The sequence below is a fragment of the Arthrobacter sp. 10T419 genome (assembly GCF_056394105.1).
Genome location: NZ_JBFTHF010000001.1, coordinates 111649 through 167217, shown reverse-complemented (window position 1 = coordinate 167217; position 55569 = coordinate 111649). Strand labels below are relative to the sequence as shown.

Annotated in this window: 54 protein-coding genes (1 of these 54 only partly in view); 31 read left to right on the top strand and 23 right to left on the bottom strand. The window is 66.5% G+C overall.

What is annotated here, in order from left to right:
- Positions 1-123: 123 nt before the first annotated feature.
- Complete coding sequence (locus tag AC1DBD_RS00785; RefSeq protein WP_476916962.1) at positions 124-606, top strand: hypothetical protein; 483 nt, start codon at positions 124-126, stop codon at positions 604-606.
- A 13-nt stretch (positions 607-619) separates the two neighbouring features.
- On the opposite strand, the gene AC1DBD_RS00780 is transcribed toward AC1DBD_RS00785, so the two are convergent.
- Positions 620-1855 carry an RNA polymerase sigma factor gene (locus AC1DBD_RS00780; RefSeq protein ID WP_476981211.1) on the bottom strand — a complete coding sequence of 412 codons (1236 nt, stop codon included), beginning with the start codon at positions 1853-1855 and terminating at the stop codon, positions 620-622.
- Complete coding sequence (locus AC1DBD_RS00775) at positions 1852-2175, bottom strand: YciI family protein (RefSeq protein ID WP_476981210.1); 324 nt, start codon at positions 2173-2175, stop codon at positions 1852-1854. The genes AC1DBD_RS00780 and AC1DBD_RS00775 overlap by 4 nt, the downstream gene beginning before the upstream one ends.
- Before the next feature lie 194 nt (positions 2176-2369).
- Between AC1DBD_RS00775 and AC1DBD_RS00770 the strand changes: the two genes are divergently transcribed.
- The gene (locus tag AC1DBD_RS00770) at positions 2370-3263 is read left to right on the top strand and encodes an alpha/beta fold hydrolase (RefSeq protein ID WP_476981209.1); all 894 of its coding nucleotides are present in this window, start codon (positions 2370-2372) and stop codon (positions 3261-3263) included.
- Here AC1DBD_RS00770 and AC1DBD_RS00765 read toward each other — a convergent pair.
- From AC1DBD_RS00765 to AC1DBD_RS00755, 3 genes are all read right to left on the bottom strand, one after another.
- Complete coding sequence (locus AC1DBD_RS00765) at positions 3260-3787, bottom strand: hypothetical protein (protein ID WP_476981208.1); 528 nt, start codon at positions 3785-3787, stop codon at positions 3260-3262. The two genes, AC1DBD_RS00770 and AC1DBD_RS00765, sit on opposite strands and share 4 nt — an antisense overlap.
- 123 nt (positions 3788-3910) lie before the next feature.
- The gene (locus AC1DBD_RS00760; RefSeq protein WP_476981207.1) at positions 3911-5914 is read right to left on the bottom strand and encodes a vWA domain-containing protein; all 2004 of its coding nucleotides are present in this window, start codon (positions 5912-5914) and stop codon (positions 3911-3913) included.
- 19 nt (positions 5915-5933) lie between these two features.
- Positions 5934-7322, bottom strand: coding sequence for a sigma 54-interacting transcriptional regulator (locus tag AC1DBD_RS00755; protein WP_476981206.1), 1389 nt, complete (start codon positions 7320-7322; stop codon positions 5934-5936).
- Between the two features lie 92 nt (positions 7323-7414).
- On the opposite strand from AC1DBD_RS00755, the gene AC1DBD_RS00750 reads away from it, so the two are divergent.
- Positions 7415-8080: an MSMEG_4193 family putative phosphomutase gene (locus tag AC1DBD_RS00750; protein ID WP_476981205.1), complete on the top strand. Its 666-nt coding sequence runs from the start codon at positions 7415-7417 to the stop codon at positions 8078-8080.
- 25 nt (positions 8081-8105) lie between these two features.
- Positions 8106-8807 carry an SCO1664 family protein gene (locus tag AC1DBD_RS00745; RefSeq protein WP_476981204.1) on the top strand — a complete coding sequence of 234 codons (702 nt, stop codon included), beginning with the start codon at positions 8106-8108 and terminating at the stop codon, positions 8805-8807.
- Positions 8808-9038: 231 nt separating this feature from the next.
- Here the strand turns inward: AC1DBD_RS00745 and AC1DBD_RS00740 are convergent, their stop codons facing one another.
- The 5 genes from AC1DBD_RS00740 to AC1DBD_RS00720 form a co-directional block, all read right to left on the bottom strand.
- The gene (locus AC1DBD_RS00740; RefSeq protein WP_476981203.1) at positions 9039-9923 is read right to left on the bottom strand and encodes an SIR2 family NAD-dependent protein deacylase; all 885 of its coding nucleotides are present in this window, start codon (positions 9921-9923) and stop codon (positions 9039-9041) included.
- Positions 9920-10930, bottom strand: a complete 1011-nt coding sequence (locus AC1DBD_RS00735; RefSeq protein WP_476981202.1) for a ParA family protein — start codon at positions 10928-10930, stop codon at positions 9920-9922. The genes AC1DBD_RS00740 and AC1DBD_RS00735 overlap by 4 nt, the downstream gene beginning before the upstream one ends.
- A gap of 1078 nt (positions 10931-12008) precedes the next feature.
- Positions 12009-12542, bottom strand: coding sequence for a hypothetical protein (locus AC1DBD_RS00730; protein WP_476981201.1), 534 nt, complete (start codon positions 12540-12542; stop codon positions 12009-12011).
- A 315-nt stretch (positions 12543-12857) separates the two neighbouring features.
- On the bottom strand, positions 12858-14915 hold the full coding sequence (locus AC1DBD_RS00725; RefSeq protein WP_476981200.1) for an ABC transporter ATP-binding protein: 2058 nt from the start codon (positions 14913-14915) through the stop codon (positions 12858-12860).
- Positions 14912-16648: an ABC transporter ATP-binding protein gene (locus AC1DBD_RS00720; RefSeq protein ID WP_476981199.1), complete on the bottom strand. Its 1737-nt coding sequence runs from the start codon at positions 16646-16648 to the stop codon at positions 14912-14914. The genes AC1DBD_RS00725 and AC1DBD_RS00720 overlap by 4 nt, the downstream gene beginning before the upstream one ends.
- A 226-nt stretch (positions 16649-16874) precedes the next feature.
- Here AC1DBD_RS00720 and AC1DBD_RS00715 point away from each other — a divergent pair, with 226 nt between their 5' ends.
- Together AC1DBD_RS00715 and AC1DBD_RS00710 are read left to right on the top strand one after the other, a co-directional pair.
- Positions 16875-17081, top strand: a complete 207-nt coding sequence (locus AC1DBD_RS00715; RefSeq protein ID WP_441416677.1) for a DUF4177 domain-containing protein — start codon at positions 16875-16877, stop codon at positions 17079-17081.
- Positions 17082-17297: 216 nt separating this feature from the next.
- Positions 17298-17771 carry a VOC family protein gene (locus AC1DBD_RS00710; protein WP_441416676.1) on the top strand — a complete coding sequence of 158 codons (474 nt, stop codon included), beginning with the start codon at positions 17298-17300 and terminating at the stop codon, positions 17769-17771.
- On the opposite strand, the gene AC1DBD_RS00705 is transcribed toward AC1DBD_RS00710, so the two are convergent.
- Positions 17768-18805 (bottom strand): DUF808 domain-containing protein, encoded by a 1038-nt coding sequence (locus AC1DBD_RS00705; RefSeq protein ID WP_476981198.1) that lies wholly within the window; start codon positions 18803-18805, stop codon positions 17768-17770. The two genes, AC1DBD_RS00710 and AC1DBD_RS00705, sit on opposite strands and share 4 nt — an antisense overlap.
- A gap of 140 nt (positions 18806-18945) precedes the next feature.
- On the opposite strand from AC1DBD_RS00705, the gene AC1DBD_RS00700 reads away from it, so the two are divergent.
- The 3 genes from AC1DBD_RS00700 to AC1DBD_RS00690 all read left to right on the top strand — a co-directional run bounded on the left by AC1DBD_RS00700 (position 18946) and on the right by AC1DBD_RS00690 (position 21492).
- Positions 18946-19383: a VOC family protein gene (locus AC1DBD_RS00700; protein WP_476909260.1), complete on the top strand. Its 438-nt coding sequence runs from the start codon at positions 18946-18948 to the stop codon at positions 19381-19383.
- 53 nt (positions 19384-19436) lie between these two features.
- Positions 19437-20489, top strand: a complete 1053-nt coding sequence (locus AC1DBD_RS00695; protein WP_476981197.1) for a S66 family peptidase — start codon at positions 19437-19439, stop codon at positions 20487-20489.
- A 187-nt stretch (positions 20490-20676) separates the two neighbouring features.
- Positions 20677-21492, top strand: a complete 816-nt coding sequence (locus AC1DBD_RS00690) for an MBL fold metallo-hydrolase (RefSeq protein ID WP_476981196.1) — start codon at positions 20677-20679, stop codon at positions 21490-21492.
- Positions 21493-21507: 15 nt separating this feature from the next.
- On the opposite strand, the gene AC1DBD_RS00685 is transcribed toward AC1DBD_RS00690, so the two are convergent.
- Together AC1DBD_RS00685 and AC1DBD_RS00680 are read right to left on the bottom strand one after the other, a co-directional pair.
- Positions 21508-22428 (bottom strand): 2-hydroxyacid dehydrogenase, encoded by a 921-nt coding sequence (locus tag AC1DBD_RS00685; protein WP_476981195.1) that lies wholly within the window; start codon positions 22426-22428, stop codon positions 21508-21510.
- Positions 22429-22530: 102 nt separating this feature from the next.
- Entirely contained in the window at positions 22531-23292 is a 762-nt protein-coding gene (locus tag AC1DBD_RS00680) for a FadR/GntR family transcriptional regulator (protein WP_476891945.1), read from the bottom strand.
- 140 nt (positions 23293-23432) lie between these two features.
- Between AC1DBD_RS00680 and AC1DBD_RS00675 the strand changes: the two genes are divergently transcribed.
- The 3 genes from AC1DBD_RS00675 to AC1DBD_RS00665 are packed head-to-tail and all read left to right on the top strand — an operon-like array spanning position 23433 to position 26704.
- On the top strand, positions 23433-24293 hold the full coding sequence (locus AC1DBD_RS00675; RefSeq protein WP_476891944.1) for a proline iminopeptidase-family hydrolase: 861 nt from the start codon (positions 23433-23435) through the stop codon (positions 24291-24293).
- Between the two features lie 36 nt (positions 24294-24329).
- Positions 24330-25763 (top strand): APC family permease, encoded by a 1434-nt coding sequence (locus AC1DBD_RS00670; RefSeq protein WP_476981194.1) that lies wholly within the window; start codon positions 24330-24332, stop codon positions 25761-25763.
- Positions 25760-26704: an acetamidase/formamidase family protein gene (locus tag AC1DBD_RS00665; protein WP_476981193.1), complete on the top strand. Its 945-nt coding sequence runs from the start codon at positions 25760-25762 to the stop codon at positions 26702-26704. Before AC1DBD_RS00670 ends, AC1DBD_RS00665 begins: the two co-directional genes overlap by 4 nt.
- A gap of 123 nt (positions 26705-26827) precedes the next feature.
- Here AC1DBD_RS00665 and AC1DBD_RS00660 read toward each other — a convergent pair whose 3' ends face one another.
- Positions 26828-26989: a hypothetical protein gene (locus AC1DBD_RS00660; protein WP_175322402.1), complete on the bottom strand. Its 162-nt coding sequence runs from the start codon at positions 26987-26989 to the stop codon at positions 26828-26830.
- A 167-nt stretch (positions 26990-27156) separates the two neighbouring features.
- Here AC1DBD_RS00660 and AC1DBD_RS00655 point away from each other — a divergent pair, with 167 nt between their 5' ends.
- On the top strand, positions 27157-27993 hold the full coding sequence (locus tag AC1DBD_RS00655; RefSeq protein WP_476981192.1) for an alpha/beta fold hydrolase: 837 nt from the start codon (positions 27157-27159) through the stop codon (positions 27991-27993).
- A gap of 309 nt (positions 27994-28302) precedes the next feature.
- Positions 28303-28776 (top strand): hypothetical protein, encoded by a 474-nt coding sequence (locus tag AC1DBD_RS00650; protein WP_476891940.1) that lies wholly within the window; start codon positions 28303-28305, stop codon positions 28774-28776.
- A 70-nt stretch (positions 28777-28846) separates the two neighbouring features.
- Here the strand turns inward: AC1DBD_RS00650 and AC1DBD_RS00645 are convergent, their stop codons facing one another.
- Complete coding sequence (locus AC1DBD_RS00645) at positions 28847-29137, bottom strand: hypothetical protein (protein ID WP_476891939.1); 291 nt, start codon at positions 29135-29137, stop codon at positions 28847-28849.
- A 50-nt stretch (positions 29138-29187) separates the two neighbouring features.
- Entirely contained in the window at positions 29188-29838 is a 651-nt protein-coding gene (locus AC1DBD_RS00640; protein WP_476891938.1) for a uracil-DNA glycosylase, read from the bottom strand.
- A gap of 89 nt (positions 29839-29927) precedes the next feature.
- Between AC1DBD_RS00640 and AC1DBD_RS00635 the strand changes: the two genes are divergently transcribed.
- A complete protein-coding gene (locus AC1DBD_RS00635) occupies positions 29928-30452 on the top strand; it encodes a DUF488 domain-containing protein (RefSeq protein ID WP_441416664.1) in 525 nt (174 codons plus the stop codon).
- 27 nt (positions 30453-30479) lie between these two features.
- Here AC1DBD_RS00635 and AC1DBD_RS00630 read toward each other — a convergent pair whose 3' ends face one another.
- Positions 30480-31463: an aldo/keto reductase gene (locus tag AC1DBD_RS00630; protein WP_476981191.1), complete on the bottom strand. Its 984-nt coding sequence runs from the start codon at positions 31461-31463 to the stop codon at positions 30480-30482.
- A gap of 38 nt (positions 31464-31501) precedes the next feature.
- On the opposite strand from AC1DBD_RS00630, the gene AC1DBD_RS00625 reads away from it, so the two are divergent.
- Together AC1DBD_RS00625 and AC1DBD_RS00620 are read left to right on the top strand one after the other, a co-directional pair.
- Positions 31502-31663, top strand: a complete 162-nt coding sequence (locus tag AC1DBD_RS00625) for a hypothetical protein (protein ID WP_441416662.1) — start codon at positions 31502-31504, stop codon at positions 31661-31663.
- 28 nt (positions 31664-31691) lie between these two features.
- Positions 31692-32492: a hydroxypyruvate isomerase family protein gene (locus AC1DBD_RS00620; RefSeq protein ID WP_476916944.1), complete on the top strand. Its 801-nt coding sequence runs from the start codon at positions 31692-31694 to the stop codon at positions 32490-32492.
- Between the two features lie 44 nt (positions 32493-32536).
- On the opposite strand, the gene AC1DBD_RS00615 is transcribed toward AC1DBD_RS00620, so the two are convergent.
- Positions 32537-34858, bottom strand: coding sequence for a glycosyltransferase family 2 protein (locus tag AC1DBD_RS00615; RefSeq protein ID WP_476981190.1), 2322 nt, complete (start codon positions 34856-34858; stop codon positions 32537-32539).
- A gap of 294 nt (positions 34859-35152) precedes the next feature.
- Here AC1DBD_RS00615 and AC1DBD_RS00610 point away from each other — a divergent pair, with 294 nt between their 5' ends.
- The 3 genes from AC1DBD_RS00610 (at position 35153) to AC1DBD_RS00600 (ending at position 38326) form a co-directional block, all read left to right on the top strand.
- Entirely contained in the window at positions 35153-36613 is a 1461-nt protein-coding gene (locus AC1DBD_RS00610) for a chitinase (RefSeq protein WP_476981189.1), read from the top strand.
- A gap of 117 nt (positions 36614-36730) precedes the next feature.
- Positions 36731-37210, top strand: coding sequence for a thioredoxin-dependent thiol peroxidase (bcp, locus tag AC1DBD_RS00605; RefSeq protein WP_476981188.1), 480 nt, complete (start codon positions 36731-36733; stop codon positions 37208-37210).
- Positions 37211-37378: 168 nt separating this feature from the next.
- Positions 37379-38326, top strand: coding sequence for a hypothetical protein (locus AC1DBD_RS00600; protein ID WP_476981187.1), 948 nt, complete (start codon positions 37379-37381; stop codon positions 38324-38326).
- Positions 38327-38428: 102 nt separating this feature from the next.
- On the opposite strand, the gene AC1DBD_RS00595 is transcribed toward AC1DBD_RS00600, so the two are convergent.
- Entirely contained in the window at positions 38429-39277 is an 849-nt protein-coding gene (locus AC1DBD_RS00595) for a class I SAM-dependent methyltransferase (protein WP_476981186.1), read from the bottom strand.
- Positions 39278-39473: 196 nt separating this feature from the next.
- Between AC1DBD_RS00595 and AC1DBD_RS00590 the strand changes: the two genes are divergently transcribed.
- The 3 genes from AC1DBD_RS00590 (at position 39474) to purM (ending at position 42764) form a co-directional block, all read left to right on the top strand.
- Positions 39474-39800, top strand: a complete 327-nt coding sequence (locus tag AC1DBD_RS00590) for a hypothetical protein (RefSeq protein ID WP_476981185.1) — start codon at positions 39474-39476, stop codon at positions 39798-39800.
- 76 nt (positions 39801-39876) lie between these two features.
- Positions 39877-41598: an amidophosphoribosyltransferase gene (gene purF / locus AC1DBD_RS00585; protein ID WP_476981184.1), complete on the top strand. Its 1722-nt coding sequence runs from the start codon at positions 39877-39879 to the stop codon at positions 41596-41598.
- Complete coding sequence (purM, locus tag AC1DBD_RS00580) at positions 41595-42764, top strand: phosphoribosylformylglycinamidine cyclo-ligase (protein WP_476981183.1); 1170 nt, start codon at positions 41595-41597, stop codon at positions 42762-42764. The genes purF and purM overlap by 4 nt, the downstream gene beginning before the upstream one ends.
- Before the next feature lie 2 nt (positions 42765-42766).
- Here the strand turns inward: purM and map are convergent, their stop codons facing one another.
- Positions 42767-43543 (bottom strand): type I methionyl aminopeptidase, encoded by a 777-nt coding sequence (gene map, locus AC1DBD_RS00575; protein WP_441416653.1) that lies wholly within the window; start codon positions 43541-43543, stop codon positions 42767-42769.
- A 67-nt stretch (positions 43544-43610) separates the two neighbouring features.
- Between map and AC1DBD_RS00570 the strand changes: the two genes are divergently transcribed.
- The gene (locus AC1DBD_RS00570) at positions 43611-43913 is read left to right on the top strand and encodes a helix-turn-helix domain-containing protein (protein WP_476916938.1); all 303 of its coding nucleotides are present in this window, start codon (positions 43611-43613) and stop codon (positions 43911-43913) included.
- Positions 43914-43941: 28 nt separating this feature from the next.
- On the opposite strand, the gene AC1DBD_RS00565 is transcribed toward AC1DBD_RS00570, so the two are convergent.
- Entirely contained in the window at positions 43942-44718 is a 777-nt protein-coding gene (locus AC1DBD_RS00565; protein ID WP_476916937.1) for a VOC family protein, read from the bottom strand.
- Between the two features lie 324 nt (positions 44719-45042).
- Positions 45043-45276, bottom strand: a complete 234-nt coding sequence (locus AC1DBD_RS00560; RefSeq protein WP_082492711.1) for a DUF3073 domain-containing protein — start codon at positions 45274-45276, stop codon at positions 45043-45045.
- Positions 45277-45525: 249 nt separating this feature from the next.
- On the opposite strand from AC1DBD_RS00560, the gene AC1DBD_RS00555 reads away from it, so the two are divergent.
- The 4 genes from AC1DBD_RS00555 to AC1DBD_RS00540 all read left to right on the top strand — a co-directional run bounded on the left by AC1DBD_RS00555 (position 45526) and on the right by AC1DBD_RS00540 (position 49546).
- Positions 45526-46629, top strand: a complete 1104-nt coding sequence (locus AC1DBD_RS00555) for a hypothetical protein (protein WP_476981182.1) — start codon at positions 45526-45528, stop codon at positions 46627-46629.
- 114 nt (positions 46630-46743) lie between these two features.
- Entirely contained in the window at positions 46744-47124 is a 381-nt protein-coding gene (locus tag AC1DBD_RS00550) for a DUF7793 family protein (protein ID WP_476892281.1), read from the top strand.
- The gene (locus AC1DBD_RS00545) at positions 47111-48724 is read left to right on the top strand and encodes a putative bifunctional diguanylate cyclase/phosphodiesterase (RefSeq protein WP_476981181.1); all 1614 of its coding nucleotides are present in this window, start codon (positions 47111-47113) and stop codon (positions 48722-48724) included. The genes AC1DBD_RS00550 and AC1DBD_RS00545 overlap by 14 nt, the downstream gene beginning before the upstream one ends.
- Before the next feature lie 9 nt (positions 48725-48733).
- On the top strand, positions 48734-49546 hold the full coding sequence (locus AC1DBD_RS00540; RefSeq protein ID WP_476981180.1) for a class I SAM-dependent methyltransferase: 813 nt from the start codon (positions 48734-48736) through the stop codon (positions 49544-49546).
- A 73-nt stretch (positions 49547-49619) separates the two neighbouring features.
- On the opposite strand, the gene clpB is transcribed toward AC1DBD_RS00540, so the two are convergent.
- Entirely contained in the window at positions 49620-52277 is a 2658-nt protein-coding gene (gene clpB / locus AC1DBD_RS00535) for an ATP-dependent chaperone ClpB (RefSeq protein ID WP_441416646.1), read from the bottom strand.
- Positions 52278-52852: 575 nt separating this feature from the next.
- On the opposite strand from clpB, the gene AC1DBD_RS00530 reads away from it, so the two are divergent.
- From AC1DBD_RS00530 to AC1DBD_RS00520, 3 genes are all read left to right on the top strand, one after another.
- A complete protein-coding gene (locus AC1DBD_RS00530) occupies positions 52853-53911 on the top strand; it encodes a LacI family DNA-binding transcriptional regulator (RefSeq protein WP_476981179.1) in 1059 nt (352 codons plus the stop codon).
- Between the two features lie 118 nt (positions 53912-54029).
- Positions 54030-55349: an MFS transporter gene (locus tag AC1DBD_RS00525; RefSeq protein ID WP_441416644.1), complete on the top strand. Its 1320-nt coding sequence runs from the start codon at positions 54030-54032 to the stop codon at positions 55347-55349.
- A gap of 104 nt (positions 55350-55453) precedes the next feature.
- A protein-coding gene (locus tag AC1DBD_RS00520) for an SDR family oxidoreductase (protein ID WP_476925509.1) crosses the window boundary here: on the top strand, positions 55454-55569 show its beginning. 649 nt of this gene lie beyond the right edge of the window; 116 of the gene's 765 nt are visible here — the first part of the coding sequence; the start codon lies at positions 55454-55456; its stop codon lies beyond the right edge, outside the window.

The window sequence follows — 55569 nt, the reverse complement described above, 5'->3', positions numbered from 1 at the left end:
TGCCGTGCAAGATCTCCGCGGCCCCGCAGAGCGCCACAGAAATCGCCCTCAATTAGTACGCGGAAATAATCATCCCAGGGTGGGAGTATGTCAAAAGTATGGTCACCCACAAAAGGAGCATCAATGCCGCTGGAAGACCTCAAGGACAGCCCGAGCGACTTCGACTTCATCATCGGAAGCTGGACCGTGCGACACGAGCGACTCAACCAGCTCTTCGCGGCATGCACCGAGTGGACCGAGTTCTCCGGCTTATCGTCGACTTCCAAGACGCTCGGCGGTTACGGAAACCTTGAAGACAACCTCCTGAGATTCCCCGACGGCGATGCGCGGGCGATCGCCATTAGGTCGTACTCGCCAGACCTCGGGACATGGTCAATTTGGTGGTTGGACGGCCGCAACCCGGGCACCCTTGACACTCCGGTCATCGGAAAGTTCGATTCCGGCATCGGGACCTTCTTCGCGGACGACAACCTGAACGGCAGCCCTATTCGCGTGCGGTTTACTTGGTTCTCAACGACCCAGAATCCGCGGTGGGAGCAAGCGTTCTCCAACGACGGCGGAAAGTCCTGGGAGACGAATTGGCGGATGGAATTCAGTCCGGCCTAACGAAAACTTTGGCTCACGACCCCAGCCTGTCCCGGCGGCGTCTCAGGGTGGCAGCCTCGGCGGAGTTGCCGGCCAGTTCGATGGCTTTCTCGTACGCGGCCCGCGCCTCCGGGGCGCGGCCCAGCCTCCGCAACAGCTCCGCGCGGGTGGCGTAGAACGCGTGATACCCGGCCAGGTCGGATTCAAGACGGTCGACGGCGGCGAGGGCCACCTGCGGTCCGTCCAGTTCCCCCACCGCGACGGCCCGGTTAAGCGCGACTATGGGCGACGGGTCAAGAGTCACCAGCTGGTCGTAGAGCGCGACGATCTGGGACCAGTCGGTGTCGCGGAAATCCCGGGCAGAGGTATGCACGGCGTTGGTCGCCGCGAGCAGCTGGTACGGCCCCGGCGCAGCCCCGGACGCCAGGCGCTCACGCACCAGGCGGTGGCCCTCGGCGATCAGCGCCGTGTCCCAGGCTCCCCGGTTCTGCTCGTCAAGGGTCACGAGTTCGCCGCTGGCCGAGATCCGGGCAGCACTCCGGGCTTCGGTGAGAAGCATCAGGGCCAGCAGCCCCGCTACCTCACCGTCGTCCGGCAAGAGGGCGCGGAGCAGGCGGGTGAGCCGGATGGCCTCGGCGGTCAGCTCGGAGCGGACGGGGTCGGTGTCGGGTCCCGTCGCCAGATAGCCCTCGTTGAAGACCAGGTAGAGCACGGCGAGCACGCCGGAGACACGCCCCGGCAGGTCCTCGGCGGCCGGCACGCGATACGGGATCCGTGCGGCCTTGATCTTGGCCTTCGCGCGGGTGATCCGCTGCCCCATGGTGGTCTCCTGCACCAGGAAGGCCCGGGCGATCTCCGGTACAGTCAGCCCGCCCACCATCCGCAGCGTCAGCGCCACGCGGGTCTGCAGGGCGAGGGCCGGGTGGCAGCAGGTGAAGATCAGCCGGAGCCGGTCGTCGTCGACGGCGCCGAGGAGCTGAGGTGGTTCGTCGTCGAACACCAACTGGGCCTCCTGGTGTTTGCCGTCGCGTTTGTTTTCGCGGCGGAGCCTGTCGATGGCTTTGCGCTTGGCCGTGGTGGTCAGCCAGGCGCCGGGGTTGGGCGGAACGCCGTCGGACGGCCACCGCTCGACGGCGGTGGCAAACGCCTCGGCCGCCGCCTCCTCCGCGAGGTCGAGGTCGCCGAAGCGGCGGGTCAGGGCGGCGACCAGCCGGGCCCAGTACTCCCGGTAGGCCTGGCTGACGGCGCCGCCGACGTCGGGTCCGTTCACAGGAACGGCCGCACCTCGATTTTCCGGTTGCAGGCCTTCGAGCCCTCGGCGGCCAGCTTGAGGGCGACGTCGAGGTCGGGGGCGTTGATGATCCAGAACCCGGCCAGAAACTCCTTCGACTCCACGAACGGCCCATCGGTCACCACCGGGGACTCGCCACGGTTGTCGATGACGGTGGCCGTGTTGGGAAAGCCGAGGCCGCCAGCGAAGACCCAGTGGCCGTCGGCCCGGAGCTGGTCGTTGAACTCGTTAATGGTCGCCATCTCCTCCGAGGGCGCGAGCTCAAGCTTGTCGTTGATCACGGACAGCAAATACTGCATTTCGAGTCATCTCCTGCGGTTTGGGGCACCCCTTCTGGACGCCCGCTCACCCTTACTACGAACAACTCTGCCGCTATTCGACAGGAAATGGCAGCAGCTCACCGCGATTTCGCCCCGATCTAAGCGGCCCTAAACCCCACGGCCCGGATGCCGTAGCCTAGGACCCACCCACTCGAAGTGGAAGGACCGGCATTATGAGCTTTACCTCCTCCGGCCGCGCCCAAACCCCCGTCCTGGACATCGGCTACGAGTCCACCGGCGATCCGCGCGGGACGCCGGTGGTCCTGCTGCACGGATTCCCGTACGACGTCCGGGCCTACGACGACGTCGCCGCGATCCTCGCCGGTGAGGGCGCCTTTGTGCTGGCGCCGTACCTTCGCGGCTTCGGCCCGACCCGTTTCCTCGACCCCGCAACGATGCGCTCAGGACAGCAGGCGGCCCTGGCGCAGGACCTGCTCGACTTCCTGGATGCCCTCAACATCGAGAAGGCAGTCGTTGCCGGCTACGACTGGGGCGGCCGGGCGGCGTGCATCGTGGCGGCACTGGAGCCCGACCGTGTCGCCGGCCTGGTCACCGTCAACGGCTACAACATGCACAACCTTGCCCGGTCCGGTGAACCGGTGAACCCGGAGTGGGAGCGGAGCTACTGGTATCAGTACTACTTCCACTCCGAGCGCGGGCGCCGCGGGCTGGAACGGAACCGGGACGAACTGTGTGAGCTGCTGTGGCGCACCTGGTCGCCGTCCTGGGCCGGGGCACGCGGGGCGTTTCCCGCCAGCGCCCCGAGCCTGCACAACCCCGACTTCGTCGACGTCGTTATCCACTCCTACCGCCACCGTTACGGACTGGCCGATGGCGACCCTCGGTACCAGCGGTTCGAGGACCTGATTGCGCAGGAGCCGAGCATCACCGTTCCCACGGTGGTGCTTGAGAGCGGGGACGACGGCGTCGGCGGTCCGGCGGCGAGCGAGGACCGGGACCATTTCACCGGCCCCTACAGCGAAATCCTGCTGCCGCGCATTGGACACAACGTTCCGCAGGAGGACCCGGGCGCGTTCGCGCAGGCCGTGGTGAGCCTGCTCGATTAGGGCGTATTGACGGGATTCATCAACGAGACCTGCCGCTTGATCTGTTCGAGCTCATCCTCGAGCCGGTCGACGGTGGCGCGGTACTTTCCGAACTCGGCCGCCCGGCGCCTGGCCATCGCGAAACTGATGCCGGCAGCGAGAACTGCCAGCGGGAACGAGACCAGCAGGCCCCAGCCGGACACGGCAAGGAAGTCCAGGGCGATGGGAAGGGCGTGCTTGAAGGCCAGGAACTCATTCACCCCGCCCACCACGCCGTTCAGGGCGGAGTCCAGCGGGCCCAGGAACTGGCCCACCACGGGCGTCCCGGCGAACGACGGCGCGCTCAGCGGCTGCTCTCCCCCGGACCAGCGCGGATCACCGAAGTGGTTCAGGATGTAGATTCCGGCGCCTGCGTTGAAGGCCGCGAAGAGCAGGACGGAGCCTAGCGCGGTCCAATGCAGCCGGCGCGGACGCCAGAGGCCCGACGCGAGCGTAAAGACGGCAGCCGCAACCCAGGGGAAGATGCGCAGGTTGTCGAGGCTCATGCCGCCCAGTAAATCCAAGGAATTATCCGCCGCTCAAAGTTAGGTTCGCTGCTTGTTCCGATCGCAAGCGAGCTTATCCCAGTCATTGGCGGGCCTCCGACGGCGGGTGTGGCGGCAGCTGAGCTACGTCGCCCAGTCGTCGTCGCCGTAGGCCCGGCCGCGGAAGTGCGCACGGAGGTACTCCCCGACGACGGCGGCCCCCAGGTCGCCGGCGTCGGGCGCCACGACGCGGCCATCGATCCGCCGGGCCATCCGGGCGACGAAGCGTTCCAGGCCCGGGTCATTGCCGAGCCGGAAGAACGTGGCCTGCGTGCCGGCGCGGCCCAGCCGGTCCAGCTCGGCGACCGTGACCCGGATGGTCTCCGGGTCCGGCGGATACGAGAACCACGACTCGCCGTCGGCCTCCAGGTGCGCGGTGGGTTCGCCGTCGGTCACCACCAGCAGGACCGGCTGCATCGACGGGTGCTGACGGAAGAACCGGCCGGCCAGCAGCAGCCCGTGGTGCAGGTTGGTGCCCTGTTCCCGCAGGGCCGGCAGCGCGGTGAGCTCGCCGATGTCCATGGTCTGCGCGTAGCGGCCGAACGTGATGAGCTGCAGCCGGTCGCCGCGGAACTTGGTGGACACGAGGTGGTGCAGGGCGAGCGCGGTGCGTTTCATCGGCACCCAGCGCCCCTCGGCGGCCATCGAGAAGGAGACGTCCACCAGCAGGGCGACGGCGGCCTGCGTGCGTGCCTCCGTTTCGGTGACCTCGATGTCGTCCACGGCCAGGCGCAGCCCGTGCCGCGGGTCGCGGCCGTCGGCGATGGTGCGGCGGATCGCGTTGGTGATGGTGCGGGTGACGTCCCACGGTTCGGCGTCGCCGAACTCCCAGGGCCGGCTGGAGCCGGTCTGCTCCCCCGCCGCCCCGGCAACGCGGGTGTCCCGGCGGCCCTGACGGCCGGAGAGCTGCTTCGCGGTGTCCCGCAGCAGCGACCGGCCGAGCCGCCGCATGGCCTGCGGGGAGAGCTTCAGGTCGCCGTCGGCGCCGCGCTGCAGGAAGCCGCCGTCGTGCATGGCCCGCTCGATCTCCGCCAAAGTGCGGGCGGACACCGCCGCGTCCGGACCGAGCTGGCGGGCCAGGGCGTCCAGGTCCAGGTCGTCCAGGCGGGAGCCGTTGTAGGACTGCGAGAGCTGTTCGGCGAGTTCGTCCAGTTCGGCGAGGTCCTGCAGCACGCCGGTGCCGTCGCCGAGCCCCAGTCCTTCCTCGCCCTCGAAGCGTTCGGACCCGGACCAGTCCTCGCCGGGGCGCAGCGCCTGCAGGTTGGCATCGAGTTGGCCCAGCTGTGCCATAAGCTCCGGCGATCCGAATGCCTGGGCGGAAAGCCGCATTAGTTCCTCGCGCTGCTCGGCGGACATGGACTGCATGAGCCGCTGCGCGGCGGCCGCGCGCTGGGCCAATGCGTCGATCAGTTCCTCGACCGACTGCGGGTTCTCCGGGAAGTGCTGCCCATGGTTGGCCATGAACTCCTGGAAGTCCGCGTCGGTGTCTTCGCCGCGGCGGTGCTTGTCGAGAAGTTCGTTGAGGTCGGCCAGCATCTCGGCGACGGCCGCGCGGTCCTCTTCCGTGGCGCCCTCCAGCGCCTCCTTCATCCCGGCGAACCGCTGGTCCAGGATTTCGCGGCCCAGCAGGTCCTTGATCTGCTCGTAGGCGTCCCGGGCGGTGCTGGACTGCCAGTCGTAGGAGGCGAGTTCGTTGACCGCCGCCGCCGTGGATTTGGGCAGGTTCTGCAGCTGCATCTCCCGGAACGCGCGGTCCGTGTCGTCCATCCGGACGTCGCGGGCCAGCTGCTTGCGCTCCTCCAGCACCGCGGTCTCCAGCAGTTTCTGCACCTCGTTGAGGGTGCCGTCCAGCTTGTGCTGGCCCAGCAGGTCCTTGCGCCGCTGCTGGACCCGGCCGGCGAGCTCGTCGAGGCCTTCCCGGTTCCGGCCGCCGCGGCGCAGGTATTCCTGCAGGGCGTGCCGGGGCGAGTAGCCGGCCATCACGTCCTCGGCGACGGCGTCCAGCGCCTCCGCCAGGTCCACCGGCGGCGCGAGCGGATCGGGCCCGCCGGCGTAGCGGCTGTACCGGGACCGGTGGTGAGCGGTCATGGGCCCTCCTTAGCTGCCGTTACCCGTAGACGGTCGCCTCGTCGTCGGAATCCTTGGAGATCCGCCGGGCGAGGTAGAGGCCTTCCAGTGCCAGTTCGACGGCGGCCGCGCGCTGCCCGTCGTTTTCCGCGCCGAGGCGCGCACCGATGTCGTCGTAGAGGCTGGATCCGTTCAGCGGCGGGAGGTTGTCCAGGAACTCCCGCGCGGTGACCAGTTCCCCGGTGGTCACCGTGGTGTGGCCGTCCAGGGCGGCGACGAGGTCGCCCATGTCGAGGCCGTGGAAGTGCGCCCGGACGGCTTCGGCGGTGGCCATCCGCAGCAGGTGGTCCAGGATGTCCTGTTCCCGGCCTTCCTCGCCGGATTCGAACTCGATCTTCCCGGCCAGGACTTCCACGGCGGCGTCGAGGTCGATGATCCGGGCGACGGCCTGGTCCTCGCCGCGCACGCTGGCCCGGCGCAGGGCGGCCGCGGCGACGGTTTCGGCGCCGGCGATCGCGAACCGTGCGGACACGCCGGAGGTCTGGTTGATCGCCGGGGACTGCCGCAGCGCCCGGGTGTAGCGGGCCAGGATTTCGAGGATGACGGGCGGGACGCCGGCCACCAGGTGCCCCTCCTGCCGGATGACGGCCACCTCGTCGTCTAGCTCGATCGGGTAGTGGGTGCGGATCTCGGCGCCGAAGCGGTCCCGCAACGGGGTGATGATCCTGCCCCGGTTCGTGTAGTCCTCCGGGTTGGCGGACGCGACCACCAGGACGTCCAGCGGCAGCCGCAGCACGTAGCCGCGGATCTGGATGTCGCGTTCCTCCATCACGTTGAGCATGGAGACCTGGATCCGCTCGGCGAGGTCGGGGAGTTCGTTGATGGCGATGATGCCGCGGTTGGAGCGCGGGACCAGCCCGTAGTGGATGGTTTCCGGGTCGCCCAGGCGGCGGCCCTCGGCCACCCGCATCGGGTCAACGTCGCCGATCAGGTCCGCGACGGAGGTGTCCGGAGTCGCGAGCTTCTCGACGTACCGTTCGGAGCGGTGCCGCCACGCCACCCGCAGCCGGTCCCCCTCGGTGAGGGCGCGGGCGCGGGAGTGCTCGGTGAGGGGTTCGTAGGGGTGTTCGTTCAGTTCCGAGTCTTCGATCACCGGCGACCACTCGTCCAGCAGCCCGGCCAGGGTGCGCAGCAGCCGGGTCTTGCCCTGCCCGCGTTCGCCGAGCAAGACGACGTCGTGCCCGGCGAGCAAGGCGCGTTCCAACTGGGGCAGGACGGTGCGGCTGAAGCCGTACATCCCGGGCCACGGGTCGCGGCCGGCGGCGAGCGCGGCGAGCAGGTTGTCGCGGATTTCGCGGCGCAGGTCCTTGTGGACGTGGCCGGAGGCACGCAGTTCACCAACAGTGAAGATTTCGGGGCGATCACTCACTCCTCCACCGTAGACCTGTACCCGGCGGGGAATCGAGGGATTTCTTGAGATTCCTGCGCATCGGGCGCTTGTGCGGCTTACGCTGGATTCTGATGACTGCCGCAACGTCCGGACCTCCGGCGGAGCCCTCTCGGCAGGGCACGCTCCTGCTTCTGGTGCGCCACGGGGAGACCCCGACGACCGGCATGGTGCTGCCGGGCCGGGCGCCGGGACTGCACCTGTCCGACCGTGGCCGGGAGCAGGCCGAACGGGTTTCCGAACGGCTCTCCGGCCTGCCGGTGGACGCCCTCTATTCCTCGCCGCTGGAGCGGGCCTGCGAGACGGCGGAGCCGACGGCGGTGCGCACGGGTCTGGCAGTGAAGCACGACGACGGGCTGCTCGAGTGTGATTTCGGCGAGTGGACCGGCGCCGCAATCGCGGACCTGGCGGTCCTGCCGGAGTGGCAGACCGTGCAGCAAAGCCCGTCTGCCTTCCGCTTCCCGAATGGTGAGAGCTTTCCGGAGATGCAGGCGCGGATTGTCGGGGCGATGGAGGCGCTGCGGGATGCCCATGCCGGGGGCGTGGTGGTGTGCTTTTCGCACGCCGATCCGATCAAGGCCGCCGTCGCCCACGCCTTGGGCACGCCGCTGGATCTGTTCCAGCGGATTGTGATCAGCCCGGGCTCGGTCTCGGCCATCACGTTTGTGGACCGCCAGGATCCCGCGGTGCACATGGTGAACTCGACGTCGGAACCGCTCAGCGGCCTGAGGGCGTCATGAGCACCCTTCCGAGGCGGGAGGGACCGTGTCCGGCCGGGAACTGACCCTGCTGACCGAGGGCAGCATTGAGCTGCTCGGCCTCATCCCGCGCAGCAGCAACCAGACGTTCCTGGTCCGGGTCACCTGCGGCGAGGACGAGGGGTACGCGGTCTACAAGCCGGCGGCCGGGGAACGGCCGCTGTCCGATTTCGCGCCCGGGCTCTACCGGCGGGAACGCGCCGCCTACCTGCTCAGCGATTCCCTGGGGTGGGGGCTCGCGCCACTCACGGTGATCCGCGCGGAGGCGCCGTTGGGGGTCGGCTCACTGCAGTGGTTCATCGAGTGCGACTTCCAAGAGCATTACTTCACGCTGTACGAGGATGCCCCCGAGACCCACCGCGAGCTGGAGCGGATCGCGCTGTTCGATTACGTCGCCAACAACACGGACCGCAAGAGCGGCCACGTGCTCCGCGGCGACGACGGGCGCATCTGGGGCATCGACCACGGGCTCTGCTTCTCGGCGGCCTTCAAACTGCGCACCGTGATCTGGGACTTCGCCGGCCACCCCATCCCCGACGCCCTGCTCGAGGACATCGCCCCGCTCGCAGAGGCCGTCCCTCCCGAGATTGCCGACCTGCTCGACGACGACGAGGTCAGCGCCCTGCAGCGCCGCGTCCAGCGTCTCCTGGTCGCCGGGGCACTGCCGGTGGACCGCACCGGCATGCGCTACCCGTGGCCGCTGGTCTGAACACCGACACTCGATGCGGAGACTCTCAGGGTCCTCAAAACCGAGCGAAAGGCGAACCTCGTCCCAGCGGCCGCTCCTACCACTATCTGTTCCGACGGCGTAATCTTCGTGCGCCGGGCTGCACGTTGCTGCGCCCGTATCGGCCTGCGCGGCGTAGTCGCCGTCGCCTCAAACAGGTAAAGCGACTCGACTCTCAAGCGAGCTTGACATTGTCTCGAATAAGGCCGCAAATTAGCGATTGGAAGACACTGCGAAACAAAGGGCCTCAATCATACTTTTCATTTCGACGTGCCCGTCTCTAGGATCATATGTGATCATCTCCACCCCGTAGTGCTGCTGGAAGAGCCGTTGCAGGTATAGAGGACCGTTTGACGGCGCCAGCCAATAATGAGCACCAGCACGATTGACTCCTCCGAAAGAGTTTTCGAGGAGCAACATGAGATCCGGGTCCTGGAATGAGTAACCAATGAATAGGCATGTCTTTGTAAGAAACACAGCCTCCATCACACTATAGAGTTCGGTCGCTCGATGCCGAATGGTGGCGTAGTCCGACCTAGTCAAAACGATATTGCTTAGATCGTCCACGGTGCCGTGGGGCTTTACGAGTGCAGGGGTGCCAGTGCGCACATCTGACCCAAGATTCAGATCTCCTGGGCGGTGGACGCTATACCCGTGGTCACTCGCACGTTCTATGAGTGCATCATAATTCGTTGTTATTATGAGAGAAGGAGCCAACTCGTTAATTATCTGTTTGTGTAGATCAGAAGCTTTAAAGGCGGCTCCGGCCGGACCGTCAGTGGCTGTCCGGATCATCGCACGGAAGTCATTCTCTTTTCCTGCTGCGACCGCGCTCTGCTTAACGACCTCTGCTGCATCCAAATATTGCCCAAGGCGCAGGAGCTCATCCACAAGATTCCGAGACTCGCCGGCAGTAAATGCAGCACTTAGTTGCTCGATTAGCTGCTTCCACGTGACAGGACTGTCAGAACCATTCGACGCGTGCCGCGATAGGCCGGCCCCGATGACCAAAGCCCAGTCGTCGGCAAGTATGCGATTCAGGAGAGTTTCTGGCCACTTTGTGAGAAGACTGGAAGCTGACTCGATCACGGTCGTCATGCGCTCAGCCCAGCATTATCAGCTAACGCGTCACCGATTGCCGTCAGTTGATCCGAATACGCGCGCTGTTGCGATACCTGCGCTCCTCGGACACCGTCCTTCGGCGAAAGATCTAATATGGGCGCGTGGACACTCTGGGCTAGCGGAATCATGGAGAACATGTTCGGCACAACTCCAAGTGCAGGATCGATAACGTCCCGAGCCGCAAACTTCGTTAGCAATCTAGCTCTTTCGGGTATCTGATGCTTAAAGCGATCGTAGGCCGCCACAGAACGGACTTCATTTCCAGTGCGCTTACTAACATATTGCTGGACGGTGTAGCCCACGAATCCCTGTTCTATACCCGACGTGGCAGGCAAATCAGAGACACCCGGCAGGCCGGCGTTTTCCCTTGAAACTGCGGCGATTGCGGACTCGTAGTCGTGTGTCCAGCCGTTAATCCATTCCGTAATGTTGTCGAGTGCGTAGAGACTAAAAAGATCGGCGGCCATCGGGGTGACGAATCTATCGGTCCCGATGAGGACGGATCGATTTAGCGCGCCGAGGCTCGGCCCTACGTCAAAGACGACTAAGTCATAATCTGCGGCTTCGACCAGCGCTGCAACCCATCGGCTGCGCCTTGCCCCGCCGAAGCTTCCTGCCCGGAAGTCGGTCCAGGACTGACTTAGCTTGTCTTCGACTGCCGAGAGTGTGGGGTGACCAGCCAGAACATCAACGCCGAATCGCTCACTCCGGTGGATCGCAAAATCCGTATCAATACCGCTATCGCCTAGACGAATCTGAGTCAGAACTTTGAGAATCGTTTTCTGCTCTGAGGAACTTCTGTCTTCATATATGTCTAACCACTCTTCATCTTGCAGAAGCAGCTGCGTCGCGTTGCACTGCGGATCACAGTCGACTACCAAAGTCTTCAATCCGAACTTACTGGTGAGATAATGCGCCATGTTGCAAGCGAGTGTCGTCTTGCCGACTCCGCCCTTGTTATTGAAGAACGCCAACGATTTCATCTAGGCAATCTATCTGACTTAAACGCCAAACGGTCAATACGGCTCGGCGTTTTTAAATTATCGGCTACCTCACCAAGGTGAACCTTCCGTGCTGGCCGCCCCTGTGATGGGACGGCGGCGCGCACCATCCAGCCTCATCCAGGATCAGAATTGGCGGCGCCCGAACCCCTCTAGGGGCCAGATCGATGCCGATGTGGCGGTTTACCGAAACCAACGCGCTGGAAATGATCCCGCACACGGCAGGGCTCGAACTGATTCCCCGGCGCCGAGGAGAGCGTCGATAAAATCCAACTAATCCTCGCCCTGTCCCTGATTCCTCGGAAACTCCGCGGATTCACAAAGGCCGATGCCATCGGCCGAGGCCATGAGTTTCTTGTGTTTGGATCGGGCGCATGAAGAGTTGGGCTCAGCAATTCAGCACCGCGTGTTCCACATGCCCAATGGCATGTTCAGACGCTCCAGACCGAGGCGTTGCGTCGCGGCCACTCAGTAGTCGATGGGAGATCCCTCAGCTCGCTGTACATGCACTTAGTGGGGACAGCGAGCTGGCATCAAGGCAAGGCAACGGCGGTCAAAGGTGTCCAGGGCTCTTCGCCTTCGCATCGGAGGGCTTGGAAGACAGTTTCGGCCACGGACTTGATTCATCAGTCGCGATTCTCAGAATGGGCGGTCGCTATCGCCGTTGCTTTGCCGGCTCCATGGGTCATCCTTTTCGGCAGGCTTGCGAGTTTCAACAGGCCCACCAAGAGAGTCCAGGATCCCTTTGAAAACAGAGGACACGCCGCTAACCTGGCGAGATACTAAGTTATAAAGTTCCGCAAGCCTGTGCCCACCTGCGGCCCAACTACTGTCGTCTTCTGTACTAAGTACGGCAAACAGCGTGCGTTCGCTGGATTCGTCTCGCCGATGATAAACCTTCAACTCAAATGGAGCGTTCCCATCACCATCGACGCTATCAAGAACCAACGCGTCGTTTTTTCCCAGAGGCAATGAGTATGCAGCCCCGGGCGCCGGCTGCCATTTCGCCCTACCCGATTCCGTTCTGGCCATAAGGGTCTCTATTAGAGTGACCCACTCGTCAGCGTTCAGCATTAAGAGCCTCCAGTCCGTGCGATATACGTGTCGTGATGCCCTCCAGAGTTGGCCCCAGTTGGTCTAGGACGGACTGAGCAGGCTTGACGATTCGGTCGACCTTCGTCGACGGTTTTGAGTAAAGATTATTTTTGGCGTCCGCCGCAAATTGAGCTAGTACTCCTAGCTGAACAGTGAGCTTTATCCCCTCGTGGCCAGTCACAGCATCTTCAACATCCGTGTGCGAGAGAAGTTCAGCTGCCCGGCTGCACTCCTGAGCGATCCACAGCAGGATGTATCGAGCTCCCTGCCTATCATCCGAAGTCGAGGCCTGTTCCAAGTGATTACTTAGCCTCTTGAGGGCCTCCAGACAATCTCGCAAGCTGTTCTTGGCCAGCTTCTTCGTTGTTGCTCGCGCAGTTGACTCAATCGCCTTTGCTTTTTGGAACGCAGCGTATGCCGCCCAGATAGACAGACCCGTTCCCACCAGACCGACCCAATCGGTCCACGACGGGACTTGAGTCCAATCGATCCAGTTCATCGGCGCTCCCCTTCTGCCACGGATGATAATACAGGGATCCGCTAGTCAACGTCCGCGATTGTGGACTAGCTCTCGTCGGCTTAGCCGCCTCCAGCATCTCCTCCTCGGGTTAGGAAGGGCCAGTCAGAGACGATGCTGTCCCGGACCGGGCCGCCGTACAACCGCGCATCCTGCAGAAGATCGCGTATCCCCTGAAACGAGGACGGTCAGTTGACCCTGGGTCGGGCCATCAGCGCGGGTTAGGGAGCGGTTAGAGGCGGCGATCTGGACGCCGCGGCCGCAAGGACCGCAACTCAAGTCGAGCGGCCCTGCCCCTCAGACCTCCGCCACAGGCGCAGCGAACTGGGCCGCGTACAGCGCCGCGTACGCCCCGCCGGCCTCCAGCAGGGACGCATGCGTGCCCTGCTCCACGATCTGGCCGGCCTCCATCACCAGGATGAGGTCGGCGTCGCGGATGGTGGAGAGCCTGTGCGCGATGACGAACGACGTGCGGTCGGACCGCAGCGCGCTCATCGCCTTCTGCACCAGCACCTCGGTGCGGGTATCCACCGAGGATGTTGCCTCGTCGAGGATCAGCACCGAGGGCCGGGCCAGGAACGCGCGGGCAATCGTGAGAAGCTGCTTCTCCCCCGCCGAGACGTTGGCGCCCTCGTCGTCGAGTACGGTGTCGTAGCCCTGCGGCAACGATTTCACGAACCGGTCCACGTACGTCGCTTTCGCCGCCTCGAGGATCTCCGCTTCGGAAGCATCCGGCCGGCCGTAGGCGATGTTGTCCCGGATGGAGCCGCCGAACAGCCAGGTGTCCTGCAGCACCATGCCCATCCGCGAGCGCAGCTCGTGCCGGGACATCGCCGCGACGTCCACACCGTCCAGCGTGATCCGCCCGGCATCGAGCTCGTAGAACCGCATCATCAGGTTCACCAGCGTGGTCTTGCCGGCCCCGGTCGGGCCCACGATCGCCACGGTCTGCCCCGGCTCCGCCACCAGGCTCAGGTTGGAAATCAGCGGCTTGTCCGCAGAGTAGGCAAAGGACACGTCCTCGAACACCAGCCGCCCCCGGCCCCCAGAAGGAGCCTGAGACGGCACCGGATCAGCCGACTGCTCCTCGGTGTCCAGCAGCTCGAACACCCGCTCCGCCGACGCCACGCCGGACTGCAGCAGGTTCGCCATCGAGCCCAGCTGGGCCAGCGGCTGGGTGAACTGCCGCGAGTACTGGATGAACGCCTGCACATCTCCCAGCTGCATCGCCCCGGACGCCACCTGCAGCCCGCCCACCACGGCGATCCCCACATAAACGAGGTTCCCGATGAACGTCATGGCCGGCATGATCAGCCCGGAAATGAACTGCGCGCCGAAGCTGGCCTGGTACAGCTCCACGTTCTTCTGCCGGAACGTCTCCTTTACCTCGCGCTGCCGGCCGAAGACCTTCACCAGCGCGTGCCCGGTATAGGTCTCCTCGATCTGGCCGTTCAGCTCGCCGGTGTTCTTCCACTGCGCCACGAACAGCTTCTGCGAGCGCTTGGCGATCACCGCCGTCGTCACCAGGGTCAGCGGAATGGTCACCAGCGCGATGATGGCCAGCGTCGGCGAGAGGATCACCATCATCACCAGCACCCCGGCCACGGTCAGCACCGAGGTCACCGCCTGGCTGATGGACTGCTGCAGGCTCTGGGAGATGTTGTCCACGTCGTTGGTCACCCGGCTGAGCAGCTCGCCGCGCTGCACGGTGTCGAAGTAGCGCAGCGGCAGCCGGTTGATCTTCGCCTCGATCCGCTCGCGCAGCCGGTACACGGTGCGTTGGACCACGCCGTTGAGGATATATGCCTGCATCCACATAAACGCGGAGGCCAGCACGTACAGCACCAGCGCCCAGAGCAGCACCGAGGACAGCGCGGCGAAGTCGATCCCGGTCCCCGGAGTCAGCGCCATGGCGCTGAGCATGTCCGCCTTTTGGTTCTCCCCCGCGGCCCTCAGCTGCGCGATCAGCTGCGCCTTGCTCACCCCGGCAGGCAGCTGCTTGGACACGACGCCGGCGAAGATCAGGTTGGTGCCCTCGCCCAGCAGCCGCGGCCCGATCACGGACAGCGTCACGCTCACGACGGCGAGCAGGAGTACCAGCGTCAGCCAGATCCGCTCGGGGCGGAGTTCGCCCAGCAGCCGCTTCGCGGACGGGCCGAAGTTCATCGCCTTCTCCGCCGGGATGTTCATTCCGGCGAACGGGCCGCCGTGGCCGGGGCCGCCGCGCGGTCGCGGGATCCGCAGCGGGGCCTCCTGGCCAGCGCCGGGCGGCTTCCCGCCGGCACCGCCACCCGCGCCGGCACCCGAACCTCCGACGCCGCCGGAAGCAGAAGTCCGGGACTCGACCTTGCTCATACCGCCTCCTCCGCCGCCAGCTGGGAATTCACAATTTCGTTGTACGTCGGCGAGGTCTCCAGCAGCTCCTCGTGCGTGCCGTGCGCGACGATCCTGCCGTCGTCGAGCACCAGGATCTGGTCCGCGTCCACGATGCTGGAGACCCGCTGGGCGATGATCACCAGGGTCGCGCCGGCGGTGTGCTGCCGGAGCGCCTGCCGCAGCCTGGCATCCGTGGCGGTGTCCAGCGAGGAGAACGAGTCGTCAAAGATGTAGAGCTCGGGCCGTTTCACCAGCGCCCGGGCGATCGCGATCCGCTGCCGCTGCCCGCCGGAGACGTTGGTGCCGCCCTGCGAGATGGGCGCGTCCAGCCCGCCCTCCATCTCGCGGACAAAGTCCTCCGCCTGCGCGATGGCCAACGCGCGCCAGAGCTCGTCCTCGGTGGCGTCGGGCTTGCCGTAGAGCAGGTTGCTGCGGACCGTGCCGGAGAACAGGTAGGGCTTCTGCGGGACCAGGCCGATGTGCCCCCAGAGCAGGTCCGGGTGCAGCTCGCGGACGTCCACGCCGTCGATCCGCACCGAACCGGACGAGGCGTCGAATAGCCGCGGCATCAGGTTCACCAGGGTGGTCTTCCCGGACCCCGTGGACCCGATGATCGCCGTCGTCTGCCCGGCGCGAGCGGTGAAGTCCACGTCCGAGAGGACCGGTGCCTCGGCACCCGGGTAGGCGAATCCGACGTCGCGCATTTCCAGCTCGCCGCGGGCTGCACGGGCGAGGCTGACCGGGCGCTCCGGCGGCCGGACGCTGGATTCGGTGCCCAGCACCGCGCCGATCCGGTCCGCGGAGACGGCGGCGCGCGGGATCATGATCGCCATGAACGTGGCCATCATGACGGACATCAGGATCTGCATCAGGTAGCTCAGGAACGCGATCATCGTGCCCACCTGCATGGAGCCGTTCTCGATCCGGAACGCGCCGAACCAAATCACGGCCACGGAGGAGACGTTGAGCACCAGCATCACGGTGGGGAAGGCGAGGGCCATCAGCCGGCCGGCGCGCAGCGCGGTGTCCGTGACGTCCTCGTTGGCGCGGCCGAAGCGGGCGGTCTCGATGTCCTCGCGGACGAAGGCGCGGACCACGCGGATGCCGGTGAGCTGTTCGCGCAGCACCCGGTTGACCGTGTCGATCCGGGTCTGCATGAGCCGGAACAGCGGCACCATCCGGGTGACGATCAGGCCCACGGCGATGAGCAGCACCGGCACGCTGACCGCAATCAGCCAGGACAGCTGCACGTCCTGCCGGACCGCCATGATGACGCCGCCGATGCTCAGCATGGGCGCGGTGACCATAAGCGTGGCGGACATCAGCACCAGCTGCTGGACCTGCTGGACGTCGTTGGTGGAGCGGGTGATCAGGCTGGGCGCGCCGAACCGGGTCACCTCCTGCTCGGAGAACTCCGCCACCCGGGTGAAGATCGCCCCGCGCACGTCCCGGCCCAGCGCCATCGCGGCCTTCGCGCCGAAGTAGACGGCGGCGATGGTGCAGGCGATCTGCAGCAGCGTGACCATCAGCATCACGCCGCCGACGCGCACGATGTAGTCCGTGTCCCCGCGCGCCACACCCTGGTCGATGATGTCAGCGTTCAGGGTGGGCAGGTACAACGAGGCGATGGACGCCGCCAGCTGGAAGACGACGACGGCGAGCAGCAGCCGCCGCTGCGGCCTCAGGTATTCGACGAGCAGTTTCCAGAGCATCCGGTCTCCAGTTCTTGCACGGTCCCCGGTTGGTGGTCCGGAGGTCAGTTTACGTCCGGATGCTGGGCGCGGACGGGGTTATTCTCTGGGCGGACTCGGCGCGCGTCGACGCGGGCGCCGCCAGATCTTGACACGGTCTTAATTTGATCCGCTGACCTGTCATTGGCACTGCGCAACGTCGAGTAGCGTTGCTCCCAATCGGCCAGAAACGGAAGGAAGTCTTGTCATGGAGTATGTCGTGCTGCAGGTGATCCTAAAAGAGAAGCTGTGGGGAACCGGCTCGGGAAACCTGACTTCTCTGGAGAAGACCCTCAACGATCAGGCCGCAAAAGGCTATCGCCTCCACACCATAACCACCGCCAGCAGCGGGAGCAAGGGACTCGGCGGCGGTGACCGCATACAGGCAACCATGGTGTTCGAGCGCCTCGGATAGTCGCACCTCGCTGTGGCGTCGGGACGCCATGGCATCCTCCGGCGAGTCCGTTCGCAGGAAAGCGGTCGTGCTCCAGATTGAGAGGAGGTCGAGGTTCGCTCACGGAATTTGACTGCCCGGAGGCAGGAGTTCGCTCAGCAGGCGACCCTGCGCCGTGATCAACTTCTTTCGGGAACAGCCGTCAGTTAATCCCGGACCAAGGTGTACCTTGGCCGAATGCTGAGCATTGGTTCGATCGTGATCAGGGTGGAAAACCTCGAACGCCAGATGGCTTTCTGGCAGGCCGCGCTGGGCTACGAGCCGCGGCACGAGCCCCTCGACGACTTTGTCATCCTGCAGCCGCCGGCCGGTGCCGGCACCTGCATCTCCCTAGACCGCGTTCCCGCGGCCCTCCAGATCCCGCCACGCCTGCATCTGGATCTTTACACCGACCAGCAGGACGCCGAAGTGCAGCGGCTCCTGGCCCTGGGCGCCACCCCGGTCGAGTGGAGCAAGCGGCCGGCGGACGCGGACTACGTGATCCTTGCCGACCCGGAGGGCAACCGGTTCTGCGTGGTGGACACCGCCGGGACGGACAACTCGCCGTCGTCCATTGAAGAAAGCGAACGTCTGAGTGCTGGCGCACATTCCTTAAGTCGGCGCCTCAGTCCGCTGGCTTGCGAGCCAATTACGACGGAGGATACGGGCTAGGAGGCGGGATCGGCGTCGTGTTTCGCGGGCTGATGGCCTTGGACGGCGGCGCGGACGTCGCCCTTTTGGTGCCCGTCCTTGTGTCCGCTGTCCTTCTTGCCGAACGGCAGCGCTTTGAGCAGCGGCTGCAGGATCGCCATCACGACGAGGCCCCAGGCGAGTCCGAGGACGGCCGAGCACAGGGTGTTCACGAGCCAGGCCAGGAAGCCGCCCGCCACCGGGATCCCGGCTACGGGGTGCTCGAGGGCGTGGACCAGATCGTAGGGCAGGTGCCAGCCGAGGTCGTGGGCGCCCTGCAGCATGATGTGCCCGCCCACCCACAGCATGGCGCCCGTCCCGACGACGGTAATCGTGGTCAGCACGGCGGGCATCCCCTTGACGAGCAGCTCGCCGAAGCGCTGGGAGCCCGCGGACTCCTTGGTGGTCAGGTGCAGGCCGATGTCGTCCATCTTGACGATGAGTGCGACGGCGCCGTACACGGCGGCCGTGATCGCGATCGCCACTGCGACCAGGATGGAGGCCCGAACCCACAGGGATTCGGCCGCCACCTCGTTCATCGCGATGACCATGATCTCGCAGGAAAGGATGAAGTCGGTGGTGATGGCGCCCTTGGTGACCTTGGCCTCCGCCTCCGGCCCCCGGTCGACCGCCGGGGTGTCTTCCTCGGCGTCGTGCTGTCCGCGGAGTTTGTGCCAGACCTTCTCGGCACCCTCGTAGCAGAGGTAGGTGCCGCCCGCCATGAGGATGAAGGGAATGACGCCCGGGATGAAGGCGCTGATGAGCAGCAGCGCCGGCAGGATGATCAGGAGTTTGTTCCGCAGCGAGCCCCAGAAGATCTTCTTGATCATCGGCAGCTCGCGGGACGGGTCCGCCCCGGACACGTACTGAGGGGTGACGGCGGCGTCGTCAATGACCACGCCCGCAGCTTTGGCCCCCGCTTTGGCTGCTCCGGCGGCGACGTCGTCCACCGAGGCGGCCGCGATCTTGGCCAGGGCTGCGATGTCGTCCAGCAGGGCGACCAGGCCGCCGCTCACAGCCCGCGTCCGTACTGTTTGGGGGCGGACGGCTGGACGGGGGTGCCCTGGTCGGGGTGCGTGATCGGCATGCTCAATTATATGAGGGACAGCCCGTCGGCTCTGGATCTCTGCCGGGGCGGCTCGGTAGCGTGATGAGCATGAACATCAGACTTGAGAACGTCGGCATCGCCGTGCGCAGCCTCGACGAGGCGATCGCGTTCTTCACCGACCTCGGTCTGGCGGTCGTTGGGCGGGACACCGTCAGCGGCGAATGGACCGACACCGCCGTCGGGCTTGACGGCAATCACGCCAACATTGCCATGCTCGAAACGCCGGACGGCCGCGGCCGCCTCGAGCTCTTTGAATACATCCACCCCGAGGCGATCGAGACGGCGCCCACCCGTCCCAACGAGATCGGCATGCACCGGGTGGCGTTCTCAGTCCCTGACATCGGCGAAGCCCTGGAGATCGCCGCGCGGCACGGCTGCCTTCCGCTCCGCGGTGTGGCGACCTACAAGGACGTCTACAAACTCACGTACCTCCGCGGTCCCAGCGGCATCCTCGTGATGCTCGCCGAGGAGCTGAAGAAAGCCTGAGGGGCCAGTGCGCCCGTTCGCCGGACGGGCGCGCAGTCTGGTTCGATGAGCGGATGGAACATTCGCAGTTGAACGTGCCCGCTCCCAAGCTCTCCGCGGGCGATCGGGTCGCGGTTCTCTCGCCGTCCTTTGCCGCGCCTGGATTCGCCCCTGCCGTGCATGAGCAGGCCATGCAGCGCCTCATTGCGGCCACGGGCCTGATACCGGTGGAGTTCCCAACGACCCGCAAACTCGGATCCCGTCCAGAGGAACGGGCGGCGGACATCAATGCGGCGTTCGCCGATCCCAGCATCCGTGCGATCCTCGCGACCATCGGCGGCGACGACCAGATCACGGTCGTGCCGCATCTGGACGCCGCGGCGGCGGAAGCGGATCCGAAGATCTTCATCGGCTACAGCGACAACACCAATCTGCTCAACTGGCTGTGGTCCCTTGGGATACCCGCATATTACGGCGGTTCCACCCAGGTTCACCTCGGCGCCGGGCCGGGTGCGGACGACGTCCACCTCGCTTCCCTGCGTGCGGCGCTGCTCACCGGAGGCGAACTTGAGGTCACCGATCCGGGGGAATCAGAGGACTTCGGGCCGGATTGGCTCGAGCCACGGGCGCTCGTCGAATACGGCGACCGCGAACCCACCGAACCCTGGACGTGGACGGGTCCGGCACGCACCGTCTCCGGTCCCACATGGGGCGGCTGTATCGAAGTCCTCGACCAGCTGGCCATCGCCGACAGGCTGCCCGCCCTCGACGCACTCCGGGGCAGCATCCTGCTCCTCGAAACCAGCGAACTGCTGGCTCCCGCAGACTGGGTTAAGCGGTGGATTCGAGCGCTCGGCGAGCGTGGTGTCTTGGAGGCAGTCGACGGCGTGATGGTCGCCAGGCCGCCCGTCAGCAGCCACGGGCAGATCCCGCCCGCCGTCGAACGGGCTCAGTTGCGCGCGGCACAGCGGGATGTGGCCGCCGCCGAAATCGCACGATACAACCCGGACGCCGTCGTCTGCATCGGGGTCCCGTTCGGGCATACCCGGCCACAGTGGATCATCCCCTACGGCGGTCAGATCCAACTCAACGGCGAAGCAAAGACGATCACCGCGAACTATTCCTAAGCGTCGCGGAGCTCGAAAGTCAGCGACCAAGTTGGCTAAGCGGCGAAGCCCGCGATCCGGGCGTTGGATCGCGTTCATCATCGCCGGAGCGCCGATCCTGACCGTTCTGCTCTGTAGTCCTTGCGCTCCACTCCCGCCCGGAATACCGTCTCGAGAAGCAGGAGCAACCACGAGCGGAAGGCATGCCGTGTTGAAGCAAGTCGCTGAGGGCGTTTGGGTTCACCAGAGCGAGTTCCTGCAGAGCAACGCCGTCATCGTTCAGGGACGGGCCGGGGTGCTGCTCATCGACCCCGGGATAACGCGCGGCGAAATGGCGGACCTCGCGAACGACCTTCGCGCGTTGGGCCAGCCCGTCGTGGCAGGCTTTTCGACGCATCCGCATTGGGACCACGTGCTCTGGCACCCGGACTTCGGCGACGCGCCCCGGTACGCCACGGCCCGCTGCGCGGCACCGATCCAGGAGCTGCTGTCGCAGCCGGACTGGAAGGACCGCGTAGCCGGCGTGCTGCCGCCGGAGTTCGCCGGGGAGATCCCAATGGAACTTCTGGGCCTTGTCACCGGCCTGCCTGTCGGAACCGCGCAGCTTCCCTGGGACGGCCCCAAAGTCCGGATCATCGAGCATCGGGCCCACGCCGCGGGCCACGCCGCGCTGCTGATCGAGGATCGCGGTGTCCTTGTCGCCGGGGACATGCTTTCCGACATCCTGATGCCGTTCCTCGATCTGAAGGCCGCGGATCCGATCGGTGACTACCTCGCCGCCGTGCAGCTCTTCGAGGGCATCGCCGGCGACGTCGCCGCCGTCGTCCCCGGCCACGGCTCAGTCGGCGGAGCCGAGCAGCTGCGAGCACGGCTCCGGCAGGATCGCGCGTATGTGGAGGCCTTGCGGGACGGCGCTGAGCCCAATGACCCGCGGCTGGGCCCCTCGGCTCCCTTGGAATGGCTGGCCGGCGTGCATCAAGGGCAGGTACAACAGCTCGCCCAAAGAAACGGGAAGCCCGAATAGCGGCCCCGCGCTGAGCTACCCGCCGATCACCACGTTCGCCGGCGGTTCGTCCGCGAGCATGAGCTCGATCTGGCGCTGCAGGAGCTTGCCCATCCGCGGGCGCATGGCCGAGGTGGCGCCGCCGATGTGCGGGCTGATGATGACGCCGGGAGTCGCCCACAGCGGGTGGTCCTGCGGCAGCGGTTCGGGGTCGGTGACGTCCAGGGCGGCGCGGATCCGGCCGGAGGCGGTGTGCTTTACCAGGGCTTCGGTGTCCGCGACCGGCCCGCGGGCGACGTTGACCAGCAGCGCGCCGTCGGGCATGGCGGCGAGGAAGGCGTCGTCGATCAGGTGGCGGCTGGAAGCGCTGAGCGGGACCACCACCACCACGATGTCGTGCTCCGGCAGCAGGCTGTGCAGTTCGTCGATGCCGTGGATCTGGCCGCGCGCATCGGACCGCGCCTTGCTGGCCACCCGGGTCACGGTGGTTTCGAAGGCCACCAGCCGGTCCTCGATCGCCTTGCCGACGCCGCCGTAGCCGACGATCAGCACACTCCGGTCCGCGAGGCTGGCGGTGGGACGGCTCTCCCAGCGGCCCTCCTGCTGGTTTTTCAGCATTCGGGGGAATTCACGCTGGCTGGCCAGAATCAGGGCCAGGGTCAGTTCGGCGGTGGACGCCTCGTGGACGCCCGCGGCATTCGCGAAAACGCGGCCGGCGGGCAGCACCTCTTCAACGCCGTCGTAGCCGATCGACTGGCTCTGCACCAGCCCGGTCTCCACGCCCTCCAGTCCGCGCAGCGCGGACCAGCCGCCCATGTAGGGCGGAACGACGATGTCAATGCTCGGCTGCGGCGCTTCACCGGACAGGTCCCACTGGAGGACGGTGACATCCGGGTGGGGCTGGAGGTATTCACGCAGTGTTGCGTCCGGCAGGCTGACAGTAATTTTCTTCGGCATAGTTGCCAGCCTAGTAGGCCGGCGCGGACGACGGCGGCAGGTGACGGCCGCCGTCGTCGTCCGCGACCGTGGTGAGTCACGGGCGCTGAGTGTGGACAGCGCCTAGTTCGAGCCAGCTCTGTTCAGCGCCGCTTCCAGCAACTCGATGTCGATCCGGGCATGCGCTAACCCTATGGCTGCCGCCTCGGCTTGGCGCTGCGCGCAAATAGCCTCAACGAGCCGCTCATGATCGGCTAACGCGCGGAGCTCCATTTCGCGCATGCCCTCAGGGAAACCCCAGAGATGGGCTGGCGCCGCGAGCCCGATCTGCGCTTCGAGCTCTAGGAGAATGCGTTTGAGAGTCAGGTTGTGTGACGCTTCCGCGATAGCCGTGTGGAGCCTCGCGTCGGCCTTTTGGGAGGCGGTGCCCGATTCGGCCCCCCGGTAGGCTTCCAGCCGCTCCCTGAGCACAGCAGCGTCAGCGTCGGTCCGGTTCTCTGCCGCGGCCCGGGCGATCGTGCCGTGAAGGTGGACCATGGCCTCGCAGGTGTCGCGCAGCGATTCCCAGCGGGACGAGAGAGTCCTTTGCACTGACGCGTTGGACGCCGCTGTCCATTGTTCCCGGACGAACGAGCCACCTGCACGGCCCCGCTGTGTCGATAGCAAGCCTTGGTCGACTAGACGGCCAATGGCGGCTCGGACCGTCATCCGTCCCACATGCAAGGACTTTGCCAGGTCGCGTTCCGACGGCAAGCGGGCGCCCGGCAAATATTCGCCTACCGCAATCGCCGTGATTAGCCGGTCGGTGATTTCATCGGCCCGGGACATCGCGGCCAGAGGCATGTCCAGCGACCCTTCGGGCCCGTCATCTTTGCTCTTGCCCATGGCACCAACTTATACATATTCGTAAAAGGTCTTGGAATTGGACCATTAGTGCGCAAGGATGATGCTCACGCCCGACCAAAGGATTTTGCGTGACAACCCTCACAACACATAGAGTCCCCTTCCGCCAGTGGGAGACCTGGGTGGCGATCTTCACCCCGGATCTCCCCCTAGCTGGAGCTCTCCCCCTTATCGTGCTTCACGGCGGACCGGGCATGGCTCATAACTACCTGCAGAACCTGGCGGCCCTGACGGAAACCGGCCGCACTGTCATCCTTTACGACCAGTTGGGCTGTGGAAACAGCTCGCATTTACCCGATGCCCCGGCGGATTTCTGGGTTCCGCAGCTGTTTGTCGATGAGTTCCTCAGCCTCCTTGCGCACTTCCAGATCGAGGACTTCCATCTTCTCGGGCAGTCCTGGGGTGGCATGCTGGGCGCGGAAATCGCCGTGCGACAGCCGCCAGGTTTGGCGAGCCTATCCATCTGCAACTCCCCCGCTTCAATGGGGCTGTGGGCGGACGCCGCCACAGATCTCAGGGAGCGGCTGCCCCGAGATGTCCAAGATGCGCTGACGTTCCACGAGAACGCGGGCACGGTAACTTCCCCTGCGTACGCTGCTGCCACCATGGCCTTCTACGAGCGCCATGTTTGCCGCACCACGCCTTTCCCAGCAGATTTCGAGGAGAGCGTGGCTCAGATGGAAGCCGAACCGACGGTCTACCACACAATGAACGGCCCCAACGAGTTCCACGTCATCGGAACACTGCGCAACTGGAGCATCGTCGACCGGTTGGAGCGGGTGACCGCCCCGACGCTGGTGGTAGCCGGTGAACATGACGAAGCAACCCCTGCTACCTGGGCACCTTTCATCGCCAATATTCCAGATGTCACCAGCCACGTCTTCGCCGGGGCAAGCCACTGCTCACACCTCGAACAACCCGAGGCTTTCCGGGCCGTCATCGCAGCCCACCTGGCCCGCCACGACCACCACACCCTTGTCTAGGACCACCACAACCACCTCACTCCCAGAAAGAACTCGATGGCAAACTCATCAAGCCCCCCTGAACTCAGCGCCCAACAGCAGCTCGAAGCCTTCGGCTACAAACAGGAACTCAAACGATCGGTTTCCACCACGGATCTACTGGTCTACGGACTCGTCTTCATGGTGCCGATCGCTCCGTGGGCGATCTTCGGCGTCGTCTACAACGCGGCGGGAGGGATGGTCCCGCTCGTATACGTGATCGGCCTTGTCGCTATGATCTTTACCGCCCTCGCTTATCAGCAAATGGCAAAGTCCATCCCGCTCGCCGGCTCTGTGTTCTCCTACGTGGGACGCGGAATCCATCCCACGGCCGGGTTCTTCGCGGGCTGGGCAATCCTGCTGGACTATCTCCTGGTCCCGACGCTGCTGTACGTATTCGCCGCCGAGTCGATGGTGGGGATCTTCCCCGATTCGCCGCGCTGGCTGTGGGCGCTGATCTTTGTGGCGGTCAACACCGTAGTCAACCTGCTTGGCATCAGCTCCATCAAACGGATGAACCGCATCTTCCTTGCGATCGAACTCATCTTTGTCGTGATCTTCATCGTCATCGCGGTCAATGCCTTGGCCGGACACACCGTCCCCGGGGCCGAGCTGACAATGAACCCGATCTGGGACGCGAGTAAGGTCACGGGCCCGCTGATCGCCTCGGCACTGTCTATCGCAGTGTTGAGCTTCCTTGGATTCGACGGCATCTCGACCATGTCGGAGGAGGCTACCGGCGGCCGCAATGCGGCTGGCCGCGCAATGGTTCTGGCACTGTTCCTCGTGGCATTCCTGTTCATCGTGCAGACTTGGCTGGCCAGCGCCCTGGCGGCAGGCCGCCCCTCATTCAACGACGACGAGGTGGGCAACGCCTTCTTCACCATCGTTGAGGCTGCCTCCAACAGCGGCTGGATGACGGCCTTCTTTGTCGTCAACGTGCTCGCGATCGGCGTAGCAAACGCCATGGCGGCGCAGGCCGCCACCTCGCGGCTTCTCTACTCAATGAGCCGAGACCGTCAGCTGCCCAAGTTCCTGTCCCGGATCGATGCCCGCCAGGTACCCCGGAACGCCATCGTTATGGTGTCCGCCATCTCGGCGATCCTAGTCCTGTTCTTCGTAGGACAGATCGACGTCATTTCCGCTCTTGTGAACTTCGGGGCATTGTTTGGGTTCCTGCTTCTGCACCTCTCAGTCATCGTTCACTACGTCGTGCGCAAAAAGTCGAAGAACTACCTCCTGCATCTTGCGGTGCCCATCCTGGGCTTCCTGATCATTGGCTATGTCCTGCTCAACGCGGCTCCCGAGGCCAAAATCGGCGGCGCTATCTGGCTCGTGGTGGGCGCTGCTGTCTTCTCCTACTACAAATTCACCGGGCGGACGCCGGACTTGTCGGACGGCAGCAGCGATGATCCAGAGCTCGTCATGAGCGGAAAGGAATCCCAGCCGTGACCGTAACCGCTGATCATTTCCTCGACAAATCCAACGGGAAATTCTCTTTCTCCGCACACGAGGAGCCCGCGCTTCGGATCGCTCCAGGGACCGGCGAGCGGATCGCCTTCGAGACGAACGACGCCGTGTACGCGGAATTGCACGAGCACCACGACCTGGACCAACTTTCCGTGGGCATCAACCCGGTCACGGGACCGGTTTTCGTGGACGGAGCCGAGCCTGGCGATGCCCTGGTCGTCACGATTCACGAGATCCTGCTCAAAGAATTCGGCTGGTCCGTTAGCCTGCCGGGAACGGGAGCGCTGCGCCACGTGATGGGCGAGGAGATGTTCACCCGCCGGATCCCTATCGATGCAGACGGCGTGCACGTGACCGACCGCCACATCTTCGATGCCCAGCCCATGATCGGCTGTATCGGCACGGCACCGGCCGAGGGGGAGAATTCAACTGTCATGCCGAGCTTCGCGGGGGGCGGCAATATGGACCTGACTGGCTGCCGGCCGGGCTCGAAGGTCTACCTTCCCGTCATGGTGGAGGGCGCTTACCTCTCTATCGGAGATATTCATGCCCTGATGGCGGAGGGGGAGTCTTCCTTCGTGGCAATTGAGGCTGAGGGAACAGCCGTCGTGAGCGTCGAACTGGCCAAGGCGATGAATCTTCGGGCGCCCAGAATTGAAACCGGCGAGCACTGGATCTTCGTTGGCCTAGGGGACCCTGTGCAGGAAAGCATCACCCGCGGCTACGAGGATATGTTCCACTTCCTCGTCCAAGACCATGGCTGGCAACGGGAAGACGCTTACGCTGTTCTGAGCGCCGTCGGGGACTCCCGGCTAGGCGGTCCGACCGGGTCCTCGACACCGGATCCGCTCCATCCTTTCAGTCCGGTGGGAGCAGTCACCGTCCACCGCCTGCCCAAGAGTGTGCTGAAAGCCCATTCCTGAGTCCAAACCCCGAGAGGCTGAGCCCGGCGCGATACCGCGGCGGGCTCAGCCTCTTAGTCGAAGGGCCGGCGCGGACGATGGCGGCACGTGACTGCCGCCGTCGTCGTCCGGGCCGGGGAGTGCCTAGCGGCCGAAGAGCTTGGCGAAGAAGCCGGTCTTGGGCTCGTCTGCATGGCCCTTGCAGCGGTCGGCGCTCTTGACGCCGCGCATGACCTGGTCAACGTGCTGGCCGCAGCCGGCCCACGTGGTCTTGCCGCACTTCTTGCATGCAACCTGTCGGCACATCTGGTGTCTCCCTTTGTCGGTATGGGTCTACCCCTCCACTATACCCCGGGGGGTATGTTGCGCAAGTTCATGGAACACCATTCCGCCCAAGGGCGTTAGTTTCCTACAGTGGGACCCGTCGACGGGACGCACGCACTGACTTCAGACCGTACCGAGAGGATCGCTTCATGGCATACATCAAGGTTGGAACCGAGAACAGCACCGACGTCGAGCTCTACTACGAGGACCACGGCGCCGGGCAGCCGGTGGTCCTGATCCACGGCTACCCGCTGGACGGCTCGTCCTGGGAGAAACAGACCGCCGCGCTCCTGGCCGCCGGCTACCGCGTGATCACCTACGACCGGCGCGGCTTCGGCCAGTCCAGCAAGCCCACCGACGGCTACGACTACGACACCTTCGCCGCCGACCTGAACACCCTGATGACCGGCTTGGACCTCAACGACGCCATGCTGGTGGGCTTCTCGATGGGCACCGGCGAAGTGGGCCGCTACCTCGGCAGCTACGGCTCGGCGCGCGTGGCCAAGGCCGTCTTCCTCGGCTCACTGGAACCATACGTGCTGCAGACCGAGGACAACCCCGACGGCGTCCCGCAGTCCGTGTTCGACGGCCTGATGGAAGCGGTCACGGCCGACCGCTACGCCTTCTTCACCGACTTCTTCAAGAACTTCTACAACAGCGACACCTTCCTGGGCACACCGCGGCTCAGCGAGGAAGTCATGCGGGCTGGCTGGAACCTCGCCACTGCGGGCGGCCCGACGGCGTCCGCTGCCGCGCAGCCCACCTGGCTCACCGACTTCCGCGGCGACATCCCCAAGATCGACGTCCCGGCCCTGATCGTCCACGGCACCGCGGACCGGATCCTGCCGATCGACGTCACCGGCCGCCGCTTCACCAAGGCCCTGCCGGACGCGGAGTACGTGGAGATCGACGGCGCCCCGCACGGGATGCTCTGGACCCACGCCGCCGAGGTCAACAAGGTGCTGCTGGGGTTCCTGGCCAAGTAGGCCGCAGCGGCGGTTTCCGCGCCGGTTCAGGACGGGCGCACCTCGGGTCCGGGGTGCGCCCGTCCGCGTCCGTAGCGGTTTTCTGGAAGCGTCGGAGGGGCTGGCGCATGCGGGTCCACAGGCGCACGATTAACGTACCGGGAATGCCCTGGCGCAGACCCCCGGCCGACGCCCTATTTAGCACGGGCGAGCTAATCGAAACTGGACGGACGTGCCACCGCGACTGCGGTGCCACCGCGGCGTGATCGTGACGGGCACACGCCGTCCGACCCTCTTGAACCGCATCCTCCAGTAGGAGCACCAAAAGAAATGTCCATCACCACATCACCAACCACGTCCCACCCCCGGGCGGCCAAGTTCACCTTGGTCTCGGCCATCACCCTGGGGCTCATCGGCGGCCCCGTCGCCTTGGCCGCACCGGCTGACGCGTCGACCCGCCAGGGTGGCTGCACCGTCGACCCGTTGAGGCCAACCGACCGTAGCCACTGGGTCGATTTCCGCATCAAGGTGGACTGCCGGGACAACAGGACCGTGCAGATAAGGCAGTTGCGTTATGAAGACGAGCGCGGCCGCAGGCACGACGATTTCCTGGGCGGCTCAACGTTCTGGGAGTCCTTCAACCGGCGCCACGAGTCGACGACCGTCCACAGCTACCGCTTCGTCCCTGACCGCCGCGGCGAGGAAAAGGTTTACCAGCTCGTCTCGTTCCGCGTCCGCGTGGGCAACCACTGGTCCAACTGGACCCGTTGGGAGAAGAGCGAGGTGGCAACGCTCCGGCACTGAACGTCTTCCACGAAAGTGCCAATACACCGGAAAGCCAAGGGGTTCCCTTGGCTTTCCGGTGTGCTGCGCGCTAGACCTCGTCGTCCCACCCGCCGGCGCCGACGGCGTCTTCCGGCTTGTCGTCCGACGTCGGGTCGCCGGACCCGATGTACGCCGCGGGCACCGTTCCGGCGGCCTGGGTCTGCTGTTCCTCGCGGATGTTGCCGGCGCGGCCCGGCTCGGTGTGGCCCGGCTCGGCGTGCGGCTGGCGGGCCTCGACGTCGTCGGAGTCGCCCTGCTGCTGGCGCTCCTTCGCGGCCTCGGGGTCGCCGGGACCGCGCAGGCCGGCGGGGTCGTTGCTTGGCTCATTCGGATCACTCATTGCACTGCCTTTCATCCGCGGATGGACTTCTCCCACACTAACTTGGAGCCTTACCGGGCGGCGCCGGACGCGATCAGTTCTTCCAGCCCGCGCTTGAACCCGGACCGGCCGCCGTGGGCGGGATGCCTGATTTTCGGCACGTCCAGCCCGCTGCGCTGCAGGCTGCGGTGCGCCACGTTGCCGACGGCCACCACCGTCTCGATCGCAAATTCCTGCTTCAGCGCCTGCCAAAAGGGGGTTCCCAGCGCCGCTTCGGACGCCGTGGGGGTGCGGTTGGACAGGGGCCGCCCTGGCACGTGGGTGTGCCACGGGCAGGCGCTCCAGAGCAGCGGAAGGAACTCCAGCTCGGCCAGCACCTCCCACATCACCGTCGCGGTCGGCTCGGCGGCAATGCCCGCAGCGTCCGGCGGCAGAACGTAGCCCTTGCCCGGTCCGAACAGGCCAAAAGCGTTGGCTGGCCCCTCCAAAATGGGGCGGTTGGTGAACGGAACCCCGGTGATCCGCATGCCCCTGAAACCCGGGGCCTCCCCCACCAGCAGCACCTTGGGCGAACGGTCCCGCAGTTCCTGCAGGTAGATCGCCAGATTGCGCCGGCGCTGCTCATTCGCGGGCTCGCTGTGGTCGAAAAAGTTGGCGCACCCCGGCCCGGTTTCCACGGACGCGAGCCGGTGCACAAAGTCCTCGATGGAGGGTGCAATCATTCCGGACCTGCCCTCCTGGCGGCTCGTGGGTCACCCAGGCTATCCGCGGAACGTCCGCACGGGCGCCGGCGCCGCCCTAGCATGGGGACATGACGGACACGACCATCTTTACGGTGGGGCACTCCACTCACCCCATCGACGAATTCATCGGCATCCTCAAGGCTCACGGCATTAAGAAGCTGATCGACGTCCGCACCGTCCCGAAGTCGCGGCACAACCCGCAGTTCAACGCGGACGCACTCGCAGCGAGCGTGCGGGCCAACGGCATCACCTACCGGCGGATGGAATCCCTCGGCGGTTTGCGGCACACCACCAAGGACAGTGCCAATGGCGCCTGGCGCAACGCCTCGTTCCGGGGCTACGCGGACTACATGCAGACCGAGGAGTTTTCCGCCGCCGTCGGCCAGCTGCTGGAGCGCGGGCGGAGCAACGATGCGGCGATCATGTGCGCGGAAGCCGTCCCATGGCGCTGCCACCGTTCGCTGATCGGTGACGCGCTCCTGGTCCGCAATGCCGAAGTGCTGGACATCATGACGGCGAAGTCCGCCAAACCACATACCCTGACCTCGTTCGCCCGCGTCGACGGCCACCGGGTCTGGTACCCGGCGGAGTGACAGCCGGGGCGCCAACCGGACCGCCCCCTACCAGCGCGGGTGGACGGATTCGCGGAAGTAGCGGTCGTAGATTTCGTGGACGCCGATGTCGAAAGTTGAGTCAATGCCGCTGACCGACGCCGCCTCGGCGTTCGCGCGGGCCTGCTCGACGTTCCGGGCCCCCGGGATCACCGTGCTGACGCCCTCCTGCGCCGCGATCCAGGCGAGGGCCGCCTGGGCGGTGCTGACGCCGTCGGGCACCAGTTCCTGGAACTCGGCCACCGCCGTGAGGCCCTCCCCGAAGTCCACGCCGGAGAAGGTCTCCCCCACGTCGAACGCCGCGCCGGCGCGGTTGTAGTTCCGGTGGTCGTCCGCCGCGAAGGACGTGTCCGCCGTGTACTTGCCGGAAAGCAGCCCCGAGGCGAGCGGCACGCGGGCGATGATGCCGACGCCGGCGGCCACCGCCGCGGGCAGCACCTCGTCCAGCGGCTTGAGCCGGAAGGCGTTGAGGATGATCTGCACGGTGGCGGTGCCGTCGTGGCGCATGGCCTCGAGGGCTTCGTCAGCCCGTTCCACGCTGACGCCGTAGTTCCGGATGGCACCCTCGGCCACCAGGGTGTCCAGCGCGTCGTACACCTCGGCGTTGCTGTAGACGGCGGTGGGCGGGCAGTGCAGCTGGACCAGGTCGAGCTGCTCGACGCCGAGGTTCCGCCGGGACCGGTCCGTCCATTCGCGGAAGTTGGCGAGGTTGTAGTTTTCCGGCCGCTGCTCCATCCGGCGGCCCATTTTGGTGGCCACCGTGATATCCAGGCCGTGGTTGTCCGCCAGGAAGGCGCCGATGGCCTGCTCGCTGCGGCCGTCGCCGTAGACGTCGGCGGTGTCGAAGAACGTGACGCCGGCTTCCGCGGAGGCGGCCAGGATGGTCTGCGCCTGCGCCGGGTCCACGTTGCCCCAGTCCGCTCCGAGCTGCCAGGTGCCCAGCCCGATGATGGAGACGTTCCGACCGGTCTTGCCCAAGATTCTTTGTTCCATGATCCGACTATAGGGTGTTGCCTTGCTAGCCTGAGGCTGTGAAGTACGAGAGGCTGTGGATCGGAATGCTGGTTGGCGCTGCCCTCGGCTTTGCCATCGGCGTGGCCACGGCCGACAAGCCTTTTACCGGGCTCCTGATCGGGGTGGCCGTCGGGGCGCTGATCGGCCTGGCCGCCCGCAAGGACCCAACGAAGCGGTAGGGCCGCTCCCGCATCTGAAGGAACCCTCATGACCTTTTCGGTGAACTGCTCCATCATGCTCGCCGAGCTGCCGCTCCTGGAGCGCCCGGCCGCGGTGAAGGCTGCCGGTTTTGACGCCGTCGAGTTCTGGTGGCCGTTCGCCAGCTCCGTCCCGGGCGACGCCGAGCTCAGCCGCTTCGAGCACGCGATCACGGACGAGGGGGTCCAGCTGGTCGGCCTGAACTTCAACGCCGGCGACATGCCCGCCGGCGACCGCGGCCTGGTGTCCTGGCTGGGCCGGTCCGATGAGTTCCGGGACAACATCGATGTGGTGGCCGGCATCGGCGGACGGCTCGGCTGCACGTCCTTCAACGCTCTCTACGGCAACCGGCAGGCGGGGCTCGCCCCCGAGGCCCAGGACGAACTGGCAGTCCGGAACCTGGCCGCGGCGGCCGCGGCGGTGGCCCGGATCGGCGGCACCGTGCTGCTCGAACCCGTCAGCGGCGCCCCGGACTACCCGCTCCGCACCGCCGACGACGCCCTCCGGGTCATCGCCAGGGTCAAGGAGGAAACCGGTGCCGGGAACATCAAGCTGCTCGCCGACTTCTATCACCTCTCGGTCAACGGTGACGACGTCGACGCCGTGATCGAAGCCCACGCCAAAGACTTTGGCCACATCCAGATCGCTGACGCCCCCGGTCGAGGAGCCCCCGGGACCGGTCAGTTGCCTCTGGCGGCATGGACCGCCCGCAGCCGCGAACTCGGTTACGCGGGCCGCATCGGCCTGGAATACCAGGCGGCCGCGGCCACGGCGTTCGACTGGGCCCGCCGCCAGCCCGCGGCCCGCTGAGGGGCCGACGTCGGGCAAGCCGGCACCGCGACGGCGCGCCGCTCTTAGCGCGTTCCGGCCCGCTTGCGCCGGTCCTTGCCGCCGCGGAGGTCGCGGTTGAGGCGGCGGTCGCCGTAATAGAGGATCCCCTCCCAGTTGACCTCTTCGGGCGTCTTGGGAACGATGCTGGGAGCCGCGGGGGCGGCCTGTTTTGGCTTGATGTAGAGCCAGTTGAGGACTCCGAGCCAGATGTCCACAACCGAGTTCCGCAGCCCGATGTAGGCGCGGATGGCGTACGCGGCCATAACGGCGTTGAAGGCGGCGAAGGCGGCATTGGTCCAGTTTTGCTGCATGGCATCGCGCCAGACAGTGAATAGGGAGAACGCGACAATGGCGTACGGCGCCAAAACGTAGATCGCCGGGGCGGCCGTCCGGTCCTTGACCTTGGGGGTCCGCGCAAACGGGATCTTGTCACCCGTGACGGCCTGCTGCAGTGATTTCATGACGCCGGCCAGGTTCACCGGCATCAGCACCAGGTTGAACCCGTAGATCCGGAAGATGTCGCTGAAGCGGTGGCCGGATTCACGCAGGTCGCTGCCCATGGCCAGGAAGTATGGCAGGGCCGCCGCAAAGACCAGGGGGCTCAGTAGCCTGCTGTCGTAGGGGTAAGCCAGCAGGAACAGCAGCCCGAAGCTCGCCCAGGTGATCGACGCCATGTAGTTGACGCGGAGCATGATTTCCCGGCTACGCATGGCCTGGTCGGTGCCCCGGCGGTGCCGGATCGTGTCCCAGAGTTTCGGCAGGATCAGCAGGCCGCCGTTGGCCCACCGCCGGCGCTGGACCACGAGGGAACCAAAATCCGGGGGTGTGGCGCTGTAGCTCAACCGTTCCGGATAGTTGACGAGTTCCCAGCCCTCGCGGCCCAGGTCCACACTCGATTCGGTGTCTTCGATCACGGTCCGGTCCTGGATATAGGTCCGCACTTCGAACCCGCCTTCGGCGGAGACTTCCACGATGTCTTCCAGCGCGACCTTGCGGATGACGGCGTTGGCGCCGACCCAGAAGGTGGACCCGTACCGCGTCATGCCCTGGTGCTGGACGTGCTGGAGGTCGGTGGTGGCGCCGGCGACACGTTCGATCCGGGTGGGCGCACCCCTGAAGGACGAATATGGCGTCTGGGTCACGGCCACCCGCTCGTTTCCGGGCGATTCCAGGAAGTGGACCAGACGCAGGCAGTAGTCCCGCAGCAGCAGCGAATCGGCGTCCAGGGTCAGGACGTAGGTGCTGTCCTCGACGATGAGGTCATCGCCCGCCGGCACGGTGGACGGCCGGAGCACGGTGCCGTCGGCGGTGTGTTCGCTCCGCCAGCGGTGTCCCATCAGGCTCAAGTACGCGTTCAGGTTCATGGCCTTGTTCGCCTCGTGCGACAGGCTGGCGTACTTCTTGCGCTCGAACGTGGAGACGCGGGCGTTGAAGATCCAGGTCAGCCGGGCGTACAACTCCCGCATGCGGGGCACCTCCGGCTCCGTGCCCTGCGCCTGAGCCGCGTGGAGGGCCGTCAGGACGAGCCGCAGTTCACGGGCGAGGCCCATGAGGACGAGGTCCACGAAGAACTCATCGACGTGGTCATCCACCCGTTCCGTCTCGGCCATGGCCTCGATCCAGTCCGCGGCGTACTCGTACTCGGCGATGAGCGCCGGCAGCCCGCCGGCGGCCTTGCCCTTGCTGGCGCGGAGGTTAAACGAGTCGCTCGCGGCGTTCAGGCGGCCGGCCGGCTCGTGGAGGGCCCGGTTGATACCGGCGGCGAGCTCCCGTGTCGCCTGCAGCCGCTCCTGGTCCTGAGGGTCCGCGGGGAACGGCGGGTCGTCGAGCAAGAGGACGACGGACAGGTCCGGGAATTCCTGCAGCGCGGCGGACCACAGCGTAGCCCGGACAACCTGCGGCTCCTCGGCATACGAGGGCACAAGCACGGTGACGGCCTTGTCGTAATCGACGAAATGGCGGTCCAGCTCGCCGCGGGGAACCCTGCGGTGCTCACGGAACCGGTTCAGCGCACCCTGCCGGGCCAGGAGGTACATCAGGGCAGAAAACGTCAGGAATGTTACGACGACGACATACGACACCGCTTCTGCCCGGAATCTGAATCCCGCCGTCGGGTCATTGACCAGCGCCCTGAGCACTGTGGTCACCACATAGCCGACCCAGGCCAGCACCGTAACAAGAATGCCGACCCTGCCAAGAATAATTTTCCGGCGCGAGGGTTCGGGGTGCACGATTGCCAACGGCTCCGAGCGCCGTTCCGCACCCCATTGGCGCTTACGGCTCTTTGCACTCTCGTCATCGGCCGTAATTTCATCCGGCCGCGAATTGGCCAAAAGGTTAGACATGCATCCCCATCCACGTCATGCGTGTCCCCAGCGGACACACAGGAGGTCATCCTCCCGTCAAATCGGGTCCTGACCTGCCCTTATACTAAGCGCACGACCCCTAACTATTTACCAGTGATCATCAGATGGCTGGAAAGTACTTCGATGGGCCGCGATCCACGCGGCCGGGGCAGTAAAAACGTTGACAAGTAGTGGGGTATACCTGTGTCGAACCGCTTTCCCGGGCGCCGCCTTTCCAAATTGCGGCTCGGAATTCTGCTGCTTGTTGTCGCTGCCCTTACGGGTGGCTCTATTTTGGGACTTCGCTCATTCCAGGACGCAAACGCGGCCTCCTCAATTCCTTCGGTCTTCTCCGGCTATGTGGATGTGACGGCCACGCCGCGGTACTCGTTTGAGTCCGCGGCCACTCCCGAGGCCAAGAGCGTGGTCCTGTCGTTCATTGTTTCGGACAAGGGTGACCCCTGCGCGCCGTCGTGGGGCGCCGCCTACAGCCTTACTGCGGCCGAAGCAGAGCTGGACCTGGATCGGCGGATCGCCCGGCTTCGGCAGTCCGGCGGAGCCGTGTCCATTTCCTTCGGCGGCGCCATCAACACCGAGCTGGCCGTTGGGTGCACCGATCCGGCCCGTCTCACCGGCGCCTACCGCGATGTTGTGGAGCGCTACGACGTGAGCTCCATCGACCTCGACATCGAGGGCACCGCCCTTGCCGACACAGCCTCAGTCGACCGCCGGGCCCAGGCCGTGGCGGCGCTCCAGGCGGACCGGAAGAAGATGGGAAAGAATTTCGATGTGTGGCTGACCCTCCCTGCCGACCCGGCCGGGCTGACCCAGACGGGGCGCGACGTCGTCGCACGGACGCTTCGCGCCGGCGTCGACGTCACCGGCGTCAACATCATGACCATGGACTTCGGCGGCAGCAAGCCGGCCGGCCAGTCCATGTATGACGCGTCCGCGTCCGCAGCGGAGGCGGCACACGCCCAGCTGCAGACCCTGTACCGCGCGAACGGCCAGGACATCGGATCGGACACGGCCTGGCGCCGGCTCGGGATCACCCCGATGATCGGACAAAACGATGTTGCGGGAGAAGTCTTTACGCTCGACGACGCTTCCGCGCTCAACGCCTATGCCAAGTCCAAGGGCGTGGGCCGGGTGTCCATGTGGTCGCTCAACCGGGACCGTACCTGCGGGAGCAACTACCCGAACGTGGCTAAAGTCTCCGACAGCTGCAGCGGCATCAACCAGGGCGACGCGCTGTTCTCCACCGTCCTGGGTGCGGACGTGATCCCCACGGGTTTCGCCGCCGCCCAGACCGCGCCGCCGTCCGCCAGCCCCAGCCCCACCGTCACGGATGACCCCTCCACCAGCCCGTATCCGGTCTGGAACGAGTCGGCCCGCTACGTTGGCGGCGACCGAATCGTGTGGCACGGCAATGTCTACGAGGCCAAGTGGTGGACCCAGGGCGACAGCCCGGACAACCCCGTGGACCAGGGCGCCACGGTTCCCTGGAAACTCATCGGCCCCGTGCTTCCCGGTGACCGCCCCAGCCCTCGGACCACTGTCGCCGCCGGCACGTTCCCGGAATGGTCCTCGACGACGGTCTACAAACGCGGCTCGCGGATCCTGTTCGACGGCTACGCCTTCGAAGCCAAGTGGTGGACACAGTCGGACAGCCCGCAGGCCATGCTCGAAGGCGCGCCAGACTCGCCCTGGATGAAGCTGACACCGGCCCAAATCCAGTCCCCCGCGGCAAAGTAGCCGGGGCGGTCGGCCGGCGCGCAATGTCCGCGGCGGCCCAGCGGAATACCGGATCCGCCCGGAATGTTGTGCATCACAGACCAACTTCCAGCCGCCATCCAAGCGAAGGACTCACCCATGAGCCAGAACCTCACCGTCAAGCTTCAGCCCGGAACCCAGGCCCCCGATTTCACGCTGCCCGACGCCGAGGGCAAGCCGGTTTCCCTGGCCGACTACCGCGGCAAGAACGTCATCGTGTACTTCTACCCGCAGGCCGCCACCCCGGGCTGCACCACCGAGGCCTGCGAATTCCGCGACAGCTTGGCCTCCCTGCAGGGCTCCGGCTATGAAGTCCTGGGCATCTCCCCGGACGCCCCCGAGGCGCTGGCGCACTTCACCGGCGACTTCGCCCTGACCTTCCCGCTGCTGGCCGACGAGGACCACGCCGTGGCCCTCGCCTACGGCGCCTGGGGCGAGAAACTGGTCCGCGGCGAGATCACGGAGGGCATCGTCCGCTCCACCGTCGTCCTCGATCCCGAGGGCAAGGTGAAGCTGGCGCAGTACCAGGTCAAGGCCGAAGGCCACGTCGCCGCGCTCAAGGACGAACTCGGCGTCTAGGAATTCCGCCGCGGATTAGGAAATCCGCGCCGGTTTCGGACAGGCGCGCACCCGATCCGGCCTGCCTGCGTCCGAAAGCGCAGCGAAAATCCGCAGCCACAGCCGGACTTGTCCACATCCGCCGTCGTGCCCGTTGCCGACGACCGGGCGGCCGGAGAGCATCGGGGCATGGAACTTCCCCGACTCATTCTCAGCAGCGACTCGGCACGGCTCGGCCGGGACGCGCGCGAGCTGTGCCGCCGGGCCGCGGCGGGCGAGCTGCGCCGCATCAGGCGGGGCGTCTACGTTCAGTCGGTGGCATGGGACGCGCTCCCGAGTTGGAACCGGTACACGCTCCTCATCCAGGCGGCCGCGTCGACGCTGCAAAGCCGTACCGTGTTCTGCCGGAAGTCCTCGGCCGCGCTGTGGGACCTTCCGTTGCTGGGGCGCCCCACGCTGGTGCATGCCTGCACGTCCGACGACGGCGGCGGCCGCTCGCGGGCGGGTGTCCGGCGGCATTACACCGATCCACTGACCCTGCAGGTCGAAGAGCGCCGGGGGCTGCTGGTCACGGGGCGGCTCCGGACCGTCCTGGATCTGGCGGCGTTCGAGTCATTTGAACAGGCCGTCGCGGCGCTGGACCACGTGCTGCGTCCGCAGCCGGGGCTGCCCGCTCTGAGCAAGGAGGAGCTCGACGGCGGCATCCGAGCCGATTACAGCGCGGCAGCGGTGCGCAGAATCCGGGCCGCGATCGACTTCGCAGACCCGGCATCGGGATCACCCGGCGAATCGGTGAGCCGTGCCCTGATGTATCGGCTGGGCTTCGAGCCCCCTCGGTTGCAAACCCCCATCCGCGATGCCCGCGGACTGGCCGCCTACACGGACTTCGAATGGCCGGAGCAGGGGCTGTGCGGGGAATTCGACGGCCTGGTCAAGTACCAGAAAGCCGAATACCTGCAGGGACGGACCACCTCCGAAGTCGTCATCGACGAGAAGGCCCGCGAGGACCGGATACGCGCCACCGGCCGGCGGGTTATCCGTTGGACCTGGACCGAGATCTCCGGGCCGGCGAAATTCGCGGCGTTTCTCACTTCCCGCGGGGTCCCGAGGCTGACCAAGCCGGCCTGCCGTCGGTGATGGCGCGCCGGCATCGGAAATCCGCGCCGGTTACGGTCAGCCGCTCCCCGGATCCGGGGCGCACCGGTCCGAAACCGGCGCGGAAATGCCGCGGATCAGGGCCTAAGCCTTGGCGCCTCCCACGATCGTCGCCGCTGACCGGAGCCTGAGCGCGCCCTGGTGCTCGTAGCGTCCCAGCAGCTGGAAGACATCGGAGCGGATCAGCGCCCGCGCTTCCTTGTCCGCCTTCGCCAGTCCCGTGGCCACCGTGGCCGCGATATCAGTGATGAATTCCCAGTAGCTGTCCGGGGAGTCGTGCACCAGGTCCGTGCTGACCTTGTGCTCGGCCACGTCCACTAAGCCGGCATCCCGAAACAGCCGGGTCATGAAGCCGGGCGCGGAGCAACGGAACAGCCCCGGCATGACATCGGGCCGCCGCGGCAGCTCCGCATGCTGAGCGAGTGAGCCAAGGACGAGGGCGGCCCAGGGGTTTTCCGCGGTCCGGCCCCAGACGGCCGCGCTGATCCTGGCCCCGGGCTTGGCCGCCCGCACCATTTCCCGCACGGCGCCCCGCATGTCGGGAAAGTAGTTGAAGCCGAAACGGCACAGGACGGCGTCGAACGTCGCGTCCTCGAAGGGCAGCTCCGCGGCATCACACACGTTGAAGCTCACATTGGCCAGCCCTTGGGCGGAGGCCTTCTCCTCGGCCACGTGCAGCATGCCGGCCGAGATGTCGGTGAGCACCACCTCGCCGTCGGGCACCAGGGCGGCCGCCGTGAGCCCGGGCTCGCCGGTGCCCGACGCGACATCGAGCACAATCGAGTCCGGTCGGAGCCGTGCGTCCTTGATCACGGCGTCGCCGAAAGGGCGTTGCCAGCCGAGCAGTTCCGCGTCCCACTTTTTCCAGCCTGCCGCGAACTGGTCCCAGATGATGCGCTGCCGGTCCCGGATACTGTCCGCTGCAACTGCCATGGTGCGTCCTTAAAAGTCCGGACCGCACCCTCCCCCACCCCCTAGTGTGCTCCGCCGCCCGAGTTCCCGCTAGGGTCCCGGATTTCCGCCACGGAATCGGTCCTCCGCGCCGCGGATCCCCACAGCGGCGGTCCGCAAACGGCGCGAAAATGCCCGGCGAAAAAGCAGCGCCCGCGCGGGCAGTAGGCTTAACGGCATGGCTCCTGAAGACACCCCCGTTGCGCCCGAACGCCGCTCCGTCACCGTCCGCCGCGCTCCGAGATACGCCCCGTTCCTGATCCTGGGCGGCCTGCTGGGCGTCGTAGTGGCCGCCGTTATCGCCTACGGCCTGCCGGCCGACGAGGGCTACGACGCCAACTCCGTCTTCGGCTTCTTCCTGACCTTCTGCATCGCGGGCGGGGCCATCCTTGGCGCCGCCGTCGCACTGGTGCTGGACCGGCTGAGCGTTCGCCGCGCCGAGCGCGCCGTCGTCGAGTCCGTCCCGGACTCTGTTCCGGACACCGACGGCGAGGACCGCTCCTAAGCAGGCGACGGCCGGCCGGCAGGTCATAAACCGGCCTCCGGAAAAGTCCTAGCGCACAACGTGAGATAATCGACCAGTGGCACGCGGCGATGGAAAACTTTCTCATGACCTTCTCTCTGGCGAAAAAGGCCCGCAGGACGCATGTGGCGTCTTCGGGGTCTGGGCTCCCGGCGAAGAGGTAGCAAAACTCACCTATTACGGGCTGTACGCGCTGCAGCACCGCGGTCAGGAGTCGGCTGGTATTGCCACCAGCGACGGCAAGCGGATCAACGTCTACAAGGACATGGGCCTCGTGTCCCAGGTCTTCGACGAGACCACGCTGAACACCCTGACCGGGCACCTGGCCGTCGGCCACTGCCGCTACTCCACCACCGGCGCCAGCCACTGGGCCAACGCCCAGCCCACCCTCGGCGCCACCGCCACCGGCACGGTCGCCCTGGCGCACAACGGCAACCTCACCAACACCGCCGAGCTCAAGGCCATGATCGTGGACCGCAACGGCGGCCAGCTCACCGGCGAAATGAAGCAGGGCAACACCTCGGACACCGCCTTGGTCACGGCCCTGTTGGCGGGAGAGGAGGGCAAGTCCCTCGAACAGACCTCGCTGGAACTGCTGCCCAAGATCAAGGGCGGCTTCTGCTTCGTCTACATGGACGAAGGCACCCTCTACGCTGCCCGCGACACCTACGGCATCCGCCCGCTGGTCCTGGGCCGGCTGGAGCGCGGCTGGGTGGTGGCGTCCGAGCAGTCCGCCCTCGCCACGGTCGGCGCGAGCTTCATCCGCGAGATCGAACCGGGCGAATTCATCGCCATCGACGAACAGGGCGTCCGCTCCCAGCGCTTCGCCGAGCCGACGCCGGCCGGCTGCGTCTTCGAGTACGTCTACCTCGCCCGCCCGGACGCCGCGATTGCCGGCCGCTCGGTGTACGAATCCCGCGTGGAAATGGGCCGCCAACTGGCCCGCGAGAACACCCAGGAAGCGGACATCGTCATCCCCGTGCCGGAATCCGGCACCCCGGCCGCCGTCGGCTACGCCGAGGAATCCGGCATCCCGTTCGCGCACGGCTTCGTCAAGAACGCCTACGTGGGCCGCACCTTCATCCAGCCCTCGCAGACGCTCCGCCAGCTCGGCATCCGGCTCAAGCTCAACGCCCTGGAGTCTGTAATCCGCGGCAAGCGCGTGGTGGTGGTGGACGACTCGATCGTCCGCGGCAACACCCAGCGCGCCATCGTGCGGATGCTCCGGGAAGCCGGCGCCGCGGCCGTGCACATCAAAATTTCCTCCCCGCCGGTGAAGTGGCCCTGCTTCTACGGCATCGACTTCGCCTCCCGCGCTGAGCTGATCGCCAACGGCGCCACGATCGACGAGATCTCCCAGGCCATCGGCGCGGATTCGCTCGCGTACATCTCCGAGGACGGCATGATCGGCGCCACCCGGCAGCCGCGCGAACGCCTGTGCACGGCCTGCTTCACCGGGCAGTACCCGATCGAGCTGCCCGGCGCCGACAAGCTCGGCAAGAACCTGCTGGAGCGCCCCGACTCTGTCGGACAGCCTGTCGGCCTGCCCGCCACGGTGGCCCCCGCAGCGTCCGGGAGCGCGGCCGCCGGGATTCCCGCGGCCGACGCCGCCGCCAACGCCGTGTCCGACGCCGCCATCCCGGCCGACGAGGATCCGGCCGAGAAGGCCGGCGCCACGGGTTGCGATCCGGGACCCGACGCCGAGTTCGAAGAACTGCTCACCGACGCCGACCGCGTACCCGCCGACAAACTTGATGCCGACAAGAAAGAGCCAGTATGACTTCCGCCTCCACGGCCGCTGACATGAACGATGCCCGGAACACCGGCATCACCTACGCCTCTGCCGGCGTCGACGTCGAAGCGGGCGACCGCGCCGTCGAACTCATGAAGGACGCCGTCAAGGCGACCCACAACTCCTCGGTGATCGGCGGCGTCGGCGGCTTTGCCGGCCTGTACGACGTGTCGAAGCTGCTGACCTACAAGCGGCCGCTGCTGGCCACCTCCACCGACGGCGTCGGAACCAAGGTCGCCATCGCCCAGGCCATGGACATCCACGACACCATCGGTTTCGACCTGGTGGGCATGGTGGTGGACGACATCGTGGTGGTGGGCGCCGAGCCGCTCTACATGACCGACTACATCGCCTGCGGCAAGGTCGTCCCGGAGCGCATCGCCGACATCGTCCGCGGCATCGCCGCCGCCTGCTCGGTCGCCGGTACCGCCCTGGTGGGCGGCGAAACCGCCGAGCACCCGGGCCTGCTGGGTGAGCACGAGTACGACGTCGCCGGCGCCGCCACCGGCGTGGTCGAAGCCGACTCTCTGCTGGGCCCGGAGCGCGTCCGCGCGGGCGACGTGGTGATCGGCATGGCCTCCTCCGGCCTGCACTCCAACGGCTACTCGCTGGTCCGCCGCGTCGTCAATCACGCCGGCTGGGCCCTGGACCGCCACGTCTCCGAATTCGAGCGCACCCTGGGCGAGGAACTCCTTGAGCCCACCCGGGTGTACGCCGCGGACTGCCTGGACCTGGCCCGCACGTTCCCGGTGGACGGCTCCGCAGCCGGCCGGGCCGTGCACGGCTTCAGCCACGTCACCGGCGGCGGACTGGCCGCCAACCTGGCCCGTGTCCTGCCGCAGGGCCTGCTGGCCACCGTGGACCGCGCCACTTGGGAGCTGCCGCCCATCTTCAAGCTGGTCTCCGAACTGGGCAACGTCCCACTGGCCGACCTCGAGCGCACCCTCAACGTGGGCGTCGGCATGGTCGCGATCGTCTCCCCCGAGGCCGCCGACGCCGCCGTGAACCACCTGAATGCCCGTGGCTTGCCGTCGTGGATCATGGGCACCGTCGGGGAAAACTCCGACTCGGTTCTCAAGTCCGGCCCGGACTACGTCCAGGGCGCCAAGGGCGTCGACGGCGGCGCCGTCCGGATGGTCAACGCCTACGCCTAGCCTTACTGCTGCGTCGGCAGCGTAAGGATTTCGGCGCCGTCGTCGGTAATCGCGATGGTGTGTTCGCTGTGCGCGGTCCGGCAGCCGGTCGCGCTTCGGAGGGTCCACCCGTCGGCGTCGGTGACGAGCTTGGCGGTGTCCGCCATGACCCACGGTTCCAGCGCGAGCAGCAGCCCGGGGCGCAGGGTGTAACCCCGGCCTGGCCGGCCGGTGTTGGGAACATGCGGGTCCTGGTGCATCGTCGATCCGATGCCGTGCCCGCCGAACTCCGTGTTGATCGGATACCCGGCCTCGCTGAGGACCGCGCCGATGGCATGGGAGATGTCCCCGATGCGGGCTCCCGGTCCGGCCGCGGCTATCCCGGCGCTCAGTGCGCGTTCGGTGGCGTCGATCATGGCGACACTCCCGGCCGGCCGCGTCCCACCCACGATGAAGCTGATGGCGGAGTCCGAGGCCACCCCGTCCTTGGCGACGGCGAGGTCCAGAGTCAGCAGGTCCCCGTCGGCCAACGCGTAGTCGTGGGGGCGTCCGTGGAGGACGGCGTCGTTGACGCCCGTGCAGATGTAGTGGCCGAACGGCCCGCGCCCGAACGACGGCGCGTAATCGACGTAGCAGGACTCCGCCGCGGCGTCGGCGATCAATTCCGACGTCCACCGGTCGATGTCCAGCAGGTTGGTGCCGATGGAACTCCGCGATTTCAGCGTCTGCAGGATGTCTGCGACCAGGCGGCCCGTCACTTTCGCACGCGCCAACTCGGTGTGGTTCAGGAACTCGATCATGTGGCGCCCTTTCGTCTAAAACCAATAACTATACCGGTCATATTATCCCGGTATTAGAATTGGATCCATGGTCAGATTGCCGCTCACAACCGCTGAAGTCGAGCGCGGACAGCGCCTCGGTGTCCTGCTGCGCCGCGCGAGGGGTGACCGCTCCATGCTTGAAGTTGCCCTCGATGCGCGCGTCTCGCCCGAAACCCTTCGAAAGATCGAGTCTGGCCGCGTGGCCACGCCGGCCTTTCCGACCATCGCCGCGATCGCCGGCGTCCTGGGCCTCTCCCTCGATGCCGTGTGGGCCGAGGTGAGCCCGCCCGGGTCCGGCGATGAAGCTGCGGGCCCTGGCAGCACCGCACGCGCGCGGCTTGCCTCGTAGGCGTTCCGGCTCTCTTTCGGGGGCCCGGCTAAACCTCCAGCACGCTGAACACGCCGCCCTGCGGGTCCCGGAGCGTCGCAATGGCACCGGCTTCATCGTCCGCCGGTTCAATGAGGACGACGCCGCCCGCAGCGCGCGCCGTCGCCACGGCTTCGGCGACGCTGGGAACCCCGAAATACACCTGCCAGCCCGGCTCAAGGTTGCGCTCGGCCGCCGGCACGGTGGCGATCCCGGCGACCTCTGTGCCGTCCACCATCAGGGTGGTGTACGTTCCGCCGTCGTCCTGAGGGTACTCGGTCACCTCGTGGCGGAAAAGCTGCTGGAAGAACCCGACGGCGGCCTGCGGCTCGGGCGTGAGCAACTCGACCCAGGCCAGGGCGCCCGCTTCCTCGCTCCGCGCCGTGCCGAAGTGCGTGCCGGCCTGCCAGGCGCCCGTGGTCCCTCCGCCGGGCGGGGCGAAGAAGACCATCACGCCGGTTCCGCCCACAGCTTCCGGCCCAAGCTCGAGCACCCCGCCGGTGTGCGGCAGTTCGGCGGCGAGCCCGGCGGCGTCGTCGACGGCGAAGTAGACGTTCCACTGTCCCGGGGCCGCCGCCCGCTGCTGCTGCGGGTTCTGCGGCGCGATGACGGTAACCAGTTCCTGGCCCAGAAACGCCTGGGCGAAGCTGCGTCCGTCGGGGGTGGGCTGGTCCTCGTACCGCCAGCCGAAGATGGCGGCGTAAAACTCCTTGGCCGCAGCCACATCGGACGTCTGGAGATCGGCCCAGCAGACCTCGCCTTCGGCATACCCCGAACGAATCGCCATGGAAAGTCCTTCCCAGAGAAATGCCGGACAGCCCGGCAAGTCCAAACTAGCCCGGGGCGCTTGGCCCAGCAACCGATCCTCGCCCGCCGTTTCGATGGTTCGCTGCCCACAAGTCGTTTAGAAGCATCGGCTGGGCGCGGAACCGTCTAAACGGCGGTTCAGCGGCGGGGCAGCGGGGCCGGCACCGGAGGGAGGGCGGCAGGGGCGGGTGGTTGCCGGACGCAAAAAACCCGCCGGGCACGCCCCGAAGAGGGTGTGGCCGGCGGGCCTGTAAAACTTGGTCGGCACCCTCGCTTGGCAAGGGGTGACCGGAAGAAGTGTCGACTAACCTATCCGACGGGAATCTACCTCGTCGTCGTCCTCTTCCACATCGTCCGCGTACTTATCCACATAAGCCGAATAATCCGGCTCAACGGGCTCACTCGAGAAGCGGCTCGGCGCACGACCCTCCGAGCTCTTGAGCTCACGCTGAAGCGCAGAGTAGTCCGTGTTCGGGGAATAGTACTTAATATCCCGAGCCTGCTTGGTAGCTTTTGCCTTTTGACGGCCGCGCCCCATGGCGTGACCCCCTTTTGTACTCGGACCGGAGGTGGTCACCATTGGCGTTCGGTGAGGCCCCGGAATGTTTGGTCAATTTGTCGTACACCTAGATTACATGCTTTCGGCGGTCACTGCTCGCCGCCCGAGCGCCTCCGCATGCGGCCCGGCAGCCTTCTTCGATAGAGTCTCTTGATGGGCTCCCGGAAACGCGGCCCGGAGCCGGGCATCCAGCCCCGGCAAAGACGCACGGAAGAGGTGAATTCCCGAGTGACCGAAAAGCCTGCGAGCGACGAGAACGCCAGGCGCGGCGATGCCGGAATGCCTGACGTTCCCCCTGCGGACAGCCCCGGAGAGCGGCCGGTCCCGGCCCCGCCGGCACGCATGCCCTCTTCCGTCCGCATCCCGCCCCGGCCTTCCGCGCCGCCGACGTCCGCCGTCCCGATTGTCCCGCGCAGCATCGCCTCAAGCACCCCTCCCTCAAGCACCACTCCCCTAAGCAGCACCGCGCCGGGCGCCACTGCCCCTGCACCCACCGCACCCGCCGCGCCGTCCTCCCGGCGGGCCGGTGCCCGGTCCGAAGCCCGGGCGGGAGCCGAAACCTTGGCGGCAGCCGAAACCCGGTCCACGACGCCGGCCGCAGACGGCGGACGCGCCGGCGTCGAGGCCCCGAAACGGAAGGCCGGGAACCGGAAGACCACCTCCGGCGCGTCCCAATTCGGCAAGCTGCTCTCCGCCCAGGTGGCGCAACTCAGGACCTCAGACCTGGGGCCCCGCGCCCGGCAGCTCGGCGGCAGGCTGGGCGCGAGCGCCCGACGCGCGGGCCGGACCCTCTGGGCCGCCGCCCAACGGCTGGGCCTGGCGAAGGTCGGCACCGCCCTGGCCGCCGTCGTTGTGCTGGGGCTGGTGATCTGGTGGCTGACCTCGCTGGGTGCCGCCACCCAGCAACCCACGGCCGACGCCTCGCCCGCTCCGGCCGGGTCCTCGTCCGCGGCCCCCGCGGCCCGGGGCCCGCTGCCGCTGGAAGGCGTCAACCCGATGGACTTCCGGCTCGGCGACTGCTTCAAGGACTTCGACGCAAACGCCCCCACCTCCACTGTCGTGGCCTGTGACACCGGACATTCGGCCCAGTTGGTGGCAGTGGACAGTTACGCCGCCGCCGACGCCTACCCGGGCCGTGACCCGCTGAAGCAGAAGGCGCTGGACACCTGCAAGGCGGCCCAGCTCACCGACAAGTCCGGGAACTACCAGTTCAGCTACAAACTGGCCTATCCGAGCTCCTCCAGCTGGGGCACCGGCGACCGGCGGGTGGACTGCTACTTCGTGGCCGACGGCGGAAACGTCATCAAGGAATCCCTGATCCCGCGGCTCTAGGGCTCCGTCAGCGTATTCTTCACGCCCGGCGGCGGGTTTTTCATGGACACCAGCGGAACCAACGGTACCTTTGAGGTGTTGCTGAATCTCTCGGCTGCCCATTCAGGAGGAGACATGGTCGTGGCACCGGATTCTGTCGACGGTGGAAAGGGGAGCGTCAAACTCCTCGCTGACGGCTACATCCACCTGCAGTGGCTACCCGGGATCAGCATTGAGGTCGCGGATGCCCGGGCGGCGATGGCGAAAGTGAACGAGGCCTGCCAGGGCGTCCCCCATCCGATGCTTGTCGACATGGCGGCGGTGGCTTCCGTCAGCCGTGAAGCCCGAAGCATCTGGTCCATCCCGTGCAGCGCCTCCCGCATCGCCCTGCTGGGACGGTCTCCCGTGGACCGGGTCCTGGCGAACTTCTTCCTGGGGGTTCATATACCGCCTTGCCCAACACGGTTTTTCACCTCGCGCAACGACGCCATGGAATGGCTCAGTGCCGACCGGTGAAAGGGGTCGGCAACGACAAGACAGCATCGCAACTGTCGACGTTCCTGAGACTCTTCCCTACACGGCTCCGGCCGACGGGGCTGTAGACGGCCGCCTGCAACTGCTGGTCGACGGCATCGTCCGGCTTGCTGCCGGCGAGCTGAGTGCGCGGATCGAACCCTCGGACCAACGCGATGAGATTGATGCCGTCATTACCGGCGTCAATCTCCTCGCCGAAGAACTCGGCTATATCCATTCGGACCTGGAAGAACGGGTGGCTGCCCGCACCGCCATGTTGCGGCGCACCCAGGTGGAGCTGGAGCAGATGGCCAAAACCGATGCTTTGACGGGCCTGGCCAATCGGACCCTGCTCAGCGAGCGAATCCAGGACGCGATCAGCGCCAGCGCACAGGGCGGCAGCGCCGCGGCCGTTCTCGTGTTGGATCTGGATTCCTTCAAAGCCATCAACGACACCATGGGGCACAGCGCCGGAGATGCCGTGCTTGTGGAGGTCTCCAGCCGTCTGCGCTCCGTGGTCCGGACCTCGGACACCGTGGCGCGCCTCGGCGGGGATGAATTCGCCGTCCTCATCGCAGGGGCGACCGAAGAGGAAGTCGTCCACATTGCGCAGCGGGCGCGGGAAGCCCTGCAGGAGTGCATACACGTGGGATCCGAAACGGTCTGGACCACGGCGAGCATCGGGATCTGCCTTCGCAATCCCGGACATAGCTCGGAGGAACTCATGCGCGATGCCGACATCGCCATGTATCAAGCCAAGGCCCAGGGCCGGAACAGAATCGAGCGCTTCCACCCGGATATGCTCGACGCCGTCAGGGAGCGATCGCGGATAACAGCCGAGTTGCGCACGGCGGCTTCCGAGGGACAGCTGGCACTTCTCTACCAGCCGGTCATTGAACTCGCCTCCGGGCGAGTCGCCGGCGTGGAGGCCCTCGTCCGGTGGCACCACCCGGTCCACGGAACCATCATGCCGGACAACTTCATCGGCATCGCGGAAGAAACCGGCCTCATCGTCGAGCTGGGGCGATGGATCCTGCACGAAGGAATCTCTCAGCTGAGCCGGTGGAAAAGGGAGGCACCGGATCTCACCGATTTCCGGCTGCACATCAATCTCTCGGCCGCCGAGCTCCTCAGAGGCGACCTGCTGCAGGACATCCGGGACACGTTGGAAAACAACGACGTGCAACCGGGCCGACTGGTGCTTGAGATCACCGAAACCGTCCTGATGTCCCCGGGAGCGGGAGAGGAACAGGTGCTGAGAGCCCTCCGCGCCATGGGTGTGGGACTGCAGATTGACGACTTCGGCACCGGGTACTCGTCCATCAGCTACCTCCGGACGCTTCCCGCAGACACAGTCAAGGTGGACCACTCCCTCATCAAGGACCTTGAGTCCGACCCCCGGCAGCAGAAATTCGTTTCTGCCATCCTCCAGCTGATCTCAGCGGCCGAGCTCGAGGCGATTGTGGAGGGCATCGAAACGGCCGGGCAGGCCGCAGAACTCCGGGCTATGGGTTGCCTCTACGGGCAGGGCTACTACTTCGGACGTCCGGAGCCCGCTGTAGACGCACTTAATCGGCTCCGCGCTGCCGGACAGCAAAGGTAAAGTGACGGCATGGCAAAGCTCTGGGACCGCATGCGGCTTATCCCGACAGTGGTTCGTCTCGCATCCCGGGCACCGAGGGATCCGCATGCCGCCTGGGACAAGTACTGGAAGGGCATCGACACGACGGGCAGGGCCGGAGACGTTCTCTGGGACGCCGATTCCGCTACGGAGCGCGGGCAGTACGCCGATCTGATCCGCGCCCACTTTGATCCGGCTCTTCCGGTCGTTGACGTGGGTTGCGGCAATGGGACGTACACCCGGTGGCTGGCCGGGCTTTTTCCACGGGTGATCGGAATCGATGTGTCCGCCGGCGCAATCGACAGAGCGGCTGCGGAAGCAGAAGATGTCCCCAATGCTGAGTTTATGGTCCTGGATGCTGCGGATACAGGCACGGGAGGACTTAGCTTGGAGCGGCTGGGCCCCGTCAACGTCTTCGTCCGCGGAGTCTTTCACGTCCTGAAACCCGACAAGCAAGCCGCCATGGTGGAAAACCTGCGGACGGCAGTCGGGGACAAGGGCCGGATCTTTTTGGCGGAAACCAATTTCCCCGGCAACAGCCTGGACTATTTGGCGGAGCTCGGGGCCACCCGAGAGAACGTACCGCGCCAGCTGCGCCGGGCGCTGGAAAACCTGCCACGGCCGGGCCGCTTCGGTGCCCGCGAACGCCACGCCTTGTTCCCGGACGCGGACTGGCAGCTCATCGAGGACGGCCCGATCAGCATCGAGGTGGTCCCCATGAGGTCCGAGAATGTCCGCCAAAGCGTTCCGGGATATTTCGCCCTTATGGCGGGAACCGGCAAAGCCCCGGGCCAGCAGAGCTGACATTCAACGAAAAGGCCGCCCGCCGGTGGAATCCGGCGGGCGGCCCTTGCCGTTCGCGGCGTGACTCCTTGCGTCACTCCTTGCGGCGGACCGAGAGCCCGCTGCCGGTGGACGCTCCGCCGTCGGGCCGCGCGGACACGTCCGCGCCGCCCATGGTGAGCTCCATCAGATCCGGGGCGGTGTCCACCAGGACCGTGTCGCCGTCGGCGATCTCGCCGGCCAGGATGGACTTGGCCAGCCGGTCTCCGATCTCCCGCTGCACCAGGCGGCGCAGCGGCCGGGCGCCGTAGGCAGGGTCGAAACCGGTGACGGCCAGCCAGGCCCGCGCGCCTTCCGATACTTCGAGAGTCAGGCGGCGGCCCTTGAGCCGTTCGCCCAGCTCCTTGACCTGCAGCTCGACGATCTCGGCGAGTTCCTCGACGCTCAGCGGGTCGAAAAGCACCACCTCGTCGAGCCGGTTCAGGAATTCGGGCTTGAAGGAGGCGTGCACCGTGGCCATGACCGCATCCCGCTTGGCGGCGGCGTCGAGGTTCGGGTCCACGAGGAACTGGCTGCCCAGGTTGGAGGTCAGGACCAGGATCACGTTCCGGAAGTCCACGGTACGGCCCTGGCCGTCGGTGAGGCGGCCGTCGTCGAGCACCTGCAGGAGGATGTCGAAGACCTCCGGGTGGGCCTTCTCCACCTCGTCGAGCAACAGCACAGAGTACGGACGACGGCGGACAGCCTCGGTCAGCTGGCCGCCCTCCTCATAGCCCACGTAGCCCGGAGGCGCCCCGACCAGCCGCGCCACGGAATGCTTCTCCGAGTACTCGGACATGTCGATCCGCACCATGGCCCGCTCGTCGTCGAAGAGGAAGTCCGCGAGCGACTTGGCCAGCTCGGTCTTGCCGACGCCGGTCGGGCCCAGGAAGAGGAAGGACCCGGTGGGCCGGTTGGGGTCGCTGATACCGGCGCGGGCCCGGCGCACGGCGTCGGAGACGGCGGTGACCGCCTTGGTCTGGCCGATCAGCCGTTCGCCCAGGACGCGCTCCATCTCCAGCAGCTTCTGGCTCTCGCCCTGCAGCATGCGCCCGGCCGGGATGCCGGTCCACGCGGAGATCACCTCGGCGATGTCATCCGCGGTCACCTCGTCGGCCACCATCTGCCCGGACTTGTCGGTCACGGCCGCTTCGGCCTCGGCCGCGGCCTTGAGTTCACGTTCCAGGGCCGGGATCTCGCCGTAGAGGATCCGGGACGCCGTCTCGAAGTCGCCCTCGCGCTCAGCTTTTTCCTCCGCGGACCGCAGCTCATCCAGCTTGGCGCGCAGGTCGCCGGCACGGTTCAGGCCCGCCTTCTCGGTCTCCCAGCGGGCGTTCAGGGCCGCGAGCTCCTCCTTCTTGTCCGCCATATCGGCGCGCAGAGCGGCAAGGCGTTCCACCGAGGCCGGGTCGGTCTCGCCGGCCAGGGCCAGTTCCTCCATGGTCAGCCGGTCCACCTGGCGGCGCAGCTGGTCGATCTCCTCCGGGGCGGAGTCGATCTCCATCCGCAGCCGGGACGCGGCCTCATCGACGAGGTCGATCGCCTTGTCCGGCAGCTGCCGGCCGGAGATGTAGCGGTTGGACAAGGTCGCCGCGGCCACGAGGGCGGAGTCGGAGATGGAAACCTTGTGGTGCGCCTCGTAGCGTTCCTTCAGTCCGCGCAGGATGCCGATCGTGTCATCCACGCTCGGTTCGCCGACGAAGACCTGCTGGAAGCGGCGTTCCAGCGCCGGGTCCTTTTCGATGTTCTCGCGGTATTCGTCGAGCGTGGTGGCGCCGATCAGCCGGAGTTCACCGCGGGCGAGCATGGGCTTGAGCATGTTGCCGGCGTCCATCGAGCTGTCCCCGGAGGCGCCCGCGCCGACCACGGTGTGGAGCTCGTCGATGAAGGTGACGATCTGGCCCTCGGAGCTCTTGATCTCCTCCAGCACCGCCTTGAGCCGCTCCTCGAATTCGCCGCGGTACTTGGCGCCCGCCACCATCGAGGCCAGGTCCAGGGCAACCAGGGTCTTACCGCGCAGGCTCTCGGGCACGTCGCCGGCCACGATCCGCTGGGCCAGGCCCTCGACGACGGCGGTCTTGCCGACGCCGGGTTCGCCGATGATCACCGGGTTGTTCTTGGTGCGGCGGCTGAGGACCTGGATGATGCGGCGGATCTCGGCGTCGCGCCCGATCACCGGGTCCAGCTTGCCCGAGCGCGCGATCGCGGTCAGGTCGGTGCCGAACTTCTCCAGCGCTTGGAAGGTGTTTTCGGGGTCGGCGTTGTCCACCTTGCGGTCGCCGCGGACCCCCGGCAGCGCTGCGAGCAGCGCCTCGTGGGAGGCGCCGGCATCGCGGAGCAGCCGCCCGACGTCGTCGCTGCCGGAGGCGAGGCCCAGCAGCAGGTGCTCGGTGGAGACGAAGGTGTCGCCGAGCCGTTCCGCCTCGTTCTGCGCGTTCTTGATGGCCTGCATCGCGGCGCGGGAAAGCTGGGCCTGCTGCACGGAGCCGCCCGAGGTGGAGGGGAGGGCCTTGATGGCGGAGCTGGCCTGGACGCTGACGGCATCCGGATCGGTTCCGGTGGCGCGGAGGAGCGCGACGGCGACCCCTTCGCGTTGGTCCATGAGCGCCTTAAGCAGGTGGGCCGGTTCCAGCTGCGGGTTTCCGGCCGTCGAGGCGTTCATGGCTGCTGCCGAAAGAGCCTCCTGGCTCTTGGTAGTGAATTTCGCGTCCAAAGAGAGCTCCTTCCGGGATAAAACTGTCGTCAAAGTTGAGTCTAGCCCGCTCAACTTTGGAATTGGCTCCTTTGGCTCCATGTTTGCCCACGGCGAAACTGCTGTCTAGGGCCGGAGTCCTCCGGTGCGGCCAGACGTCCTTACGGACATGCCCATCCTTCGCACGGGGCGCTGGGCATGCCCGGCCTCAGCCCCTCGAGCTTCCGGACATGCCCATCCTTCGCGCGGGGCGCTGGGCATGCTCAGCCGCCACCCTTCGAGCTTCCGGACATGCCCGTCCTTGGCTCGGGGCGCTGGGCATGCCCGGCCTCAGCCCTTCGAGCGTCCGGACATGCCCATTCCTCGCGCCTACGAATGGACATAGTCCGGATATGTCTACTGGCCGAGTCCAAGGATGGGCATGTCCGTTGGGCTGGCTGCGGAAACCGAGCGAACCCAGGCCAGAGCATGTCCGTCGGACCGGATGCCCCACCCGGACATCCCACCCCACATCACTTAACGTTGCTTAACGATGCGCGGGCTAATTATTGTAACTGAGGTCACAGGGACCGAAACCGACGCGAAGGAGGGTCAGAATGCAGGAACAATCCACCACCGTTGCCGCCGATGGCCCCGTTGCGCCGGTATCAGCAGCCGCAGTGGCCCGCGCGGCCGGCGTCTCCTCCGCCGCGGTGTCCTACGTCCTCAACGGCAAGGGCGGTGTCTCGCCGGAGACCCGGCGCCACATCATCCACGTGGCGAACGAGCTGGGCTTCAGGCCCCGTAAGTCCTCCCAGTCCACCGATCTGCAGCGCACCCGCGTGATCGGCCTGATCCTGCCCAACATCATCAACCCGATGTTCCCGCGCTGGGCGCAGGGCGTCATTTCCGCGGCAGCCGATTCCGGCTACGAGGTCTTTGTCGCCACCACCCAGGACGATCCGGAGGTCCTCGCCCAGGTCACGTCCACGCTCGCGAACCGCAACGTGGACGGCGTCATCCTCGCCGCCTCGCTCCGGGACGATGCGCGCGCCCTCCGCACCCTGAGGTCCGCCCGGATCCCCTACGTCTGCCTGTCCCGCCGGGCGGACTTCCTCGATTCAGACTTTGTCGGGATCGACGACGACGCCGCCGCGACGCTGCTGATGCAGCACATGCTCGCCCACGGCTACACCGAGATCGCCACCGTGATCGGCCCCCGCTTTTCCACCGCTTCACTGGCCCGGGAACAGGCCTTCGTGCGGACGGCGGCCGCCGCCGGCGTCGTCATCAGCGGGGACCGCAAGATCAGCACCCGGGTGAACAACGAAGGCGGCCGGCTGGCCGCGGAACGTCTCTTCGCCTCCGGAACCCCGCCGCAGGCAGTGGTCTGCGGCAGCGACGAGCTCGCCATCGGCGTGATGGAGTACGCCCTGGCGCGGGGCCTGCGGATCCCGGAGGACGTGGCCGTGGCCGGCTGCGACGGGCTGCCGCACAGCCGCTCCGGACTGATCAACCTGACCAGCATTGTCCAGCCGCAGCAGGAGATGGCCCATGAGGCCTTCGCCATGCTGCTCAAACGCATCGAAGCCCCGTCCCGGAACTACACCTCGCTGGTGTGCCGGCACCGCCTCCACATCGGCCGCACCTGCGGCTGTACCCCCGCCCTCACCTAGCCACCGCACCAACCGCAACTCCCCAAACGCACCACCTCGCAGCGTCGGCTGCCGATTGAACGCTGCCCGCTGTCCGCCCTGACCATCAATCCTGACCCCAATTCAAGGACGAAGACCCATGTCAGTTGTATCCGCACCAACGAAGATGCGCACACCGCAGGAAATTAACGGCGTGATCCTGCGCCGAGTCATGCCGCTGCTGATCGGCGCCTACATCATGGCGTTCCTGGACCGCACCAACATCGGTATGGCCAAGGACCGCCTGGAGATTGACCTCGGCATCTCCGCCACCGCCTACGGCATCGGCGCCGGCCTGTTCTTCCTGACCTACGCCCTCTCCGAAATCCCCTCCAACCTGATCATGCACAAGGTGGGCGCCCGCTTCTGGATCATGCGGATCATGATCACCTGGGGCATCATCTCGGCCGGCATGGCCTTCGTGCAGGGAGAGTGGTCCTTCTACATCATGCGGATGCTGCTCGGCGTCGCCGAGGCCGGGCTCTTCCCAGGCGTCATGTACTTCCTGACCCAGTGGTTCGTGGTCAAGGACCGCGCCAAGGCCAACGGCATGTTCTTACTGGGCGTCTCGATCGCCAACATCGTCGGCGCCCCGCTCGGCGGGCTGCTGCTGACCTTGGACGGCCTCGGCGGCCTGCACGGCTGGCAGTGGATGTTCCTCGTTGAAGGCCTGCCGGCCTGCGTCCTGGCCTACGTCGTCTGGAAGAAGCTCCCGGACCGGCCCAGCAAGGCCACGTTCCTCAGCCCCGAGGAGGCCGCCGACCTTGAGGCCCGGATCGCCGCCGAAGAGAAGGCCGGCGCGGAAGCCTCCGGCAACCACCGCCTCCGCGACGTCCTGAAAGACAAGCAGATCCTCCTGGTCGTGGGCGTCTATTTCACCCACCAGATTGCCGTCTACGCCCTGTCCTACTTCCTGCCCTCCATAATCGGCACCTACGGCAAGCTCAACCCGCTGCAGATCGGCCTGCTGACCGCCATCCCGTGGATCTTCTCCGCGGCCGGCGCGCTGCTGGTTCCCCGCTTCGCCACCGACGGCAAACGCTCCCGCCTCCTGGTCACCGGCACCATGATCGGCATCATCGCCGGCTTCGCGCTCGGCGCCGTCGGCGGCCCGCTGCTCGGCATGATCGGCTTCTGCCTGGCAGCCTTCAACTTCTTCGCCCTGCAGCCGATCCTCTTCACCTACCCGGCCACCCGCCTCAGCGGCGCCGCCCTCGCCGGCGGCATCGCGTTCGTCAACACCATCGGCCTGCTCGGCGGCTTCCTCGGCCCCTACGTCATGGGCTTCATGCAGGATGCCACCGGCTCCAAGCTCTCCGGCCTGTGGTTCATCGTGGGCATGTGCATCATCGGTGCACTGCTGTCCCTGATGCTCAAGCGCGGCACCGAGAAGCCCGACGTCGTCCCCGCTGCCCACTAAGCGCCCGACGCCGGCCGCCACCGAACGCTCCACCGCCAACGCTCTGCCGGCGCCCCTGCGCGCCGGCGGAGCGGCTCACCGAACCACCACCGCAAGGAATACCCATGGATTTCACCGCAAAACGCGTTCTGGTCACCGCCGGCGCCAACGGCATCGGCCTGGCCATCGCGAGCAAGTTCCAGCAACTCGGCGCCGCCGTCTTCGTCACCGACATTGACCC

Coding starts and splice junctions, on each gene's coding strand:
- AC1DBD_RS00785 (WP_476916962.1), top strand. CDS start 124: ATGCCGCTGGAAGACCTCAAGGACAGCCCGAGCGACTTCGACTTCATC.
- AC1DBD_RS00775 (WP_476981210.1), bottom strand. CDS start 2,175: ATGCAGTATTTGCTGTCCGTGATCAACGACAAGCTTGAGCTCGCGCCC.
- AC1DBD_RS00770 (WP_476981209.1), top strand. CDS start 2,370: ATGAGCTTTACCTCCTCCGGCCGCGCCCAAACCCCCGTCCTGGACATC.
- AC1DBD_RS00765 (WP_476981208.1), bottom strand. CDS start 3,787: ATGAGCCTCGACAACCTGCGCATCTTCCCCTGGGTTGCGGCTGCCGTC.
- AC1DBD_RS00760 (WP_476981207.1), bottom strand. CDS start 5,914: ATGACCGCTCACCACCGGTCCCGGTACAGCCGCTACGCCGGCGGGCCC.
- AC1DBD_RS00750 (WP_476981205.1), top strand. CDS start 7,415: ATGACTGCCGCAACGTCCGGACCTCCGGCGGAGCCCTCTCGGCAGGGC.
- AC1DBD_RS00740 (WP_476981203.1), bottom strand. CDS start 9,923: ATGACGACCGTGATCGAGTCAGCTTCCAGTCTTCTCACAAAGTGGCCA.
- AC1DBD_RS00735 (WP_476981202.1), bottom strand. CDS start 10,930: ATGAAATCGTTGGCGTTCTTCAATAACAAGGGCGGAGTCGGCAAGACG.
- AC1DBD_RS00730 (WP_476981201.1), bottom strand. CDS start 12,542: ATGAACTGGATCGATTGGACTCAAGTCCCGTCGTGGACCGATTGGGTC.
- AC1DBD_RS00725 (WP_476981200.1), bottom strand. CDS start 14,915: ATGAGCAAGGTCGAGTCCCGGACTTCTGCTTCCGGCGGCGTCGGAGGT.
- AC1DBD_RS00720 (WP_476981199.1), bottom strand. CDS start 16,648: ATGCTCTGGAAACTGCTCGTCGAATACCTGAGGCCGCAGCGGCGGCTG.
- AC1DBD_RS00715 (WP_441416677.1), top strand. CDS start 16,875: ATGGAGTATGTCGTGCTGCAGGTGATCCTAAAAGAGAAGCTGTGGGGA.
- AC1DBD_RS00710 (WP_441416676.1), top strand. CDS start 17,298: ATGCTGAGCATTGGTTCGATCGTGATCAGGGTGGAAAACCTCGAACGC.
- AC1DBD_RS00700 (WP_476909260.1), top strand. CDS start 18,946: ATGAACATCAGACTTGAGAACGTCGGCATCGCCGTGCGCAGCCTCGAC.
- AC1DBD_RS00695 (WP_476981197.1), top strand. CDS start 19,437: ATGGAACATTCGCAGTTGAACGTGCCCGCTCCCAAGCTCTCCGCGGGC.
- AC1DBD_RS00685 (WP_476981195.1), bottom strand. CDS start 22,428: ATGCCGAAGAAAATTACTGTCAGCCTGCCGGACGCAACACTGCGTGAA.
- AC1DBD_RS00680 (WP_476891945.1), bottom strand. CDS start 23,292: ATGGGCAAGAGCAAAGATGACGGGCCCGAAGGGTCGCTGGACATGCCT.
- AC1DBD_RS00670 (WP_476981194.1), top strand. CDS start 24,330: ATGGCAAACTCATCAAGCCCCCCTGAACTCAGCGCCCAACAGCAGCTC.
- AC1DBD_RS00660 (WP_175322402.1), bottom strand. CDS start 26,989: ATGTGCCGACAGGTTGCATGCAAGAAGTGCGGCAAGACCACGTGGGCC.
- AC1DBD_RS00655 (WP_476981192.1), top strand. CDS start 27,157: ATGGCATACATCAAGGTTGGAACCGAGAACAGCACCGACGTCGAGCTC.
- AC1DBD_RS00650 (WP_476891940.1), top strand. CDS start 28,303: ATGTCCATCACCACATCACCAACCACGTCCCACCCCCGGGCGGCCAAG.
- AC1DBD_RS00645 (WP_476891939.1), bottom strand. CDS start 29,137: ATGAGTGATCCGAATGAGCCAAGCAACGACCCCGCCGGCCTGCGCGGT.
- AC1DBD_RS00640 (WP_476891938.1), bottom strand. CDS start 29,838: ATGATTGCACCCTCCATCGAGGACTTTGTGCACCGGCTCGCGTCCGTG.
- AC1DBD_RS00635 (WP_441416664.1), top strand. CDS start 29,928: ATGACGGACACGACCATCTTTACGGTGGGGCACTCCACTCACCCCATC.
- AC1DBD_RS00630 (WP_476981191.1), bottom strand. CDS start 31,463: ATGGAACAAAGAATCTTGGGCAAGACCGGTCGGAACGTCTCCATCATC.
- AC1DBD_RS00620 (WP_476916944.1), top strand. CDS start 31,692: ATGACCTTTTCGGTGAACTGCTCCATCATGCTCGCCGAGCTGCCGCTC.
- AC1DBD_RS00615 (WP_476981190.1), bottom strand. CDS start 34,858: ATGTCTAACCTTTTGGCCAATTCGCGGCCGGATGAAATTACGGCCGAT.
- bcp (WP_476981188.1), top strand. CDS start 36,731: ATGAGCCAGAACCTCACCGTCAAGCTTCAGCCCGGAACCCAGGCCCCC.
- AC1DBD_RS00600 (WP_476981187.1), top strand. CDS start 37,379: ATGGAACTTCCCCGACTCATTCTCAGCAGCGACTCGGCACGGCTCGGC.
- AC1DBD_RS00595 (WP_476981186.1), bottom strand. CDS start 39,277: ATGGCAGTTGCAGCGGACAGTATCCGGGACCGGCAGCGCATCATCTGG.
- AC1DBD_RS00590 (WP_476981185.1), top strand. CDS start 39,474: ATGGCTCCTGAAGACACCCCCGTTGCGCCCGAACGCCGCTCCGTCACC.
- purM (WP_476981183.1), top strand. CDS start 41,595: ATGACTTCCGCCTCCACGGCCGCTGACATGAACGATGCCCGGAACACC.
- map (WP_441416653.1), bottom strand. CDS start 43,543: ATGATCGAGTTCCTGAACCACACCGAGTTGGCGCGTGCGAAAGTGACG.
- AC1DBD_RS00570 (WP_476916938.1), top strand. CDS start 43,611: ATGGTCAGATTGCCGCTCACAACCGCTGAAGTCGAGCGCGGACAGCGC.
- AC1DBD_RS00565 (WP_476916937.1), bottom strand. CDS start 44,718: ATGGCGATTCGTTCGGGGTATGCCGAAGGCGAGGTCTGCTGGGCCGAT.
- AC1DBD_RS00560 (WP_082492711.1), bottom strand. CDS start 45,276: ATGGGGCGCGGCCGTCAAAAGGCAAAAGCTACCAAGCAGGCTCGGGAT.
- AC1DBD_RS00550 (WP_476892281.1), top strand. CDS start 46,744: ATGGTCGTGGCACCGGATTCTGTCGACGGTGGAAAGGGGAGCGTCAAA.
- AC1DBD_RS00540 (WP_476981180.1), top strand. CDS start 48,734: ATGGCAAAGCTCTGGGACCGCATGCGGCTTATCCCGACAGTGGTTCGT.
- AC1DBD_RS00530 (WP_476981179.1), top strand. CDS start 52,853: ATGCAGGAACAATCCACCACCGTTGCCGCCGATGGCCCCGTTGCGCCG.
- AC1DBD_RS00525 (WP_441416644.1), top strand. CDS start 54,030: ATGTCAGTTGTATCCGCACCAACGAAGATGCGCACACCGCAGGAAATT.